Source organism: Nostoc flagelliforme FACHB-838 (assembly GCF_014698065.1).
Classification (GTDB): Bacteria; Cyanobacteriota; Cyanobacteriia; order Cyanobacteriales; family Nostocaceae; genus Nostoc; species Nostoc flagelliforme_B.
The window spans coordinates 1-57671 of the sequence record NZ_JACJSI010000003.1 but is presented as its reverse complement, the minus strand read 5'-3'; the positions used below and the strand labels follow the sequence as shown (position 1 = coordinate 57671).

The window sequence follows — 57671 nt, the reverse complement described above, 5'->3', positions numbered from 1 at the left end:
GAATCTTGGACTGGACATTGATTTAAATTAATTAATTGGTGACTACCTTTTTGGTAGTAACCAGCTTGTACCTGTCCTGTTGCCGATATACCCAGAGGATATGTAGATTTATTACGGTAGCCTAAAGCAGAAGCGGCGGCGAGTACCGGATCTACTGGTGGTTGGACAAAACCGCCAATCCGTTCCAAAGCTTGGATAACTTGATTTTGCTTGGCTACTAGCTGGTAATCATAATTAATATGCTGCCACTGGCAACCACCGCACTTATCCGCCACAATACAACTAGGTCGGATACGGTGAGGAGATGGTGACAATAGCTCTTGGAGCTTACCGTGACCGTATTTTGGTTTAACGTGTACCAAGCGGACAATGGCGCGATCGCCTGGGACAGTATCTGGGACAAACACTACACGCTCATCAGCGCGTCCCACACCATCACCTGTATCACTCAGGTTAGCGATCGTAACTTCAATTAATTCACCCTGTTGCCAAATTATTTTAGTCATTTGTCGTTTGTCATTTGTCATTTGTTATTGGGCATGGGGCATTAGGAAAACACTTTCTTTGTCTCCACTCTACAGTCCTCACTCCCCCAAACAGATAAATTCAATACATAACTAGCTCCGATCCCTTCACTTGTGTACCTCCAACTCGCTAAACTAACAGATAATATTTCAGGTGATTTCAATCATCATGACTGTAATTAGCCAAGTTATTCTCAAAGCTGACGACGAACTGCGTTATCCCAGCAGTGGCGAACTTAAAAATATCAAAGACTTTTTGCAAACCGGCGTACAACGGACGCGGATTGCGTCTACCTTAGCCGAAAACGAAAAAAAGATAGTTCAGGAAGCAACCAAACAACTTTGGCAAAAGCGTCCTGACTTTATCTCCCCTGGAGGTAATGCTTACGGAGAACGCCAACGCTCTCTATGTATCCGTGATTTTGGCTGGTACTTACGCCTAATTACCTATGGTGTTCTTGCTGGTGACAAAGAGCCAATTGAAAAAATCGGTTTGATTGGTGTGCGGGAAATGTACAATTCGTTGGGTGTTCCCGTGCCTGGAATGGTAGAAGCGATCAATTCCCTCAAAACAGCTTCCCTTAGCTTATTGAGTACGGAAGACGCTGCTGAAGCGGCACCTTACTTTGATTACATCATTCAAGCGATGTCTTAATACAAAGTGTGTGCTGGTTCTAGGAATATACTTCTGGTCTACTAGAGTGAGTGCAAAATATTAGCACTCGATGGCATAAGATCCCCAATTTGATCATACCTTCCCCATATTTGGTAGTGGCTGTGGCAAAATCTCTGTCAAGTTACCAACCAACTGTGGGGAGATTTTATGGGTATGGGCATAGGGCATTAGTCATTGCTTAAAGGGACATATAGATACAAAAAACCGACAGTCCTTGATTAAGGCTGTCGGCAATTAAGTGTGTTCCCTATTAATGACTCGGCTAGAGTTCAGTTGTCATTAATTATGCCTAGTTAGCGAGATGAGGGAGACGATCCTAATCATAGATTATGTGTGATTCTCGTCACTTGATTGTTACATCTAAACTGCATATACCCGAATAATCTCTGAGGAACAGTAAATATATGCAAATTTAGAGTTAAGAAGATATACGTTAATAGATTCTTTTTCAGCTTAAAAGCAAAGGACACCAATTAGACACTCAGGGTTGAAAACACGAGATAGAGGAATTAACAAACCTATGCCCCGTTTGCCAAAGCCCCGTAGCTGAAAGAGCTATCTGCAAAGATAAATTTCTCAAAGCCAGTCGTAGAGAAGCTAATGGAGCTTCCATTGTTGTTAAAAGTGATGTTGGCATTAAGGGTATTGCCCGAAATAATACCAGATACAAAGAGTTCAGAGCGATTGAAAGCTCCAAGATCCAGGATGTCAAAACCTTGACCGCCATCAACAGTTGCAGCACCGAATCCTTTGAAGTAATCATCCCCAGTGCCCAGAGCAATGTTAATCCCGCCACCGATGGAGACTTTCTGTTGAACTCCATCTAGGATGCTGGTGGCGATAACTTTGTCATTGCCATTGCCTGTGTTGATGATTCCTTGCCCATAAATGCCATAGGCAGTACCACCAATTGTTGCTGTAGCCTGTCCGGTAAGGATATCACAACCATTATCGGTATCAATAACTCCGTCGTTGAAGATGCCATAGGCAGTGGCGTTTATTCCTGAACTGTTCCCATAACCCGTAATTGCGTCGTTGCCCCATCCTGTAGTGATGATGCCATCTTTAGTGTTCTGGATACCCGTTCCAGCACCAGCGTTGCCGTCACGGTAAGTACCGATGCTGCCCTTGCTGCCAGTGCCCGTGCCAATAATCGTGTCTTCTCCATCTCTGGTATCCAGTTTGCCACTGTTGCTAATGCCTGTCCCACTACCGCCGTTGGCAGGTGTGGGGCCTATTTCATCACTAGGCGCACCATTGCCACCAGTACCCTTGCCGATAATGGTATCTTTTCCGTTCCCTACATTCAGACTGCCACTATTAGCGATGCCGATCCCAATACCGCCATTACCTAAATCAAAGCTGCCGCCAGTACCGTTGCTGCCATTACCAGTGCCAGTAATAGTGTCTTTTCCGTCTCCGGCATTCAGACTACCACTGTTGGTAATACCGATTCCAGTACCGCCGTCGCCAGGAAATACGGCGTTACCGCCCCTACCACCAGTACCAGTGCCAGTAATAGTATCTTCTCCATCCCCAGCATTCAGAGTGCCACTGTTGCTGATACCTGTCCCAGTGCCACCTGTGCCAGCGGTGGCGGTGGAAGTAGAACCGCCTTTACCGCCAGTACCGATACCAATAATAGTGTCATTTCCATCCTCTGGATTTAGACTGCCATTGTTGCTGATGCCTGTGCCAGTTCCACTGTTGCCGCCGCCATACCTACCATAGTCGCCGTTACCGCCAGTACCAGTACCAGTGATCGTGTCTTTTCCGCCCCCTGTATTCAAACTGCCACTATTGCTAATACCTGTTCCAGTACCGCCGTCGCTGCCACGATCGTACATAGGGCGGCCGTTGCCGCCAGTACTAGTACCGGTAATCGTGTCTTGTCCGTCCCCTGTATTCAAACTGCCACTATTGCTAATACCTATCCCAGTTCCACCGTCCCCGGCATCAGAATCCCGATTAACGGCAATAGGACCGCCGTTGCCACCAGTACCAGTACCGGTAATCGTGTCTTGTCCGTCCCCTGCATTCAGACTGCCACTGTTGCTAATGCCTGTTCCAGCACCGCCGCCACCAGGGATCGCAAATTCAATCGTAAAATCAAAGATACCCCCATTGCCGCCAGTACCAGTGCCGCTAATCGTGTCGTTTCCGTTCCCAGCATTTAGACTGCCACTGTTGCTAATGCCTGTCCCAGCACCGCCTTCGCGGCCATCCTTGCGGCCATCGTCGTCGCCATTGTCGCCGCTACCAGTGCCGATGATGGTGTCCTTTCCTGAGCGTGTACAAATCAAACCTCCAGTTAAAATATCAATACCAATTGCCACAAATGCATTTAACTCTTCCCCAACTAAACTGTCGGAACCGGGGGTACCAATGAAATTGGGTGGGATGGTAAGTCTAACCATGATCAAAATCCTCTTAATTTAGATTTAGTACGGTTGGTTTACTCATTTGGATGAGCAGTATCTCAAAAAAATTCCTGACATCTTTTGTTCAAAAGCCATTGAGTCTGCTGTTGTAGCAGTCACTTAAGCCCAATCAAGTTCCAATAAATTAATTAGATTCCAGGGCATTAAACCCACATTCCACAGGTGCGATCGCATCTGTAAAATTTCTTCAGTATTCCACTAACGGATCGTCTGACAAGCTGATAGCTATTTCCATAATCTGGAAATGATCTATGGACGTTGCAATGAAAAAAAATTATTACTTCTTTTTGTCGGTATAAATACTAGTCATTCAGGGTTAAATACAATCTACCTTTAATTTTGTAAAACCCATATTTTATACTTCATCTGTAGTATAAAATAATTTAATAATAATTACCAGTATTGTACATACTATTAAGTATTAATACTGCTGATTGTTAGTGCTAGGCTACGCTTGTGGTTAAATAGCATAGATGTAGCCTACCGGAGGCATCGCTATACTTGGTAATCTTTATATATTACAAATTGAAGTACAAAAGTGCCATATATATTTAGTTAGGTAAATTTATTTTGTTTAGATATATAGCATCTAGCCATGAACTATCCTATAACTGCACCTACAGGGTGAGTAAATCGATAGAATAATGCTCTGTACAATTGGTGCATTATTCCATGACCGCCACATCTCCTGCTTTCTTTTCCCCCCAAGAAATTGCTGCCGAAGGTCTTAAACCAGAAGAATACGCAGAAATTGTCCGTCGGTTAGGGCGTCATCCCAACAAAGCTGAACTGGGAATGTTTGGTGTGATGTGGTCAGAGCATTGCTGTTACAAAAATTCTCGACCTCTACTCAAACAATTTCCCACCGATGGGCCCCGCATACTCGTGGGGCCTGGTGAAAATGCTGGTGTTGTAGATTTGGGTGATGGATTCCAACTAGCTTTTAAGATTGAATCCCACAACCACCCATCAGCTGTAGAACCATTTCAAGGTGCAGCAACGGGAGTCGGCGGTATTCTCAGAGATATTTTTACAATGGGTGCGCGTCCCATTGCTCTATTAAATTCCCTGCGCTTCGGTTCCTTAGAAGATGTCAAAACTCAAAGGCTGTTCCAAGGCGTAGTGGCGGGAATTTCACATTATGGTAATTGCGTGGGAGTGCCCACTGTTGGCGGCGAAGTTTACTTTGACCCTGCTTATTCTGGTAATCCCCTGGTGAACGTTATGGCACTAGGATTAATGGAAACACCAGAAATTGTTAAATCTGGAGCATCTGGCTTAGGCAACCCCGTGCTGTATGTTGGTTCTACCACTGGGCGCGATGGCATGGGAGGCGCAAGTTTTGCTAGTGCAGAATTGAGCGATCAGTCAATAGACGATCGCCCTGCTGTGCAAGTGGGCGATCCCTTTTTGGAAAAGTCGTTAATTGAAGCTTGTCTAGAGGCGTTTAAGACGGGTGCAGTTGTCGCCGCCCAAGATATGGGAGCAGCCGGGATCACCTGTTCTACCTCAGAGATGGCGGCAAAAGGTGGTGTGGGAATTGAACTAGATTTAGATAAAATTCCCGTCAGAGAAACGGGGATGGTTCCCTATGAATATCTGCTTTCGGAATCTCAAGAACGAATGCTATTCGTTGCACACAAGGGGCGTGAGCAGGAATTAATCGACATTTTTCACCGTTGGGGGCTTCAAGCCGTTGTTGCTGGTACAGTCATCGCTGAACCTATTGTGCGGATTCTCTTTCAGGGTGAAGTAGCAGCAGAAATTCCCGCTGAGGCTTTGGCGGAGAATACGCCACTATATAATCGGGAGCTATTGACAGAACCACCAGAGTATGCGAAAAAAGCTTGGGAATGGACTGCTGATTCCTTACCTCCTTCTACAACTGCTGGAATAGAACTTCAAGGAGAACTGCAAAGTTGGAATGATATTCTCTTAACTTTGCTCGATACACCCACGATCGCTTCTAAAAATTGGGTATATAGTCAGTATGACCATCAAGTACAAAATAATACAGTAATGCTGCCAGGTGGCGCAGATGCGGCTGTTATCCGTTTGCGCCCCCTTGAAGAAATCCCCAATCTAAAATCTCAAATTCCCAATCCAAAATCAGGAGTGGCGGCAACAGTAGATTGCAATCCTCGTTATGTTTATCTTGACCCTTACGAGGGAGCTAAGGCAGTGGTGGCAGAAGCTGCACGTAATCTTAGCTGTGTGGGTGCAGAACCTCTGGCGGTAACGGATAACCTGAATTTTGGCTCTCCAGAAAAACCCATTGGTTACTGGCAATTGGCAGAAGCTTGTCGCGGTTTGGCAGAAGGTTGCCGAGAATTAGCGACACCAGTCACGGGCGGAAACGTTTCTTTATACAATGAAACCCTTGATCCTGAGGGCATCCCACAACCTATTTATCCCACCCCAGTAGTGGGTATGGTGGGCTTGATTCCCGATATAAGCAAAATTTGTGGTCAAGGTTGGCAAGCATCCGGCGATGTGATTTATCTTCTCGGATTGCCTCTAGCATCCCAAATCAGTTTGGGAGCATCTGAATATTTAGCCACGATCCACGGGACTGTTGCCGGAAAACCACCACGGGTAGATTTTGACTTAGAACGCCGCGTCCAGAAAGTTTGTCGTGAAGGAATTCGTAATGGTTGGGTACATTCAGCTCACGATTCTGCTGAGGGGGGAGTAGCGATCGCCATAGCCGAATGTTGTCTTGCTGGTAATCTTGGTGCTGAAATTAATTTAGAAATAGCACCAACACAGTTAAACCGCCTTGACGAGGTGTTGTTTGCCGAAGGTGGTGCCAGAATTTTAGTTTCTGTAACATCAGCACAGCAAGGAATTTGGGAATCATATTTACAGGAACATTTAGGCCAAGAGTGGCAAAAACTGGGTACGGTTGGAAGTTTTGAGACGGGTTTGGGGGTTTTCACCACTGATAACCAAACCTTAATCAAAGTTAGGATCGAAGATATGAGCGATCACTATTCCCATGCGATCGCCAGACGTCTCACCATGCATACCAATAGTCCCAGTTAAAGAAGTTAGGAATTGAAAGTGAGGAGTTAGAGATAGAAAGCATAACTTCTAACTTCTCACTCTTTTATTAGCGCCTCTGAGCAAAATTAGGGTACTGTTTTAATGGATGGTTAAAGATTTATTAAGAAACCTACAACTATCTATAGACATAATCCCAGTGACTTGACCCCCCCACCAGGAGCAAAGCTAGCATGATTTCTATTCATTCTGTCACTTCGGATGAATACCCCGACCAAACCAACAACCCAATAAATAGTCATGAAAATCGGCCTGATAAGCCAGAAGAAGCTTGTGGTGTTTTTGGCATCTACGCACCAGGAGAAAACGTTGCTAAACTGACCTACTTTGGATTGTATGCCCTCCAGCATCGGGGTCAAGAATCAGCTGGTATTGCCACCTTTGAGGGGACACAAGTACATCTCCACAAAGATATGGGCTTGGTGTCTCAAGTTTTCAATGAATCCGTCTTGGATCAATTGCCCGGTAGCCTTGCTGTTGGTCACACTCGTTATTCCACCACAGGTTCTAGCCGCAAAGTTAATGCTCAACCCGCAGTACTAGAAACTCGCTTAGGTTCAATAGCGCTTGCACATAATGGCAATTTAGTCAATATGGTGCAACTACGTCAAGAGTTGCTTGAGAAAAAATGTAACTTAGTTACAACAACAGACTCAGAAATGATCGCTTTTGCGATCGCAGAAGCCATAGATACGGGCGCTGATTGGCTAGAAGGTGGAATTCAGGCATTTCAACGTTGCCAAGGAGCCTTTAGTTTAGTTATTGGCACTCCTGTCGGCGTTATGGGTGTCCGCGACCCCAATGGAATCCGCCCCTTAGTAATCGGCACTTTGGCTGGTAATCCAGTCCGTTACGTTTTGGCTTCCGAGACTTGTGGTTTAGACATCATTGGAGCCGAATACCTGCGAGACGTAGAACCAGGTGAATTAGTTTGGATTACTGAAGAAGGTTTAGCTTCTTATCATTGGAGTCAAAAATCTGAGCGGAAATTGTGTATTTTTGAAATGATTTACTTTGCCCGCCCTGATAGCGTTATGCACAACGAGAGTTTGTACAGCTATCGAATGCGATTAGGACACCAGCTAGCTAAAGAATCTTTTGTAGATGCCGATATTGTTTTTGGTGTCCCTGATTCTGGTATACCTGCTGCTATTGGATTTTCCCAAGCGTCTGGTGTCACTTACGGCGAAGGACTGATTAAAAATCGCTATGTTGGACGAACCTTCATTCAACCAACCCAAACCATGCGGGAATCGGGTCTGCGGATGAAACTCAACCCCCTCAAAGATGTGCTAGTAGGTAAACGAGTAATTATTGTAGATGACTCGATTGTACGGGGTACTACCAGCCGTAAACTAGTCAAAACCTTGCGTGACGCAGGTGCGATAGAGGTACACATGCGAATTTCTTCTCCGCCTGTAACTCATCCCTGCTTCTATGGCATTGATACTGATTCTCAGGATCAGCTAATTGCTGCTACCAAGTCAGTAGCAGAAATTGCCAAGCAACTGGAAGTAGACAGTCTTGCCTATCTGAGTTGGGAAGGAATGCTAGAAGCGACACGAGAAGACACCAATAGTTTCTGTTCTGCCTGCTTCACCGGAGATTATCCCGTGACGATTCCTGAGCAAGTGAAACGTTCTAAGCTGATCTTAGAAAAAGTGGTGGTATAAGGATAAAGTGGTGGTATAAGGATTGGGGGATTAGGGAGATGAGGAGGAAGGGTTAAAATCTTCCCCCGTACCCAATCCCTAGTTCAATTACGAATTGTTACTACTGGCTTCATCTGGGGATGATTCTGATTTTTCTGGCTTGAGTAAGGGAAAGGCGATCGCATCCCGAATACTGGCACAATCAGTTAATAACATTACCAACCGATCAATCCCAATCCCTAAACCACCTGTAGGCGGCATACCGTATTCAAGGGCTGTCAAAAAGTCTTCATCTACACCTTGGGCTTCTAAGTCGCCAGCAGCTTTTCTTTCAGCTTGGGCTTCTAGGCGTTCTCTTTGATCGATGGGATCGGTAAGTTCTGAGAAGCTGTTCCCAGTTTCTCGCCCTACGATAAATAACTCAAATCTTTCCACCAAACCAGGTTGAGAACGGTGGGGTTTTGCTAGAGGCGAAATTTCTACTGGGTAATCAATTACAAAGGTAGGTTGAATTAAATTAGCTTCTACTTTCTCTTCAAAAGCTAAATTCAGTAACTTCCCAATTGATTTTGCTTCATCTACACCAGGAATACTAGCATTTTTACTTGCTGTTTTTGCTTCTTCCAATGTTTGGAAAGAATTGAAATCTAAGCCAGTAAATTCTTTAACTAAATCGTGCATTGTCACTCTCCTCCAAGGTGGTGTTAAATCTATAGGTTCCTCTTGGTAGGTGATTTGCAATGTGCCGAGTACGTCTTGGGCCACAGTGGTAATAATCCCCTCAGTCAGCGCCATCATATCGTTGTAGTCGGCGTAGGCTTGGTAAATTTCAATTGTCGTAAATTCAGGATTGTGTCGAGTCGAAATTCCCTCATTACGGAAAACCCGCCCCAATTCAAACACCTTTTCAAAACCACCCACAATCAACCGCTTGAGATGAAGTTCTGTGGCAATTCTCAGATACAACTCCATTTCTAAGGTGTTGTGGTAAGTGATAAATGGACGCGCATCTGCACCCCCAGTCTCACTTTGCAAAACTGGTGTTTCAATTTCCAGAAAATCTCGTTCTTCTAAATAACGGCGAATACCAGCAGTAATTTGGGCGCGACGGCGGAAAGTTTGTCGCACTTCCGGGTTAACAATCAAGTCAACGTAGCGCTGACGGTAGCGCTTGGCAACATCCGTTAATCCATGCCACTTGTCGGGTAGCGGTAACAGGGATTTAGTGAGGATAGTATATTGTTTAACGTAGACAGATAACTCGCCCTTTTCAGTCCGTTTAATAGTACCTTTGACTCCCAGGATGTCGCCTGCATCTGTGAGTTGTTTTAAGTGATTGAAGGCATCAGCATCAATATCTGCCATGCTTTCTTGGATGCGATTTTTATCCAAATAAAGCTGAATTGTGCCAGTTTCATCTTGCAAGGTGAAGAAAGCCAGTTTACCAAAAACGCGACGCGCCATAATGCGTCCGGCTATGGCAACTTCTAAATCAACTTCTTCACCACTGGCTAAATCGGCAAACTTTTCTTGCAACTGCGCTGCATGATGGGTAGATTCCCAACGATAGGCGTAGGGATTAGTCCCTAGCTGCTTGAGTTGTTCTACTTTTTCCAGCCTTGCGGCCCGGATATCTTCTTCCGACATGGTAACGAACTAAATAGGGCAACATTAATTATAGATGCTGCAATCAAGTGGGCGATTATCTGCAATCTTTACAAACTTCAGATTTGGTATCGGCATCAAACACACCAAAAATTCTCCATCAAGTATTAAGTGTTGAATAACACGCAAATATCCACAGCAAATTTATCACACTTTAGTAAAAGTTATTGTTCACAAAGCAGTTTTTGACCGTTCTCTTAGTAGTGAAACACGAGTCCAAATCTGCGTACTACTTAAATAATATTACTGGGAAGCTAAATTTTCTACTATCGAACAAATATTATATTTAAGTATAATTACGTATTAAAAATAGTTTATTGCGAGCGCTTGTCTTAAATGAGGGAACTAGATTTATAAAATACTTTCTTGAAATTAATAAAAAAGCTAGAGTTTATCGATTATGTAGGTCGGCGTGAAAGGTTTAAGAAATAATCTAACTAAAGAAAAATTTTATTCAGTGTTTTTACTATGGAAAGATTTAATTTTTAGTCTCTTTTCATAGTATTTACTGGTTACGTATAAATTAAAAATCTTTAACCTTAGTTAGGAATTCGCAGATTCCGCATGATGGTTTCAAGTTACAAGACGGAAGATTTTTCACCAATCAAAGCCAACTAAGAATATGAAAAACCTTATTCAATCCCGCAGTAACGCCAGCACTTTCAAAAATTTTCCAACTCAGAATAGTTATTTCAGCCAACCACAAAATTCAGCACCGATGTTGGTAGTCATTGACCCCAAGGTTGAAGACTATCAAATGCTGGCAGCAGGAGTTCAGGAAGGAGCAAATGTTTTCATTCTTGACCTCAAACGGGATAGTATTGAGCAAATTACAGAACTGCTTGCTCAACAACCTGTTTCGGCGCTGCATATTATCTGTCACGGTTCACCAGGTTGTTTAGCCTTAGGTAACACTCACCTCAGTCTGGAAAACTTAGACCTCTATTCAAAAGAACTCCAAACTTGGTCAAATTTCCTTGCCTCTGCTCCTATATTTCTCTACGGTTGTAACGTTGCTTTTGGAGAAGTTGGGGCAACCTTTTTGACACAACTTCACCAGCAAACCGGAGCGAATATCGCAGCGTCTGCTAACCGCATCGGCAGTGCTCAAAAAGGAGGAGATTGGAAACTAGAATTCACAATCGGCAGCATTGAAGCTCCTTTAGCATTTACAGAGGCTGTTAGAGAAGCTTACACATCCGTGTTGGTTATTTCTATCGGCCCAACAGTCATCGCTGTCACAGAAGGGGGTGTTCCAGTAAACTTACAGGTGGGCATTAACCTTACTGACCCCCTCACAGGCCTCCCCATCCCCACGCCAGCTAACGCCATAATTACATTAGATCCCGATAATCAGCTTAACTTAGGAAATGGAGCAGGCAATCCGGTTAACGTCACGATTGCTTCTGGTAGCGCAGCTACAGCCATCCAAAATGTTCCTGTCCTGGCCGTTAATGATGGTATTACTGAAGGCAATCATACTGGTACAATTGTAACCACAATTGCAAGTAATAGCCCCCTTCTGTCCCTGCTGCCTGCTATCATATCCCAGCTGCCTCCTGTCACGACTACTGTTAGTATCAGCGATCCGGTAGCACTTCCCCAAATCAGCATTACTCCAACTCAGTTAGCACTCACAGAAGGTGGGAGTACAAGCCTAAGCATCGCCCTGCCTGCGAATCTGCCCACTACTATCGGTAATGTCTCACTCACCTTAACTCCTGGAGATGACCTTGACTTGGGTAGCGGGGCTGGAGTTGCGACGACTGTTGTCCTCAATGCTGGAACAAACACTGTCAATATCGCAGCAATTGCTGATGGTATTAATGAAGGTGGCTTGGAAACCAGCAATATCAGCATTGCTCTGACAAATCCAACTTTGAGCAGTCTGATTAATCTGCCCATCACCAGTGTTCCGGTTGCGGTTACCGATCTATTGCCGACACTTCCCCAAATCAGCATTACTCCAACTCAGTTAGCACTCACAGAAGGTGGGAGTACAAGCCTAAGCATCGCCCTGCCTGCGAATCTGCCCACTACTATCGGTAATGTCTCACTCACCTTAACTCCTGGAGATGACCTTGACTTGGGTAGCGGGGCTGGAGTTGCGACGACTGTTGTCCTCAATGCTGGAACAAACACTGTCAATATCGCAGCAATTGCTGATGGTATTAATGAAGGTGGCTTGGAAACCAGCAATATCAGCATTGCTCTGACAAATCCAACTTTGAGCAGTCTGATTAATCTGCCCATCACCAGTGTTCCGGTTGCGGTTACCGATGCCTTGCAGTTAGCACTTCCTGAAATCAGCATCAGCCCAACCCAGTTAGAAGTCACAGAAGGCGGGACTAGTGCAAGCTTGAACATCACCCTGCCTGCTAATTTGCCGACTGGAGTCGCTGACGTTTCACTCACCTTAGATCCTGGAGATGACCTTGACCTGGGTAACGGCGCTGGGGTTGAGACTACTGTCGTACTCAATGCTGGAACCCCAACTACCAGTGTCAATATCATAGGGTTTGCTGATGGTATTGATGAAGATGATGAAGAAACCAGCAATATCAGTATTGCTCTGACAGATCCAACTCTGAGCAATTTAATTAATCTGCCTACCTCGACTGTTAGTGTCAACGTTAAAGATGCAGAAACTGATACTGGATTTGGTAGCGCAATCACACCGTCTTTAGTTCTAAACCCCAACGATTTTTTTACTGTACAAGGTTCATCTGGAGAAGATGTCGTATTAGGATTTGGGCTTAACTCAATTAACACGAGTTTCATCAACGAAATTGGGGTTTTTGTTGTTGATGACGCTCAAGGAACCATTGATGACATAACACCTGGTACTGAGGGTTATCTGGAAGCTGCGCTTGAGAATGCACAACCGATTTTCTCAGTACTCCCAGATACCACTAGTTTACTCGGCGATACGCAACTTGAGCGTAACTTAAGCTTTGAAGCGGGAACAATCTTAGGGCTTTACTTAGTGCAGAATGGCACTGCCTCTGGAGTGCAAGCTGACATCGCGGCTGGAAGGACGTCTTCACCTGTTTTACTAAATTCACCCTCAGCTAATCCCAATAGTATTGATTACTTAGAAGTATTAACCTCACCTGATGGAAGTTACACCTTGGGTTGGCGAGATCAATCGAGTAGTCAGAGCTTCAACAACATCGTGCTAACAGCACGAGCCACAACAGATAAAAATCTGCCTGTAGGAACACAGCTCCAACAGACCCAACAGTTGGAACTCATCGACTTACGTGGCCAAACAAACCAGTTTGTTGACTTTAACTTTAATATTGCTAGTGAAGCTGCCTATGACAACACTATTGGTCTATATGAAGTTCAAGATGAACAGGGTACGATTATCGATGAGTCGACAGGTGCTGAACTTACCCCAAATGATGCAAGCTATGCAGAAGTTGCGCTTCGGCAGTCTGTGCTTAACTCTGAACTAGGAAATAGTCGAAGCGCGTTGGGCTTAGAACGGTTAAATACTGGTGCTATCTATTCGCCCTATATTATTTCTAACGGCACTAGGGAGCAATTTTTATCGTCAAATTCCTCGAACCAAACGACTCAGGGAACTGAAGGAAAAGTCCCACTGGCTTACTTTGGGTTCTTAGGAGCAAATCCCGACAGGGTTGACCACATTCGCCTACTCGGCAACAATACCTTTGGCTTTGAAGATTTGTTTGGCGGCGGCGATAGAGACTACAACGACATCGTTTTTAAAATTGATCTGACTTTGGCTACCTAACGGTTTATAAATGGATATATTGATTCCACGTTGTGCGTCTTGAGCAATAGTAGGTGAGATGCCTAGAAGAAAAAGTCCGAACAAGCGATCGCATTTTATCCAAAAGGCTATCAGAGAAAATATTATTCATATCTTCTCTGACAAAGGCTAAAAATTTTACTCCCAAGTAAAACCTTTATTTTTGTACTATTTTCAGCGAATGCCTAGATGAAATTGCTTTCATTTTCAAGTTAGTAAATTGCACGATCGCCTTTACAAAATCTTGCTGTTCTGGCTGCAAATGCACTTTTTCTAGGGCTTGATTGATATTATTACCAGCGCGGACATTGTGATTAAGTTGGGCACGTTGCGATGTGTTTAAGATTGCCTCAATTTCTCTATTTCTTCTCTGACGCACAGCCTGGAGTTCTTGCCGTTGTAGGGGAGTCAGATTAATCTCCGACGAGGTGGAGTAGTTTGCAGTTTTGGTAATTTGGGCGAAAACAACACCAGAAGTAGTATTGATTTGAACGGGTGCAGCTAAGGCAATTCCCGGCATGAAGAGGACAAGAGCAAGAATATTAGCGAATACAGATAGCCGTTTGGTCAAGTAAATTGCCATATTGAAAAATATCTAGTGTACTGCGGCAGAAATTTGCTTACTTTAACAAGTTGCTCAAGCCCCAAAACCAGGAATTAAACGTTTGAGGGCACGACCGACAACGTCGCCATAGCGCAGTTCTCCGCACAGAATCTTACCCATGATTTTCGCACCGGAGGGGCGTTTAACACCAACTTTGTAGCCAATGCCTGGAAAGCGATAAAATGCTCCACCTAATTTTTGCGCCCAAGCCATTTCTGTACCCCATTCTTCAATAATGGCTTCGCTATATTTTTCTAAAGCGTTGGTATCACCAGAAAGTGCCTCATTAATGGCTCCTGCTGCCATCAAACCGCTAAAAATTGACGGACGAATGCCTTCTGCTGTCATCGGATCAACTATACAAGCAGCTTCCCCAGCTAAAACCGCATTTTGGGTATGCAAGTTTTGGTTGCCATCCCATAAGCAAAGGGGATAACCATACTGCTTACCAGTTTTGATATCTACATTAAACGATCGCGCGTACTCATCTAAAATTTTCTTAAAATCCTGGGGTTTGCCGCCGACAAATGTACCAACACCAATGGAATAGCCGTCCGCCTTCGGAAAGTTCCAAATGTAGCCGTTTTTCACCAAGCCAAACTCGAAGTGAATTGTAGATTTATCCTTGACCTCTGCGGCAACTTCTGCCTCTAAAGCTCCTGCTAAACGACGTTTACGGTCTTTGAAGCCTAGCCATTTTGCCATTGGCCCTTTGACACCATCAGCCGCGATTAAGTAGTGACCTGTAACTGGGCCATTAACTGTGTTAACTTGCCAATAATCGCTTTGAAACTCAATACCCGTTACTTCCGTATTATCTCGTAGTTCAGCCCCTTGCTTTTGCCCTTGCTGCACGAGGAAATGGTCAAAAGTATCTCGTCGCACCATCCAAACTGGTTCTTTTGTTGCGATTTTTGCTTCTACAGGGTCGCCCAAATTCCAGGTAAAGCGAAGGGAGTCGGCTTTTACAGAAATCACTGGGCTAAAATCAAAGTCAAACCATTGAGCGATCGCTGGAGATACACCACCGCCACAAGGTTTATATCTTGGCAGGGATTCTTTTTCTAAAACTAATACTGAGCGACCTTGTTTGGCTAAATGATATGCAGCTGTTCCACCAGCTGGCCCAGCGCCGACGATGATGCAGTCGTACATAAGGTTGAATTTTTGCTCCTCAATTAGTTTATTTTCTATTGAGATAGTTGATCAATTTTTGTTAAAAACCAAAGAAATAATAAAGGCTGAAGAATTTTTCTATCATCCTTCAGCCTTTATGCTTCAGACTTCAGACCTTAAACAGTCGAGATGTCTTTTTCTTTTTCTGCCAAGAGTGAGTCTATTTTGGCAGTGTATTCGTTTGTCAGTTTTTGCAAGCTATCTTGTTGATCTTTCGATTCATCTTTGGAGATTTCAGAGGCTTTCTCCTGTTTGCGAATCGCGTCTATGGCATCGCGGCGGATGTTGCGAATAGCAACACGACCCTCTTCAGCATATTTAGATGCCATTTTGACAAATTCTTTACGCCGATCACTCGTTAAAGGCGGAATATTAAGCCGAATTACAGAACCGTCGTTACTGGGTGTTAAACCCACATCCGAGAGGGAAATAGCCTTCTCAACGATGTTTAGGGTGTTACGCTCATAAGGCTGAATCAGAATTGTCGAGGCATCTGGCGTGCTAATATTTGCCAGTGATTTCAAGGGTGTGGGCGAACCATAATAGTCCACCAATACCTTATCTAATAGACTCGCATTGGCGCGGCCAGTACGAATCGTGTTAAAAGCTCGTTGAGTTGATTCAACAGAACTTTGCATTTTACTTTTCGCGTCAGCTAATATCACAAGAACCTCCCACAAGGGTGCCGATGGATTCTCCCAAGACTGCTCGGTGGATGTTACCTCGCACCGTTAAGTCAAATACCAGAATTGGGATATTATTTTCTTTACACAAGGCGATCGCAGTACTATCCATCACCCGCAAATCTTTGGCTAAAACGTGCGCGTAGGTAAGGCTATTGTAACGCTTGGCGTCTGGATAAATATGAGGATCGGCATCATACACTCCATCTACTTTGGTGGCTTTGAAAATCACTTCTGCATCAATTTCTGCGGCTCTTAATGCCGCAGTAGTATCTGTAGTAAAGAAGGGATTTCCAGAACCGGCACCAAAAATTACCACCCGCCCTTTTTCAAGATGACGGATGGCACGACGACGAATATATGGTTCTGCTAATTCTTGCATAGCGATCGCGGTTTGCACCCGCGTCTGTACTCCTATGCGTTCTAGCGAATCTTGCAGCGTCATGGCATTCATTACCGTGGCAATCATCCCAATATAGTCAGCGGTTGCCCTGTCCATCCCTGCCGACGCTGCTTTGACGCCACGAAAAATATTGCCGCCGCCAACAACTATGGCGATTTGAGTGCCAGTGGCTATCACCTCTGCTAATTCTTGTGCTATGCCTTTGACCACTTCGGGATCAATGCCATAGCCCATGTTGCCCATTAAGGCTTCACCGCTCAGTTTGAGTAAAACCCGTCGGTAATTCGTTCCCATGAAGTTCCGCTTTATCAAAAAAGTTGCAATTGCCTCCAATTTAAGATAGCAGTTACAGGGACTATCTATGTCTAGTTACGCCAAATCAATGTAGTACCTATCGCTTCTGTTTGTGGTATATCTATTTCTTTGCCAAGAAACAAAGAAGCGATCGCAGTTCTCAAATAATCTTCTCCCATTGATGATGCATCTTGGGGATGATTATCTATTTTACCTTTGTAGCGTACTATACCATTACTATCTATTAAAAAGGCTGTTGGTGTTTTTGTCGCCCCGAAACTATCGGTCACATCTTGAGTTGAGTCCCACAGGTAGGGGAAATTCAACTGATGATGCAGGGCAAAAGCTTTCATATTTTCAAAGCTTGACCTAGTGTCGCGATCAACATTACTACCATTCAGTCCAATTAGTGTGAAGCCTTTTGGGGCAAATTCGGCTTGAATGTTTTTTAGCCTGCCTAAATACCACTCTACATAAGGACAGTGGTTACATAGAGAAATAACGCCCACTGCTCGGAACTTCTCAAGATAACGCCTGAGATGGTGTACTTGACCATCAATTCCTGGCAGTTCAAAATCTGGTGCATAGCTCCCAACGGGAGTATCAATTGTTTCTAGTAGATTCATTATTTCTGGCCCGCAGAACTAGGAACAAGAAAAATATTATTAAATTCAGCGTCAGTTTCCAGTTGCAAACCACCCCTTAGCCGATGCCTCATATCCGCCAATCTTATAGACCAAATTTGCGATCGTAAATTGTGAAACTACTGAATCTCGCACTGATGCTAATTCGCTTACATCTAAAAAATAGCCAAAATATTACTCACATTACAAAACTTATGATTCATAATACTGACATAATCTCAGTTGTGAGTGAATTAGCTATATCAACCAAATTAAAACTCTCTATAGTGGATAAAACTATCAGCTTGATGCTAGTGTTATCAGCCGAGAAGCTTTCGTGGTATATGTATAAGCTATCACCATAGCAAAGGCTTTATTTTAAAAATCTGATAAATTTTATTCCAATTAAAAACAATTTTACTTGTGCCTTGCTACTAAAAGTCTTCTAGCCTTGCTTTAATCAAATTTACCATGACAAGCTCAAGTTCAAAAACAGCACTTAACTCTACAAAAACCTGGATTTGGCAAGATTTTCCGATCTGCTATCAAACCCAAGGAACCACTGGGCCAGCTGTTGTCCTGGTACATGGATTTGGCGCTTCTTGGTGGCACTGGCGGAAAAATATTCCCGTACTAGCACAAAGTTGCCGTGTTTATGCAATCGATTTGATTGGTTTTGGCGCTTCTGCAAAACCTCAACCTGGTGAAAAAATTGCCTACACACTAGAAACCTGGGGACAGCAAATCGCAGATTTTTGCCGTGAAGTTGTCGGTGAGCCAGCTTTTTTAGTCGGAAATTCTATTGGCTGTATTGTAGCCATGCAAGCAGCGGTAAGTAACCCAGATATTGCCTTGGGAGTTGCTTTGCTCAACTGTTCTTTACGGCTGTTGCACGATCGCAAACGGGTAACTTTACCTTTCTCTCGTCGTTATGGCGCGCCTGTACTGCAACGCCTGTTATCTATCAAACCAGTTGGCGATTTCTTTTTCAATCAACTCGCCAAACCGAAAACGGTGCGGAAAATTCTGCTGCAAGCATACTCGAATGCTGAGATGGTGACAGATGAGTTGGTAGATATTCTCACTTCACCAGCAAGTGATGTGGGGGCTGGTGCTGTGTTTCTCGCTTTTACTTCTTATTCTACGGGGCCATTACCTGAAGACCTTTTGCCACTGTTACCCTGTCCGGCAATTATCTTGTGGGGAACGGCTGATCCGTGGGAACCAATTAAGTTAGGGAGAGAATTAGCTAACTTTCCGCAAGTAGAGAAGTTTATTCCTTTAGAGGGAGTGGGGCATTGTCCGCAGGATGAAGCACCGGAGTTAGTCAATCCGATTTTACTCGATTGGATTTTGGAGCGATCGCGGTAATAGACTCGGCTCAATTTTCACGTAATGGGTGGTATTGAATATAATCAAAAAGATTAGTTTCAGACATTGTAAATTGGCTCAACGTTATTTCAGCTCCTTTAATGGCTGAAACGGAAATCACACCTGAGTCAGTTAATGTAAGTGGGGCCTTCGATAACAGTTCCATCGGGCATAGTAGTATTCCAGAACAAAATACCCGTCATGTACTGATTAATAGTGAAATATTTAGCACCAGTAAATTTAGCATTAGCCAAAATAGCACCATCCAAAACAGCACCTCTCAAATTAGCATTCCACAAGATAGCTTCTCTCAAGTTAGCTCCCTTCAAAATGCAATTACTCAAATTAGCGTTAGTCAAGTTAGTTCCCCGCAAACAAGCACCAGTCAAATCAGCGTCACTCAAGTCAGTTCCATTCATCCAGGTACCAGCAAAGTCAGTGGCAAGCAGACAGGCTCCGCTCAAATCAATACTCCACCACGGAGCATGGTGCAAGTGAGACCCCATCAGATTAATTCCTCTGAGGTCAGCTCCCTCCAAAACACACTCCATGTCCTCAATACGAATCAAGGGAAAATTCCTTTCCCCAGCAGCATAGCGTCTGAGCAATTCTTCTCCAGTAATCTCTTCCCCGGAACCAACCATCTCCATAACTCTATTCCTCAATTATGGTTTGGGTATTATTAATAAGTAGGTTGGGTTGAGTAAGGAAACCCAACACCAAGAATCCTTGATTTTGTTGGGTAATACGAATGTTCAACCCAACCTATAAATATTTGATTTTTTCAGAGTAATAAAAGAGCGTTAGCAATAGTACTCAAGGCAATTACTAACTCAAAACTAACTGACTTAAAAAGAAGGCAAGGGCTGCACTGCCCAAGGGAACTGTCAAATTGTCAATACCCAAAAATGAAACAGCTTCTAAACCAGTAGCTATAACTGCTACTAACAGTGATACTGTCCAAGTTTGCCAACTGTTTCCTTGAGTTCCAACTAAAATCAAACTACTAACAACATAGCTAACGAGCATCATAGTTAGGGAGCCTTCCCAACTTTTTTCTGTCCCAAAAACTTTATACTTATGTTTACCAAAGCGTTGCCCAATTAGGGCTGCTAATCCATCTCCCCAAGTCATCACCAAAATTCCTAGTGCTGCGTACTGGGGTTGTTGTAAATACCAGAACCAGGCAACTAAAATACCGAAACTGACAGAGTAAAAAAATGTCCCTAAACTTTGGCGGCCAACGCTATTAATACCAGGAAGAATTGGTAATCGGTAGGATAATAAGGTAATTGCACTCGCTAAAATAGAAGCTGTAATCCCTACACTGGCGGGAATATCTAGCCACCAAGCGATTAAAATCACATTACCAGTGCCTATATGAACTATCTTCCGCACGATTTCTGGCTTGTCGGCAAAGCGGTTTACCACCCATGCAATCAGGAGGATGAGTAACACCCAAATTGCAGCTATCGCAATTTGCAGCCATAAAACCGGAATTGAGGTGAAGTCAGAAAATGTAATTAACAAAGATGCAACAAAGTGAAAATTTTTACCTCTGTTACTAATTTATAAGATTTAGGTAGCTGCAATGAAATTATTATTTATTTGGCTAATTCGGGGCTACCGAATGTTTATCTCGCCGTTGTTTCTCCCGACTTGTCGCTTTCAACCAACTTGTTCAATGTATGCTATTGAAGCTATTGAGCGATTTGGAGTGTTGCGTGGTAGCTGGATGGCAACTCGGCGGATTTTGCGGTGTCATCCGTTTCATCCAGGTGGTTACGAGCCAGTGCCAGAGGTGGTGGAAAAGGTGAAGGAGGAGTAGTTTAAGGATTAGAGTTTAAACGCAAAGGGGCGCGGAGGGAAGCGCAGAGGGGCGCGGAGAATGAGGAGAGAGGTAAATTATTAAAGGATGTGTTCGTGGGTATAGCTATTTGGGGAGATGTCAACAGATGAGGTTGTCATCTAGCGTGGGGAGGTTGAATAATTTAATTTGGATTTATCATGTTTAATCCGACTGCGATTTCTATACCTGAACCACAAATTCCTACTCCTGGGCCGAGTCCGCTACCTAGTCCCAATCCTGAGCCGAATCCGCTACCTAGTCCTGAACCTGTACCGGGGCCAGCGATTCCTCAACCGTTACCGGGGCCTGTACCAGAACCAGTACCTGCTCCCATTCCTCAGACGGTTCCAGGGCCAATTCCCCAAACCATACCGGAACCTGTTTAGATTACCTTGGTAATGTAATCCAAAATCTCAAATCTAAAATCCAAAATGCTAAGAGCCGGAATTGTCGGACTTCCCAACGTCGGAAAATCTACTTTATTTAATGCTGTAGTTGCTAATGCCAAAGCTGAAGCAGCTAACTTCCCTTTTTGCACGATTGAACCGAATGTCGGCGTTGTCGCAGTACCGGATGAACGGTTAAATGTTCTTGCTAAAATTGCCAGTTCAGCACAAATTATCCCGGCGCGGGTTGAATTTGTAGATATCGCCGGTTTAGTTAAAGGTGCTAGTCAGGGTGAGGGACTAGGGAATCAATTCCTGTCCCACATCCGGGAAGTTGATGCGATCGTCCATGTGGTACGTTGTTTTGAAAATGACGATATTATCCACGTTGCTGGTTCTGTTGATCCAGCGCGAGATATTGAAATCATTAATATAGAACTGGGTTTATCAGATTTAGCACAAATTGAGCGGCGAATTGACCGTACTCGTAAACTAGCTCGTACCAGCAAAGATGCACAGTTTGAAATCACAGTCTTAGAAAAATTAGCTGCGGCTTTAAATGAAGGTAAATCGGTGCGTCAGGTAAGCTTGAATGAAGAAGAAACAGAAATTATTAAAGGATTAGAACTGCTCACTTATAAACCGATTATCTACGCCGCGAATGTATCTGAAGATGAATTGGCAACTGGTAATCATTTTGTGGAAACAGTACGGCAAATTGCAGCGACAGAAAATGCTCAAGTTGTGATAGTTTCGGCTCAAGTTGAAGCTGAGTTAGTGGAATTACCAGAGGAAGATAAAGCTGATTTCCTCGCGTCTTTAGGTGTGGAAGAAGGCGGTTTGAAATCGTTGATTCGGGCAACTTACACGCTTTTAGGTTTGCGGACATATTTCACTTGTGGGCCTAAAGAAACCCGCGCTTGGACAATTAATGCGGGAATGTCTGCACCTCAAGCTGCTGGTGTAATCCACAGTGATTTTGAACGGGGATTTATTCGCGCTGAAACTGTTGCTTATAAAGACTTGGTAACAACTGGTTCAATGAATGCTGCGAAGGAGAAAGGGTTGGTTCGCAGTGAAGGGAAAGAGTATGTTGTGCAAGAAGGGGATGTAATGTTGTTCCGATTTAATGTGTAGGGGTAATTAATCAGTGACCGTTATCGATAAGATAATGGTCAACTTATACTAATTTGCGTAGGCTTTGCCCACCGTAGGCATCGGACTAAATAACTTGACAATAATTTAAGTATGTGCATATTATGCTAGGCGATCGCAAATAAACCAGCAATTCTCAGAATTATGATGCCTCCTCTTGCTCCAGCCAAGTTGTGAGGTCTGCCATTGATGAAAAATCTAGTAGCGCCAAGCCTAATACTTCTAATCGTTCCAAGGTCAAGGTAGAAATGCTTAGGCGTAGCCCGCCGCAGGCATTGCGCATCATACGCTCCCGAAATATTCGACAATACCGTTTAGCTATTTCCACCTACAATGTATACATAGGAACCCAAATTTTCATCATCTGTGCCCACTATCACACCGCCTTCTGCACCGGGAACAAGTTCCATACCTTCAATTTTGTGGTAATCAGAGCGGTAAAGGGGAACAAGTTGAGAATTTTGCCGCCATGCAATTTTGTTGCCACGAAATCCCAAGTAACCAGCGACATACACAGCTGACTGAAATGGCCCATCATCTCCAGCATCACTTGCTGAGGTAATATATACAATTCCTACGGGGTCTACCTTAATATCTGAAATATGACGAACATTGCCAGATGGAAATGGTACTTTCAGATTGGCAGAACCTGCGAGAGTAATTTCATATTTAGCTAAATCAAATATTCCCCAAAAAATAGTTGCTAGTTGTTCTCCTTCACCGCGATGTCCCCAAATTGTAACTAATTTACCGTCTATATTTTGCAATCCAAATGCTTCAAAATTATTTCCTTGAATAATTCCTGGTAAATTGAATTCCTTGATAATAGAGATAGTCTTATTGGCAGGTTCTAAACGGATATAATAAGCTTTTCCAGAACTGGTTAAACCTATAAAAGAGAACTTTGTTTTTTCTGGGACAGATGTTAAAGCTTCTAAGTCGATGGGCAATTCTATGTTATTTGGCCAGCTTAATGGGAAATATTCAAGTTGGTTTTTACCCTTAATGCTGATGATTGCTAAACGACCTTGGTTTTTTTGTTTGTTGTCATGGGCTATCAGAAAATCTAAGGAATTGCTTTGTTGCTCTATCAAAGCCATACCACTGATACCGAAAGGGATACCACCGCGAACCGGACGCCAATCTTGCGCCCAAACTTGCTGTGATATAACTAACAATGCACTTAAGACTACTATATTAATGATTAACCTAAGAAACCGAGGCATAGTATAAGGAGTTGGGCATTGGGCATTGGGGATTGGGTATTGGGTTAGGAAAACTCTTCCAAATGCCTAGTTCCTAGTATCGGTAAGAGAAGTGCCTTAACCAATGCGATGCTCAATCATATCAAATCCAGGCAATTTGCACCCAGGTCAATAAAGCAGCGTTTTGTTACTCACACTTTACAGCATATTTACGTAATTGGTTGACTTACGATAAGACTTTTTGTAAAGAAAGCAATAATTCGTTGACAGTATAAGGCTTCGACAAAAACGTATTCACACCAATAGCAGCTACTGCACTGAGCTTATTGTCAGACATCAGCCCACTACTGGCAATAATTCTGACTTGGGGGTTGATTTTTTGCAGGGTACGGATGGCAATTAAACCATCCAGCGAGGGCAGCATAATATCCATTAGTACGGCACTAATTTTTTCCCTATTTTTAGCGTACAGCGCGATCGCTTCAATGCCATCACTGGCAACTAATATTTTGTAATTGTGATCTTCGAGGGATGTTCTCGTAATCTCTTGAATGGCAACTTCATCATCCACAAGTAAAATCAATTCTCCATGTCCTGTCTGTGGTGGCAAATCTTCAGGGCTGAGTGTTTCCATTCCCTCCACGGCTGGCAAGTAAACCTTAAAGCTAGTGCCACTTCCCGGTTCACTATAGACGTTTACAAAACCTTTATGACTTTTAATTATCCCCAGTACTGTGGAAAGCCCTAAACCTGTACCTTGTCCTACATCTTTTGTAGTAAAGAATGGCTCGAAAATTCTATCTAGCATTTCTTTAGGAATCCCAACTCCAGTATCGGAGACAGTAATCACTATATAAGGCCCCTCTTTGGCTTCCAGGTTCATCCGTGCATAATTTTCGTCAATCAACAGATTTTCGGCAGAGATACTCAAAGTACCGCCATTAGGCATAGCATCGCGGGCGTTAACGCAGAGGTTCATTAGTACTTGATGCAGCTGGGTACTATCTCCAGAAACCATCCACAAATCCTGCGGTACATCAGTGCTGATTTCTATGGATTTGGGAAATGTCTCTTTCAGAATCTTGGCGACTTCCACAATTATATGTCTGAGCTGCAAAGTGATGCGCTTACCTTCTACACCCCGCGCAAAGGACAGCACTTGTCTAACTAAATCAGCGCCCCGTCTAGCGTTGATTTCCAGAATTTCTAGTAGATGGCGAGTTCGCTCATCTGCATCGGGAAATTTGAGTGGTAGCAGTTGCGCTCCTGCTAAAATCGGTGTCAAAATGTTGTTGAGGTCGTGAGCAATGCCACTAGCTAAAGTACCAATACTTTCCAAACGTTGAGCGCGAAATAATTGGGCTTCTAAATGTTTTTTCTCAGTAATATCTGTGTCAACGGTAAGAATTGATTTGGGTTTCCCTTGTTCATCGCATACCAGACTCCAGCGACTAGCAACAAGAATTTCCTTATCAGTTTTGGTAAGTTTATTTAACTCTCCCTGCCACTTTCCTTTACTAACAACTTGTAAAAGAGCCGCTTCGATTTCTGGTGAAAATTCGTCATACAAAAGCTCATTAGCATTTTTGCCGTAAGCTTCTGTCGCTTTCCAACCGTAAAGTGTTTCTGCGCCTTTGTTCCAGAAGATAATTTCATTGTTTAAATCTCGCACGCAAATGGCATCTGTCGTCACGTCTAGTAACGCTGCTTGTTCGCGGATTTTTTCTTCAGCTAGCTTGCGTTCGCATAGCGCGGCTTGCCGTTCGCGTAACGCAGCCTGTCGTTCGCTAATATCTATACTGGCGCATGTCACCCCGACAATTTCTTGGGTTTCATTCCGCAATGGCTCGACAGTTAAATCGTAATATCGGGTTGTATCTTTGATGGTAATTGATACTTCCTCTCGCGTTCCTACACCTGTCGTCAGCACTCCACGTTTGATTATAATCAGACGTTGAGCATCTTCTATTGGGATGATATCTAAGTCTTGTTTACCCAATATTTTCTCAACTGTTAATCCAGATGGGGGATTGTAAACCCAGGTGTACCGCAAATCTCTATCCTGGTTGTAGACAAAAATTGGGGAATTTTTGAGAGCAACCCGAAATCGCTCCTCACTCTGCCGCAGTGCGTTGTCTGCCTGTTGGCGTTCGATGGCATAACGCATAGATCGCACCAGCAAGTCGCCAGTTACTTGCCCTTTCACCAAATAATCCTGCGCTCCTTGTTGCATTGCTCTAGTTGCCAAAGTTTCATCATTCATACCCGTCAGCACAATGATTGGAGTTGCTTTTGCCTGATTGTGAGCGATGATAAAAGTTTGTAATCCCTGGCTATCTGGCAGCGAGAGGTCTAACAAAATCACATCAAAAATTTCATTTTTTAGGTAGTTGAGTGCTTCAGAAAGCCGCTCAACGGGCATCAGATCAACTACGACTGTGGTAACTTCCTTGAATAACTCTTGTAACAACAAGACATCACCAGGGTTGTCTTCTACTAATAAGACTTTTATATTTTCACCTGCCATTTCCATTACTCCGGTGGCAGTTTTACAATTGCAAACCAAAAATTTTCTATTGATTGGACAATTTTAACGAATTGATCGAAATCTACTGGCTTAGTTATATAACAGTTGGCAGAAAGGTTATAGGCTTTGAGGATGTCTTCTTCAGCTTGGGAAGTCGTCAAAACCACTACAGGAATTCGTTTGAGGTTTTCATCTCCTTTAATTTCTGCTAATACTTCTCGCCCGTCTTTTCTAGGGAGGTTAAAATCGAGTAGTAAAATATCTGGATGAGGTACTTTAGCATATTTTCCCTGTTTTCGCAAGAAAGCCATTGCCTCTACACCATCTTCCACTACGTTCAAGTGAATCGAGATTTTGCTATCTTCCAGGGCGATGCGTGTAAGTTGGGCATCACCAGGATTATCCTCTACTAACAAAACCTCAATAGGCATAATCGCTGTTATGGTGCTCACTATTGCTTTATTGCTCTCTCTGGAATTGTGAAGTAGAAAGTTGATCCTTGACCAAGTTTCGATTCAACCCAGATATGGCCGCCGTGGCGTTCTATAATTTTCTTACAAATTGCCAGACCAATTCCAGTACCTGGATACTTTTCTCTACCGTGCAAGCGCTGGAAGATTATAAAAATACGTTCAGTATATTGGGATTCCAAACCAATCCCATTATCACGTACTGAGAACAGCCATTCATCCTCCGAGGGGATAAAATTTAAATTTTTTCTATTTATATCTACATCTCCCTTACTTACCCCAATGTGAATTCGTGGCTGTTGATGACGGCAAAATTTGATTGCGTTGGCGATCAAATTCTGAAATACTTGTGTAAATTGGGTAGCATCAGCCATCACTTGAGGTAAAGCATCATAAGTGATAACTGCCTTTGTATCTGCGATCGCAATTTGCAGATTAGCAAGCACCTGCGCTAAAACAGCATTACAATCAACAAGCACAAAAGGCTGTCCCCGGCTACTGACGCGGGAATAGTTCAACAAATCGTTGATTAGGGTCTGCATCCGCCGTGCCCCATCTACTGCGTAGTTGATAAATTGGTCTGCATTGGCATCCAGTTGATTTTTGTATCTCCGCTCTAATAACTGTAAATAACTAGTCACCATCCGCAACGGTTCTTGCAAGTCATGGGAGGCCACGTAGGCAAACTGTTCTAATTCAGCATTAGAACGAATAAGTTCCTGACTTTGCTTGGTTTCTTTTTCTAATAGTTGCGCTTGAGATAAAGCAATCCCAATTTGGTTAGCTAATTGCTGTAACAAATCCATCTCAAACTGATTCCACTGTCGAGGTGCGGCACACTGATGAGCCAACAACAAGCCCCAAATGCCTTCTCTGACAAGAATCGGCACTACCAGATTAGCTCTGACAGCAAACTGCTGAAGAAATTCTCGATGGCATGGATGGATATGAGCAGCTTCAATATCTTCAAGGGCACTGACTCTTCCCTGGCGATATCTCTCTATATATTGTTCTTTAAAGCAGGAGTCAAAAAGATTTTTTCCTAAAATTACGGGCCAACCAGGCAATACTGCTTCTTGCACCACTGTTCCTGAACCGTCAGCCTCTAGTCGAAAAATTAACACACGGTCAGCTTGTAGTACTTGTTGTACCTCTGTCACCGTGGTTTTAAGAATCTCATCTATTTGTAAAGATTCTCGAATTTTCAGGGTTATTTCTGCAAATAATTGCGATCGCAGATTTTGCTGTTTTAATTCTTTATCTGCCCGCTTGCGATCTGTGATATCAGTATAAGAACCCACCATCCGCACTATATCACCCAATGCGTCCCAAAGTGCCTGTCCTCGATCTAGAATCCATTTATAGCTGCCGTCTTGGCACTGGACTCGATATTCACAGACGTAAAATGGTGTTTTCTTGGCAAAGTGGTCTTGAAAGGCTTGAAGCACCCCTTCTCGCTCATCGGCATGGATTCGTTTTGTCCATTCATCCCAACGGTTGGAAACCTCGTGGTCTTTATAGCCGAGCATTTCCTTCCATCGAGTTGAGAAGAACACTTCATTAGTCTTGAGGTTCCAATCCCAAATACCATCATTATTACCATGTAATGCTAATTGCCAACGTTCTTCACTTTCTCGTAGTGCTTCTGCTGTTTTCCGTCGTTCAGTAATGTCTTGAAAATAAACAGACAAGCCGTCTTTTGCTGGATAAGCGTGGACTTGAAGCCAGCAATTTAGTAGTGGATAAAACTCCTCAAATTCGACACTTACCTGCTCTAATATTGCCCTCTGATACTCACGATAGAATGTTGTACCGATAATTTCTGGAAACACCTCCCAGATGTTTTTACCCAAAAGCTGGTTCTGGGATGTTTGCAACAGCCTTTCTGCTTGACCATTAACATAAGTAAATCGCCATTTTTTATCTAAGGCAAAAAACCCATCAGTGATGCTTTCAAGCAAATTAGCAATGCGGGTTCTGGCGGCTTCAGATTGAGCGTGGGCTGCTTGCTCATGGGCCACTAATTTCTCGGTAATTTGAGCTACCTCAGTTACACGACGTCTGAGTTCTAGTTGGTCGATTACCAAACGACTCAGAGCTACAAGCGCCTCCACTTGTTTTTGGCTCAATTCTTTGGGAACTTGGTCAATTACACATAGAGTTCCCAGCATATCTCCCTTTGGGGTAATTAAGGGAACACCCGCATAAAACCGTATATATGGATAGCCAGTCACAACTGGATTATTTGCCAACTTTTCATCAGCTAGGGTATCAGGAACCACCACAACACCACGCTGCTCTTGGCAAAGATAAGATAACCCAACACACCGGGGCATTTCTGATACATCTAAACCAACTTTTGCCTTAAACCATTGACGGTTTTCATCAATGAAATTTACCAAGGATATGGAAGTGCCACAAATAAAGGCTGCTAACTGAGCAAGATTGTCATAAGCTTCTTCGGGTTCTGTGTCAAGAATTTGATACTGGCGGAGCGCTTCTAACCTCGCCACTTCTGTATCAATATGTCTAGCTTTCATTAACTTTTTTTAATAAATTTAAGTGTGATATCCAGTCAGCAGCATGGCTATCTTAAGAAGAGCTGAATCTTTTTTAAGAATTTTAGTCGTTTCTTCACCTTTGGCTGTTCAGAAAAGTTTGTTAAATACGCTACAAGGTTATTGCGTAGGCGTAGCTCGTCCTAGACATCGCACTAATCCTAGTGTAGACAAGTTTAGGACTGATATTATTTACTGTGCATGATTAGGTTTAGTTATTAGACATAAGAGATTTAGCAGTCGGACTAAACCATTCTAGATAGATGCGATCATCATCTACTTTGTCGGTATTCTCACTAAAACTGGCTTCTACATTATTAATGTGAAATTTATTCGCATCAGCATAGATGCATAGAGGCTAGTTGTGAGACATCGCTTTACTATTTCCCCTACATGGTTAAGGTATCGTCAATTCGCTCAATCAGTGTACTGGGACATATAAATAAACTTTACTAGCAAACAGTAGTAGTAATAGGGCAGTGTACGAAATTGCCAGACGGCGGCGAGTAGCCTGAAATATGTTTTTTTAGTCTATTTTTTTAAGTCAATATCCTTACATTACGTATTTATACGGCTAAAAAATAGCTCAATTTTTCAGTTGTGGTGATTTTGCTGAGGTTGAACTTTTGCTCAAGAATTACACTCTTGTTGCAGTAAATCTGCTTAATCCTATTTTATTCTTTACAGCCAGCACAAGAAATAAAACTTTTTTTGACTATCTATATTCATTCAAACACTGTTGAATCCATCGAATCAAGGAAATTAACAATAAATCCGAATTTTAAGTATTAAAGAATGATTAAGTTTCATTTTAGCCAAGGCTAAATATTTTTATTGTGAAAACCTTGAAAAAGTCAAATCAGAAAAGTATCAATAATTTTCTAAAAAAATTCCAAGAAAATGCAAAACTTGTTGGAATGTGTTTGTTGTCTTCAGCAATTTTATCCAAAATTGTATTTTTTGAATTATCTGCGATCGCCTTGAATGTCAAAAGTCAAAATAATATTGATTTAATCGCTGTTAAAAAGTCCGACAAAATAGATAACTCCCGAAACAAAGCACTATCAAAGCAAGCTTTAAAAAATGCTAGCTCAAACTTGGAGAAGCCAAAACAGTTACGCAAATTCATCATAGCTGACGTTATCCCAATTGAAGAATATAAAGATAAACCACCTAAACCACCGGAAGAAGATGAAGAAAAACCTGAATTAGATACAAATAAACCATCAAATTCAAATCAACCAAAACCACATACACTTCAGCAACGAATACTAATACAAAAACTACGTCGGATAAAAAAACAACAACAAGTAATCCAGAAGAAAATAATTATTGACGCTCTGACTAACAGTGCCAGCAGGTATCCTTGGATAACTAATCCAACAGATAACCTGACTTTTAAACCTCAATTATTTAAACCAAACAAAGACGAAAATTATATAGATACAGATTTAAGTATCAGATTTTCTGGAGATAATCAGATTATTGAGAAATTTACCTATGGGAAATTTCCTGAATCTGAACAGTTTTACTGGGTTCTTGATAACAATAGATTAGTAATTGAGACAAAAGGTACACAAGCGGGCATTCTTTACCAAGGTAGAGCTTCTGAGAATTATAGTACCCAAAACATGACATCAACTCAAGGATTTTGGGGTTTACAATCTCTTAATACTTTACCTGTGAATTTTGATAAATTAATCGGCGAAGTTGGTGTTGATAATTTTTCTATAGTTTCTATAGCAGGACAAGTAACTAATCCTGAAGGAGTACCTGCTGGTAGAGTGATAATTAATAGCGGAGTTAATCCTGAAGATCCTAATGTCACAATTTTGAGAAATCCTACCCTAAATCTTGGTAGTGGTTCGACTTTAAGTAATCAAGGTGGCGAAGCTTTATTTGATTTATTAGATGCCACTAATACTCCTCAAATTTTGCAAGCCTTTCCGACTACGGATATGAAGCCGCTATTAGATGGAGGTAATGTTCAACTCCAAGTAGGCGAAATTATTCCTAATTCTGCCCTAGAAGCGGCTGGTATTTTTTGGGGCGATATCTTAACAGGTGAAGGTTTTGGTTTTACTGCTCCTGTTTCTTCATTACCAGGTGTTAAGATTGCCCAGCGAGGTAGATTTGATAATTTTGATTTATTGAATATAGCAATCAATCCTTACCTCACAGAAACTGAAAGAGACTTAAGTTATTTAAATTCTTTATTTTGGGTGTCTTTCGGCAAAAGAGACCCCGAATTTGAAGTTTTATCCCAAACAAAGAAAACTTCTGATTGGCACAGGTTATATACTAGCTATCCTCATAACCGCACCATTGTTCAATACGACCCAGAGAAAATTAGTGCCAGTTATTCTAATGTTTTTGCTAGTCCGGGATTCTCAATTACAGCTAATTTTAGTGAATTTAGTATTGATGGCATACAAACAGTTAATTCTACTCTAGGACTGGCATTAGGTGGAATTTTTAAATTCGTTAAAATAGATAATATTGATGAAAGTTTAGTAGAAGCGCGAGAAAGATTTAAAAACGGAGAAACCTTTGCTGAATTAAATACAAAGTCTACACCAAATCAAAGAAGACAAATTAATAACAGACTTAATCGTACTTTAGCTTACTTTAATGCAGCAAGTAACCTAGAACAAGTATCAGGAAATATGACAATTGAGAGTAAAATTACTCCCAATAATTCTAGTATTTTGACGCTGAGAACAGGAAACCACAAACGCGCTGTTCAATTTTTACAACAAGATATTGAACTTTTAGATCCAGGTGATACGTTCTTTTCAACCCTTCGACTTTCTAATGAAAGATTTGGGCCTTTGACTTTCATAGGAAATCAAATTCCTTTGAATAATACAGACATTAATCCCGTTAATGAATCTAGTGCTGTTGAAGTTATTTTAACTAATACCGAAGGCAGACAATTTGTACAAAAATTTAGTTCGGCAGATAATACTATAGTGCCACTTTCAGTCCGAACATTTGATTTGGCATTCGATTATTTTGAACTCACCAGAGTTGATCTCATAGGTGTGAGTTTTAACAGTTTTAATGGTTATCTTTCTTTACCATCAGTCGAATTATTAGCTGCTGGTTCCAGCGGTGACTTAAACTATAGTGCTAGCTTAGGAACTTGGTTTAATGTAGATGCTAAATCAGCGCCAGGAGTTTCTAATAATAATTTAGGATTACCAGAACCATCTGTAGGCATATATGTTAGTGCTTTGGTTAACCAGATTAAAACTCATGTCCAGTTAGATTCAAATAAAAAGCCAGTAGCTGTTAATACTCACGTACCGTCATTACAAATTAACTGGAATAGTGCATCAAACGTTAATAATCCTTTCTCCACTATCTTAAGTTATTACTTTAATCGTCAACAAAAATATTTAAGCTTTTCTTTAGCGCCTGCGATCGCTTATATTCAAGAAAATAGCAATGGTGAGTTTTTAGGCTTGTTTAGTGGTGAACTCAGTACTAGCACAGGCTTAAATATTAATACAAACCTAGAACTCGGCGAAAACTTTTTCTATGAATTAAAGGGTTTACAAAAACTCGGCACAAATTTATCTCTTGGCGCTTATATTAAAAATTACGCTACCAAAAATGTGGGTTTAAATAGCCGAGTATCTGGCATAAATTACGGATTAATTTTTAGACATCACTTTCCAGATAATAATGTTTTTTTAGAGTCTCTAATCGGTACTGGTGAAAATGGGTTTGATATGCAAATTAAAGGTGGTTATCGATTTTAAAGATAGAAAGTACATATAGCGCAACACACCTTGAATGAATTGTTTACGGTGCGTTAGCTTACGGCATAACACGACCTACGTATATTTCAAAATTAAATGTCCTATATGTATTTTTTCAGATATCTATATTAATTCTTCAATATCTCCAAAAACTAAACTAGAGTGATTATTTCTCTGATCAAAAAATTAGAAGCTTAAAACTTCTTGTCTATTGTCTCAAAATTCCTAATCTTTGTAGATGCAGCCGTAATATTAATATAGTTTTTAACTACTCTAAAGCCCCCAAAGCATTAGTGTCATTAGTTGTCTCAATCAGAGATGCTGTATTAGGGATTGATGTTAAATTATTAACTGTTTCTAGATTTTGATTCAACAGTGAATTGTTATTGTTTGATATTACTTCTGTAGCTGTTCCTACCGTGAGAGATAATGAAGTTATTCTTTCATTAGTTGCTCCAATATTTGTGAAAGTAGGTGTGATTGTTAGAGTCGTGCTTATGCCGGAATTTAAAACATTATTATTAACAGGCAAAAACAGTTCACCACTAACACTTTGATAAGCACCAGAAGGCGAAACTATAGAAACAGCACCACGCGCTACAGCTTCTTGTGCAGATACTGGAGCTGCAATAAAATTACTAAAACTGATAAAACCCAGCAAATAAATGCTTCTTTTGAACGTTACAGGTAGTTGGCAAAACACGCTATACATATTTAATTTATTCCTCATACTCTTTTAGGTTGGCATGAGCAATATAGCGGTCACTTCCCAGAAAATTTGATTCCTAGACTACTAAAATTTGGTATAAGGATTGACACTTAGTTAAGAAAGGCAAAAGGCAAAGCGCAAAAGGCAAGAGTAGTTATTGCGTTATTACCTTGCTCCTATTGCTTTCTAGTTTTTACCTATTGTCTTTTGCCTCTTGCCTCTTGTCTAATTAAGAAGATTTAATGAAGTATCTATTTAAACCAACATTAAAAGCCCGATTTCTAAAAGAAACCGGGTTTATATGGTAATATTGTGAATAAGTTTGGAAATACCGCCCCTCAAATACATTCAAGGGGCTGTATTTTTTATTAAATTTGTTACATCTCCCTTTCTACCTTATCCTGCATCAAAACTATGAATATAGGTAAAGTAGAGTGAGTCAAGTAATTGATCTGTGTATTACCAAGTATTTTGATGCAAATGCCCAGCTTGGGGATGCAAAATGATTTTATCTCTAATGCTGGCAATGCTTTCTCAAACCAAAGCCAAAAAGACATTGAAAATCAACGCAAAGTGTGAAAACTTCTAAACTAAAAGCTGATGTGTTTTTACACTATCGTAATTTTCTGTTAGCTAGCAATGAATCTTATTCCATACCGCCAGAACTAGCAGCTCTAACTAGAGCTGCTACGTCTTGAACCTCAGCAAAAGTTCCTTCAGTAATTGTTAGTGCGATCGCAGCTTCAATTGTACCAGCACTAGTTGAGGTAGATGCTTCAAGTGCACCTGCATCTACTACGAGAGTTGCTACACCTTCATCGTTTCCACCAGCAACACCACTACTTGTAGGTGTAATCGTTAATGGGCCAGCGAATTGTGTACCACTGGGCGCAACCAACTCACCACTGACGCTAACAGAAGAACCTGATGGTCTAACTACTGTAACAGCACCACGAGCAGCAGCTTGATCTGCTTTTGCAGGTGCTGCAAAGAAATTACTAACACCAACCAAACCTAATAGGCAAACACTGCTTTTGATAATTGTAGATAGTTTCATGATTCACAAGCTCCTTGTGTATTCATCTTTGTGTTTTAAATATAACTATTGCTTTCCATAAATATCTCAGTAATAATGCTGAAATTTTTCAAAATATTTGTGGTGATAAATTAAAAAATTTAGTAGCAAAAATTGTGTGTGTAAAGCTGAGTGTTAACATCAAAATCTTAATCAAAGAAGAAATACAGCAAAGCTTCTGCCTAATCAATGTCTGTATAGTAGTTGTGCTAATGCTTACTAAAGCTTGTATTGTGGAAAACTACATCTAACAATTACTAAATGTACGGCTTTAGACTAACTTTCATACCAAAATTATGTGTAAACTGCGCTTAATAATTACTCATAACTTTTCCAAATTAGCCACGTCATATCTTTGCTAAATCTTGAGTGCATCTTCATCAGTAATATTTTTTAAGCAATGATTTGAATTCTTAAAGATAACGTTGTAGGGTAGCACAGCGGTGCTACCCTACAAAAGACCAATATTCCATTCCACACAATAAAAAGCAGCTATAAAACGTAGCTATGACTAACTGTTCCCTTAGCGTCACGCTCAAGCCCCATTTAACTTACTATATTTATTGTCCCCCAGTTTAATGGGCCACATCTGCCTGTCCTTAGGTCATTATGGCAAAATCTAAGAAAAGCTCTACTCCTATCAATCTCAGCGATCCGCAGTATTATCTTAACCGAGAGTTAAGCTGGTTAGAATTTAATGCCAGGGTGTTACATGAAGCCTGTGACGATCGCACCCCTCTTCTCGAACGCCTCAAGTTTTTGGGAATATTTAACTCTAATTTAGATGAGTTCTTTATGGTGCGGGTTGCTGGTTTAAAGCAACAAGTAGAGGCAAAAGTTAGCCTGTTAACTCCTGATGGTCGGACACCACAACAACAGTTAGACGATATTATGTCTAACCTTACTCCTCACGTTCAGAAACAACATCAGCATTTTGAGCAAGTACTTCGTCCCCTACTAGCAAATCACGGCATCCATATTCTCGATTACATAGATTTGAATCAAAAACAACGAACTCATCTCAACAGCTATTTTGAAGAACAAGTCTTTCCAGTTTTGACTCCTTTGGCTGTTGATCCTAGTCATCCCTTTCCTTTTATTTCTAATCTCAGTCTGAATCTGGCTGTTGTCGTCAAAAATCCAGACACGGAAGAAGAATTTTTTGCCAGAGTTAAAGTCCCCAGCGTTCTGCCACGATTTTTACCGATACCGCCTGAGTTGGGAGATCAAAATAGCGAAAAACCTGCCCACTGGACTGGGATACCTTTAGAACAAGCGATCGCTCATAACTTGGAATCTCTATTTCCAGGGATGAATATTCAAGAATATCATCCGTTCCGCATTACCCGTGATGCCGATTTGGTCTTAGAAGAAGATGAAGCAGATGATTTGTTGTTAGCGATCGAACAGGAATTGCGAAAACGGCGGCTGGGTGGAAGTCCAGTCCGGCTAGAAATTCAATCCCAGACTCCTGAAATAGTGCGATCGCGATTATTGCAAGATTTGGAATTAACAGAAAGTGATGTTTACGAGGTAGATGGTCTTTTGGGACTGCGGGATTTAATGTATTTTATGTCCCTGCCATTGCCGGAACTCAAAGATCCACCACGCCAATCTGTTGTACCATTACGCCTGCAAAGGTTGAGAGAACCCAGTTTAGACCCAGATGCGCTAGAGACAGACGAAGGAAAAGACTTTTTTGCTGTAATTCGGGAAAAGGATTTGCTAGTACACCATCCTTATCAATCCTTTTCGGCTACAGTAGTGCGCTTTATTACCCATGCTGCTTACGATCCGAATGTGTTAGCCATCAAGATGACCCTTTACCGGACTTCTGGCGACTCACCCATAGTCAACGCCTTAATTGCCGCAGCTGAAAATGGCAAGCAAGTATCTGTGTTGGTGGAATTAAAGGCGCGATTTGATGAGGAGAACAATATTTACTGGGCAAAACGACTAGAAAGAGTTGGAGTGCATGTTGTCTATGGTTTAGTAGGGTTGAAAACCCATAGTAAAACCGTCATGGTGGTACGGCGCGAAAAAGACCGGATACGTCGTTACGTCCATATTGGCACTGGTAATTATAACCCCAAAACAGCACGACTGTATACAGATTTGGGATTGTTTAGTTGCCGTGAAGAATTGGGTGCTGACATCACAGATTTATTTAATTTCTTGACAGGATACTCGCTGCAAAAGTCTTATAGAGAGTTGCTGGTTGCGCCTGTGAATATGCGCGATCGCTTTTTGGCACTAATTCACCGCGAAATCGAAAATGTTCAAAATGGATTTTCTGGACGCATTGTTGCCAAAATGAATTCCCTAGTCGATCCACAAATTATCACCACTTTATATGAAGCTTCCCGCGCTGGAGTGCAAATCGACTTAATTATTAGAGGCGTTTGTTGTTTGCGTCCCGGACTCAAAGACATTAGTGAAAATATTCGCATAATCAGCATTGTCGGTCGCTTTTTAGAACACTCTCGGATTTATTATTTTCATAACAATACACAAGAAGAAATCTATATTGGCAGTGCCGACTGGATGCGCCGCAACTTAGATCGCCGAGTCGAAGTAATTACCCCAGTGAAAGACCCTGATATTGCCAAAGATTTGCAAGAAATTATGGGAATTATGCTCGCAGATAATCGCCAAGCTTGGGAATTACAAGCCGATGGTACTTACATTCAAAGGCATCCTTATGATCATTCTCCAGAAGCTAATTCACAAAAAATTCTTATAAATATGGCATTACGCTCAACTGGTGTAGCCTCAAACTTGATTGATTAAAAATAAGTTACTTAGGGACTTGCAAAAAATAAAGTATCCCAAATTATTTCTAGATTTGTAGGGGCGCAAGGCCTTGCGCCCCTAAATTGGATATTTTTTTAACTGGAAGTCCCTTATACCTTGAACTGGGAATTGGGGACTGGGGATTTAAACCACAAGCAAATTAAGAAAAAGACTCTTTCCCAGTACCCAGGATTTAAAGTGGAAAAAGTATTTGCCAAAAAGTCAGGGTTTTGCAGGATAAAGAAAACCAAGTTATGAATTTGGGATAAAGTCGAGCTAGGTGAAGATGTTTGAAAAATTGTTTGTGATGTATCAAAGGCTTGTATATTCTCCTAAATCCGCCGATAAATTGGGTAATTGGATTCTGATTCCTTCCTTTTTAACGGAGGTTAGGAAGCGGTCTTTATGCAACTTGATACTTTACAAACATCCTTTGGTTATTTGTTATGGATTAACACAAGTTATTCAACCATAGGATAGAGTTATTGCTGGCTCTTGTTCTCATAAACTATAGAGGCTATCTAAATAATTTCGTTTTTCCCCTCAATGTTAATGTTATCCTGTGAGCTTTCTACCTTGCGTGTTCTAGTAGTTGATGACCACGAACTGACTCGTTTAACCTTACAATTGGTTTTTTCTTGCCAGGAGAATATTCAAGTAGTAGGTTTAGCCAGTAATGGTGAAGAAGCTATAGAAATGGTTAAACGTTGCCATCCTGACGTGATTATATTAGATTTACAAATGCCAGTTATGGACGGCTGGAGTGCGTCTAGTCAGATTAAAGCTATATCTCCCAACACCCAGATTCTTGCTTACTCCTCAGTGGAAGATATAAACTTTCAGGGCACAAAGACAGTATATAGCTTTGATGACGTTTGCAAAAAAGATGTACCTACAAGCGAACTTGTTGCCTTAGTTAGGCAGTTAGGTCAGCGTGCAGGAGATAATTCAATTGCAGGATAAATAATACAGCTATGTTGCTTTGCCAACTCAGGCTTAGTTAAATTATGGGGATTTAAAGGCATGATAGTACTTGAAAAGCGTCGGTATAACCTGAAGTTAACGGTTAACCGACGCAATTTTTGATAATTTTTACTCTACGGGAATCGTGCGTCTAAATTCATCAATTAACTCATCCAGTTCTTCTAAAGCCTGATTAACATCAATTCTCAGAGTTCCTAGGTTTGGTTGTTCCAGTAAACCTAAGAGGTACTCACGTTTACCTTGAACTGCGGTAATTCGTTCTTTTATAGTCTGTAAATCCATTATTTTTTTCCTATCTTTAACTACCTTTAAATTTAAAGTTAACTCAAAATCAGACATTATGGGGCACTATAGCAATCCTATTTGAGTTGTGAAAATTATCGAACCGTCAAGCCGCTTTCTCTAACGAGACACTACCTGAACCCGCAGCGTCTCTTTAGAGAGGATCGCCAAGAGAAGAATCAAATAGGTTTACAAATGATTTAGGATTGCTATATACGCCCTTAGTGTCTCCCCTAAGTGCTTGTGGGACTACGGTGTACACACAAATCCTTTAACATTATTCCATAAGCTTGTGATCTCCCAACCCCCTTTTAAGGAAAAAGTTCTCAAGTTTTGAACTTAAGAAAGTCAGTAGTTCATGATTTCTCTTTGTGTCAGTCTTGACCAGGAAATTTTGAGTTAGTTGAATACTATGCAGATGGGAAAGATGTTCTTCCCTAATTTGTTACTCATAGCCGATGATAATAAAACTGTATTCAGACTTTATACTAATTTAAGCTCATGCTACGCCAAATCTCTTTAGGAACACTCGGTTTAACTATAGGCAGTATATTAACCATCATTGGCTTCGTCGCCTATGCTGTTAATAATGCCACACTTAATCTTGTCGGATTTTTTTACGGGATTCCTCTATTGTTGGGAGGACTGGCGCTGAAAGCTAATGAACTGAAGCCAGTACCATTTACCCAACCTACGTCCCCGTCAGCGTTGATACTGCGCGAGCAGCAAGCAACTGATACTCAAAACAAAATTCGCAACGATATCACCCGATATTGCTATGGTCAAGATGCTCATCTAGATACAACACTTTCTTTTCTAGGTTTGAGTCCCACAGATCAAGAACGACCAATAGTCACAGGGTTGCGAGAAACAGAAGTTAATGGGAGCTATGCTCTAATTTTAGAATTTGATTCACCATTAATACCAATTGATATATGGCAAAAAAAGCAGGAGAAAATGACCAATTATTTTGGCCCTGGATTGGAGATTCAAATAACGCAGCCATCTGAAAATACAATTGAGCTAGCGCTGATAAATACTCCAAAAGAGTCCTTAGTCAGTAGTCAATAACAATAATTTTTGTTATCCAAATTCCATGCCTTTATGCACGATTCAGAACCCTGAATTCTTGAAGAAGTCGGGGTTCTGGGCAGCAAGTTTTGTTTAAGTAAATGGCATTCTAGCTCACTAACTATCTATTAATGATTTATTTTTTGGGATTCTCTTAACCACTAACCAAAAAGTTATTTTTCTAAACGAACTGCATACCACTGTAAATATTGCCCAGTACCAATATCTAATTCGCAGCTAGTGTCGAGTAAATATTGTGCTTGAGCTTCCACAGTATCAAACTTTTGCAAGTCCGGTGGCAAATCTTCAATTATGAGTTGTTGGAGATTTGTTTTGAGCTTTTCTAATAACTCTGATGGTGTCAGAAATTGTTCTGGTTGATTTGTTTCTAAAACAACGAAGTTATCCTGCTGATACATTAATGAGTCTGGCATATTGAAGATTTTGTGAATGTAAACAGGGTTTGATTTTTTTGTAAGAACTTATTTCTGGCTGTATTCATCTAATCTTAGCTACTAAATTGCTATCTTTCCAGAAATACAACTTATTTTTATTTATCTAATACACTGTGATGGAAGTTTGCCCAGCTTTAAAATGAGCTTAAGCCCCTTATTTAGTGAATTGAGATGATACCTGGATTGCCACCAAACTGTATTAGATGCACTGAATCTAATTAAATAAAAATTTTTACTTATTTTATTAACCTATACTCATTGGAGAGTCAAACTTAATCTTAGTCTTGTGTAATTATACTAAACCTCCGCAACCCCTGCTAAATAAGCTAAATAAATTTAAGTCAGGTGATATTAAAATTTAGTATTAGCTATTTTCTAAGCGCACTTTGGCAATGGCTCTGCCCTGTATCACTAGGTTTATGAACTAACTACAAAAATAAATAATTAAGGCGTGTATTTGCAATTCTCAAAAAAATCGCAATTTGACTATAACAATGGGGAAATATAAAAGTAACATTTCCTCTCACAACCGTAGCCGAACAAAAAGGTAACAATTGCCTTCGTGTTCCAATTATAGATTGTCTATGCAACTTAGTTATATACCGCTTGCTTGGGTCAAAAACATTGAGCAGTCCATTGTCAAAAAACGGTTGATTGTGAAGCCAGATAAACCTTTGCCGCAAATCCTGGCATTGATGAAAAGAGCGATCGCCTCCATGCGATCAAGTTGCACAGCCTTTTTCAGGATAGTTCTGCAAGTGGAAGGCAACTCATGTCAGGCATAAGCTCATTTCCTCTTTCTACTAAACAACCGCCACTGATTCTAGTGGCTGATGATGACAAGACCATCCGAGTGTTGTTGCGTAAAGCGATGGAACAAGAAGGTTATCGAGTGGTCGAGGTCAATGATGGTAAACAATGTTTAGATGCTTACGAGACTATCAAACCGGATGTAGTCTTGCTAGATGCTGTAATGCCTGTGATGGATGGCTTTACCTGCTGTAAGCACCTGCTCCAAATTGCCAGGAATAATTTGATATCAGCACTTTCAACATTTGATACTGATTCTGCCTTAAAAAATACGGTTATATCCAAGATATGGGAGCGCACCCCCATCTTGATGATCACATGCTTGGACGATGAAGAATCCGTAAACCGTGCTTTTGAGGCAGGGGCGACTGATTATGTGACGAAGCCAATTCACTGGCCTGTATTGCGCCAGCGATTGCGCCGACTGCTACAGCAAGCGCAAGTATACAAACAGTTAGAGGCGGCAAACCAAGCTTTGCATCACCTTGCCAATGTAGATGGCTTAACTGAGTTGGCTAATCGTCGGCGCTTTGACGATTATCTCAATACTCAGTGGATTAATCTCGTACAAGAGGGATCTCCCCTATCAATGATTTTGTGTGATATCGACTTTTTTAAATTTTATAACGATAGATATGGGCATCCAGCGGGGGATGTCTGTTTGCAAAAGGTGGGTGCTGTCTTAAGCCTTAAGGCACAAAAACATCAGGATTTAGTAGCGCGTTACGGTGGCGAAGAATTTGCTGTGATTATGCCATACACCCCTGCATCTGGCGCACTTCATGTTGCCGCTATGATACAAGCGGGAGTCAAAGATTTGCAAATTGTTCATGACGGATCTCTGGTGAGTCAGCACGTTACCCTTAGTATGGGCGTGGCAACTGTTGTCCCCACTTGGGAATCCTCACCTTCAGATTTGATTGTCATGGCAGATAAAGCACTTTATCAAGCAAAAGCTGGAGGGCGCGATCGCTTTATCTCAAGTCCTTAATTGTCATTAGTCATTAGTCAGTTGGGAATGACCAAGCTCTAATGCCCTATGTCTATTACTTAAGAAGGATAAACTGGTAGTGTGAAGTGAAACCATGCTCCGTTATTGGGGGCAGAGTCCACCCAAATTTGGCCATAGTGTGCCAGGATGATGCGTTGGCATAAACAAAGACCAATCCCGTAACCTTCTTTACCTTCATCCCGTTGCAGGCGGAAGTGGTTTTCAAAAATGCGATCGCGATTCTCTACAGGAATACCAGGCCCAGTATCGCCAATACTAAACTGAACTTTTTGGGTAGTACGATGCAATCCGGCAACGCTAATTTTGCCACCTTCTGGGGTGTATTTGATGGCATTATCTAACAGATTCACTACCACTTGACGGATGCGTTCTGGGTCAGCATATACATAAGGTAAATCATTAGGAATATCTGTTTCTACATTTTGGGATTTGGCGGTGTAGCGATCGCATAATTCTTCTAGTACCTCTAAGCACAGTTTACCTAGTTGTACTTTTTGTGGTATGATGCGAAATTCTGTATCTTTGCCACGACCCACCTGCAAGAGGTCGGTAATCATCCGATCAATGATTTTAGTTTGATTACGGGCTTGTTTTAATAGATGCGCCGTCATGGACGGTTTGAGGCGCTGGAATTGGCCTGTCTCTAAATTGTAGTTAGATTGGAGAGTTTCGATGGCGATCGCGGCAGCAGTTAGCGGATTGCGAAGATCGTGCGCTAGGATTCCAATCACCCGATCTTTAAACTGTAGCTGCTCTTGGAGGTTATCTTTTTCCTGCTTCAAGCGAAAAATTTCGTCTGAGAGTCGGATGAGTTCAGCAGAAACAGCAACTGAACGGATAGTTGATTTGGGTGATATTGCCCTAGCACTATCGTCTATCCGTTCTTGTAAATCTTCCTGTAATTTTAAGTAGGCATCTACAGCCGCTTGCCAGCGAGGCCACCAGTTTTTCAATTGCGCTATGATATTACTCCCAGCTAAAATCTGTCGTGGTTCGGGATGGATTTTGATTAAAGCTGGCGTTGCGATCAATTTAAAGTGTTCTGCTAAGTAAGGTTGTTGTCCTACATCAATAGTTTGGAGTTCAAAACTATACTCAGCCTGCAATTCTTTTAAGTAAGCGCGTATTCGCTGCACCTGTTGGCGGGACTTAGGACGCCCATCGACAAACAGTAACAGCTGGAGTGGAGCCTCAGAATAAATAGGCTGATCCTGGGAAACTTGCATGTAATCGTGTTTCAGCACTGGTAACAACCCGGTGACGCTTTACAGAAAGTAAAATTGACTGACGGTTGTTGATGATCGTTGTTTTTTCTTCGATTTAATATCTATTTTAGATTTTCATACTCTTATCCGATCTGCGTTTTTGACATCAGACATATCTTTTTCAGCCTTTTGCCTCCTTTTGGTGAACTTAATCTCCAAAAAACACCTTTGCTCTTGAATATAAGTCTTAATTTGCCCTGAATCAAAAATTTTTGCCAGAGCCAGCAGGTAAAAGGTCTAAATACTATGTCAAATCGCCTAGTGCAGCACCATTTCAATTCGAGTACTCGTTTTGAATAAGCGATGTCTACGCCTAAGCAAACGTAGATGCTAATTGTATCTAATCTATCAGGAAGCTGTTAACTGTTCAGACCAAGTTTGTAGAGAGTTTTCTCAACCGCCAGTGCATTGGATGAAGTGTCTTTTTTGCCCCTACCCAATGATTAGTAGGACTGGGAAAACAGCCATAGCTGACTTTATACTGCCCCTTTATAACTTAAAGCATACCCTGTGCCCAGCCTTCTAAAAGAACCGTTGCCCTATCCCAGATGAACAGGGGATGAGTTGCCCGAAAGAAAGCTTTGGATAACATAGAGGCGATGCCTACGGCGGTAAACTACGCACTTTTAGGGGAAGCACTTACTGCTTTCGAGGTTGCACAAGCAACACTTTCCCCAGAAAATCAAATTACAGATACGAGGGAAACTGCTGTGACACTTGACTGCTTTACCTATGACTACAGTCGCCAAGAATAACGAACTTACGCTAAGTTCCTGGAAATGCTTAACACTGGCATTTTCCAGCTATTGCCTTACTCAGCTTACCATCGTCAGATGAATAATTTCTAAAATCGATTTTAAGCTAGTGTTAGCGAACTTGATTTATTCCCCTCATTGGGTGAGGCTAAGGAGGGCTTTAATCTTAGTCTATCACTTCAGTCGCTTGGCGATCGCAGATAGTAATCCCTGTGGTGGAGTACTAGCTTAAAGCAACGAAATCCTGAAACTATTGTATAGCAACAATTCCAGATTTATTTATATTTTTTTTCCAAAAATGTTAGTTTGCCAGAATTTTAGGGAAGTCTATAAATAAGCATGGGAATTATAAAAACCTAATGGCTGTAAAACAAAGACAATACGGTAGCTTCTGCTACCGTTTACTCATTTTTTAAAATATTATCTTCACCAACAGAGACATTTACGAAGAAGACACCGTGAGTCGGTAATGTCTTTTGGTGATACAAAGAAGCGGAGGCAAGATTCGATTCTCCCCCAATACTACTCGGTTAAGTATTTTTAACTCGGCATTGGATTTAGGGAAAAGGTTAAAGGGTAAAGGTTTTTTCTTTCCCCTTCCCCTTTTCCCCTTAACCCACAAGTATTAGATTCTCCCCAACTTGCCTGCTTTTTCTTTACTAATCCCCAGAGTTCCCAGCCCCCAATCCCATTTAATGAACAGTCTGCGCTAGGGTAGGAATTGAAACTCAATTTGTGATTTCCTGTGCTTCCCTGCAAACGTCCATCTGTATTTCTAATTTGGGCTGTTCTACTCACTTCCTTAACAGCCTGTGCTAACAGTCCAGTCGCCAAAAACCTTGAGCAATCATTGGCGGCAGATCCGAAACTGCAAAGCAATCCAGTTGTCTTTGGAGAATCTCAGAGTAACCAACTGCAAGCACAGCAAAACGAATCAACAGTTGAGTTACCAGCTGATTTTCCCAAAGATATCCCTTTATATTCCAATGCCAAACTACAGGAAGTTACACCTGCTAGCGGCTCAGAAAACAGAATCTCAACTCGTTGGTTGAGTTCTGACCCCAGTAACTTTATTGCTAGCTTTTATCGCAGCCAGTTTCAAGCGAATAACTGGCAGATTTTGCAACAGCCAACAGATGATGCCGGAGGTGCTTTTGAGGCACGTCGTAACGATTTGCTTTTAAAGATTTTCATTCAGCCTAAACCAGTTACTAACGCCACACCCAATCAACCCCAGATTGCCACTGAATTACTGATTGATTACGTACCGAATAGTATTGCAACGGCACAATCTATCCCAACTACAAATCCTAACGAAACGACTAACGCCGTTCCTCAACCAGGAGATTTAGAGTTCATTGGCCCAGTAGCGCCTGCAAACTTGGCAGCACAGCCACCAAGCACAGCTAATAACCAAACAACCCCTACAGCCACACCTGAATCTCAGGTATTCAACGATCTAAATAAGGCTCCGCAAGAATGGCGGCAACAAATTCAAGATTTGGCTGCCTTAGGTGTTTTGTCTTTAGAGCCAAAGGCAATTAAGAGCAACTCTACTACCACAGCGAACCAGTTTGAACCCAATAAAATCGTTACACATCGAGAATATGCCCGTTGGCTAATTGCTGCCAACAATGCCATGTATGCCAACAATCCAGCTAAACAAATTCGCTTGGCATCAGAAAGTACTCAATCAGCTTTTACTGATGTGTCTGCAAAAGACCCTGATTTTCCAGCAATTCAGGGATTAGCCGAAGCTGGGTTAATTCCTAGTCCTTTGTCTGGAGATTCTACAGTCGTTTTGTTTCGTCCTGATGCACCCCTAACGCGAGAACAGTTACTGTTGTGGAAATTACCCTTAGATACTCGCCAAGCTTTACCCTCTGCTAACTTAGATGCGGTCAAACAAACTTGGGGTTTCCAAGATGCAGCGCGAATTGACCCCAAGGCTTTAAGAGCAGTGTTAGCTGATTACCAGAATGGCGAACAGTCAAATATTCGGCGGGTGTTTGGTTATACGACTCTGTTTCAACCCAAAAAACCAGTAACTCGTGCTGAGGCTGCTACAGCTTTGTGGTATTTTGGCAGTCAGGGTGAGGGTGTATCAGCTGCTGAGGCTTTGAAATTAAAGCGAAGTTAAAGCTAAGGTGATGCCTATCATAGGTTCCGTTTATGCAGGCTTGATTCCATCGCAGTGAGTTCATAGCAATCACAAATGTACAGTGACTAATTATCTGTCGTCGAGACAAATTAATGTCATCCATTAAAATCTTGCTCGGTATAGGTTACAGCGTTTTAGTAGTATTAGGATAACATCTTGACAGTGACAGATTAGCTGTCATTTTGGGTAATAGTGACAAATTAGCTGTCGCTTCACCAGAGATAAAAAAGCTTTTGTGTATTTTCATAATGACAAATTGACTGTCGCTTTCTGTTTAAGTAGAATAACAATATGTTTTTATAAAAAAGCTTTGCATTATGAACAGTCAGCAAAATCCTGATTTAGCTGTTCATCCCTCGGCAATTCCTATGGAAGGCTTACTAGGAGAAAGTGCTACAACTCTTGAGAAGAATGTAATTGCCACACAACTATCAGAGGAAGCACAAGTAAGGCTAGAGGTAATCCAAAGTTTACTGGAACCCTGCGATCGCACAACTTATGGACAAAAGTTGCGGGAAGCAGCAGAGAAACTAGGTGTATCGTTGCGAACGGTACAAAGATTGGTGAAAAAGTGGGAACAAGATGGTTTAGTCGGACTCGCTCAAACAGGTAGGGCTGATAAAGGAAAACATCGCATTGGTGAGTTTTGGGAAAAATTCATTACCAAAACCTACAACGAGGGTAACAAGGGTAGTAAACGTATGACCCCTAAACAAGTTGCTCTCAGAGTCGAGGCTAAAGCCCGTGAATTAAAGGACTCTAAGCCGCCCAATTACAAAACCGTGTTACGGGTATTAGCGCCCATCTTGGAAAAACAAGAAAAAACTAAGAGTATTCGTAGCCCTGGATGGAGAGGGACAACGCTTTCAGTTAAAACTCGTGAAGGAAAAGACTTATCTGTTGATTACAGTAACCATGTTTGGCAATGTGACCATACCCGCGTAGATGTGTTGCTCGTGGATCAACATGGTGAATTACTAAGTCGTCCCTGGCTAACAACAGTAATTGATACTTACTCTCGTTGCATCATGGGTATCAAATTGGGCTTTGATCCACCCAGTTCTGAGGTAGTAGCATTAGCGTTACGCCATGCAATTCTACCCAAACAGTACGGTTTCGAGTACAAGCTGCATTGTGAGTGGGGAAGCTATGGTAAGCCAGAACATTTTTATACTGATGGCGGTAAAGACTTTCGCTCTAACCACTTGAGCCAGATTGGAGCGCAATTAGGGTTTGTCTGTCACTTACGCGATCGCCCTTCTGAAGGTGGAGTAGTGGAACGTCCTTTCAAAACATTAAATGACCAACTATTTTCCACGCTTCCTGGATACACCGGATCTAATGTACAAGAACGCCCAGAAGATGCGGAGAAAGACGCAAGACTTACTTTGCGAGAACTAGAACAGTTACTTGTACGTTACATCGTAGATCGTTACAACCAAAGTATTGATGCGCGAATGGGCGACCAAACTCGCTTTGAACGTTGGGAAGCAGGTTTGCCTACAGTACCAGTACCAATACCAGAACGAGATTTGGATATCTGTTTAATGAAGCAATCACGGCGCACTGTACAAAGAGGTGGTTGCTTGCAGTTCCAGAACTTGATGTATCGAGGAGAATATCTGGCAGGTTATGCCGGAGAAACTGTCAACTTAAGGTTTGATCCCAGAGACATTACAACAATTTTGGTTTATCGCCAAGAGAAAAATCAGGAAGTATTTTTAACTCGCGCTCACGCTCAAGGTTTGGAGACAGAGCAGCTGGCATTAGATGAGGCTGAGGCAGCAAGTCGCAGACTCCGTAACGCAGGGAAAACTATCAGTAACCAATCATTATTGCAAGAAGTTGTTGACCGTGATGCTCTTGTGGCTAGCAAGAAAAGTCGTAAAGAGCGTCAAAAATTGGAACAGGCTGTTTTGCGATCTGCTGCGGTTGATGAAAGTAAAACAGAATCCTTGCCTTCGGAAATAATTGAACCAGATGAAGTGGAATCTACAGAAACGGTTCACTCTCAATACGAAGACATTGAGGTGTGGGACTATGAACAACTTCGTGAAGAATATGGGTTGTAAAAAATGACAGATGCTCAAGCGATCGCCCAGCAGTTAGGTGGGGTAAAACTAGACGATGAGTGGTTACAAGCTGAAATTGCTCGTCTTAGAAGTAAAAGCATTGTGCCGCTAGAACAAGTAAAAAAGCTCCATGAGTGGTTGGATGGCAAACGCAAGGCAAGGCAGTCCTGTAGAGTTGTGGGGGAATCACGAACTGGCAAGACAGTTGCTTGTGATGCGTATAGATTAAGACATAAACCATTGAAAGAAATTGGAAGACCTCCAATTGTTCCTGTGGTTTATATTGAACCCAATCAAAAATGTACTTCTAAAGATTTGTTCAAAGAGATTATTGAGTACCTGAATTTTCGGGCAACAAAGGGGACTGTATCAGATTTTCGTGGAAGAGCGATGGAAGTACTCAAAGGATATGGAGTAGAAATGCTAATTATTGACGAGGCTGACCGCTTGAAGTCAGAAACATTTGCTGATGTGCGTGATATTTATGACAAGTTAGGAATTGCTGTTGTCTTGGTGGGTACAGATCGTTTGGATGCGGTGATGAAGCGAGATGAGCAAGTTTACAATCGCTTTCGGGCTTGTCATCGTTTTGAGAAGTTGTCAGGAGATGATTTTAAAAAGACAGTAAAAGCTTGGGAAGATAATATTTTGAAGCTACCTGTTCCGTCTAATCTAATCAGCAAAGCTATGCTCGGAATTCTTATTTCGGCAACAGAAGGTTACATTGGGCGGTTAGATGAAATTCTTAGGGAAGCAGCAATCCGTTCTTTATCAAGAGGATTGAAGAAGATTGACAAGGCTGTTTTACAGGAAGCAGCTAGGGAGTACAAATAATGGCAGCAACAAATATTGAGCCTTGGCTATTCTTGATTCAACCCTATGAAGGGGAAAGTCTGAGCCACTTTCTTGGCAGGTTCAGACGTGCCAACCATTTATCCGCAAGTGGATTGGGTAGTTTGGCAGGAATTGGTGCTGTAATGGCACGTTGGGAAAGATTTCATTTTAATCCTCGCCCTAGTCAGCAAGAATTGGAAGCGATCGCATCTGTGGTAGAAGTGGATGCTCAAAGGTTAGCCCAGATGTTACCACCTGCTGGAGTGGGAATGCAGCATGAGCCAATTCGCTTGTGTGGGGCTTGTTATGCTGAAGCACCTTGTCACCAAATTGAGTGGCAGTATAAGTCGGTGTGGAAGTGCGATCGCCACGAACTCAAGCTTTTAGCGAAGTGTCCAAATTGTGAAGCTCCTCTCAAAATGCCTGCGCTGTGGGAGGATAGGTGCTGTCATAGGTGTCGAAGACCATTTGCGGAAATGGCAGCGTATCAGAAGCCTGTTATTAACTTGAGAAGCTTAAATGCTGATTCTTGATTATTAGTAGTGATAGCTGTATAGCTTAAGTACAAATGTACTATAATAAAAAAATAGTCTGTTTAAAACTCTGGTTCTTTTTGCTGTATATTTGCATACTCAATGTCAAGGCAATTTTCATCGTGGCATAATGGTGTCACTATATAGATAACGTCGTTATATTAATTTTTTTGTAATTTACAACAAGGGGTCACATATTGAGAATAGGCAGAGGAGGGAAATTATGAATAAAACCCTTGAAATGCCAATGCTGTATAAACGCTTATCAAAAGTGGGATTACAGCCAAAGTTTATTCAAGAAAAAGCCTTACCTGAATGGTGGGATGCAGAACTTGAAAATAATCCTGTAGCTGTTTTAGAAGCGGCAGGACGTATTGCTAAACGTTTAGGGCTAGATATGGCATCAGTTCTTGATCCTGATGCTCCTATTACTTTTAAGCAAGTAATTCGCCCTAAATTTAAGAAGATACAAAAAAATTCTGATGAGAGCCGATTAATTGTTGCTCAAGGGCTAGCTACTCGCGTAGCTGAGATGGTTACGTATGCCTGTAAAAGACCTTTTACAGATATGGCAACAAATGCATTTGAAATTCGGAATTTTATCCTGAAAAATAATTCTTACATAGACCTTGATGCTATTCTGATGTGTTTTAATGTGTTTAAAGTAAAAACACACTAAATCGCTTATGATAATGAAATGGGAAAAGTAACTGTAACTCTTTATATGGAAGAAGAAGACAAAGAAGCCCTGCAATTTTTGGCTGATGCAGAGGAGCGTTCTTTATCTCAAATGGCGGTGTTAATTGTGAAACGAGCGATTAAACAAGCTCAGAATGACGGGAAAATTCCACCAAAATAATTCGTAATTTGTTAACGAAGCGATCGCACATCGTACTACACCGTACCCAGTCGGATTTGAAGAGGCGAGTAACAACTGTGTAATTGCTGGCGATTTTTTAGGACAATGCTTATCTAGTTATAAGTTTGCCTTGATTTCTAGCTGCGGCGATCGCTCCTGGATTAGCTGTATATACCTGAATTCCTGGCACTGTCACATAATCGCCATCATCAGTAATAATCTTGTTTACTGATTCTTGTTTCATAGATTCAAGAATAAACAGGTCATAACCATCCAAACACTGAGTAGTGAACTGAGTTAAAGCATTATCTACAGTGTCTTCATCGAGTTTGACACTAATTTGAAGAGCAAAGGTGTTCTTGACTTGATTCCATGCTGCTTTTACTAAGGAAACAACCCTAGCACGTTCTGAAGGGTAGTTATGGCGGTATTCTTTATTGTTAATTCTGCTAGAACTGTAACATGATAGCTTTTTTTCTTCTCTTTCAATAATATGGGCTAATTCAGCCAGCGATAAACCAGAGCAGCAAAGGGTAGCACCTGCTGTAAAAGTATCTGTAATGTAGTTTGAATAGGTGCTTTGATACGTAGTTAAAGACAAACTTGCTGGAGGATACGTCAGCCAGTACCAGACATTCGTATCAACCAAAAAAATATCCCCCTTTTGGGGGGAATCAGTCGTGATGTCAATGACATCTGCCTTTACGGTGTAGTTAACTGACATGACTAACAGGCAGATTGTTCAAGAACCATCTCATCTACGGCTTCACGATATTGCTCATCTGAGTAATAACGCAAAGCATTTTCAATCACATTATCGTAGGTCTGTTGACCAAGAGGACTGAGGTTAGATACAACTAGAAGTCGATCTAGGTCTTCAGCTTTGATATCGCGCAATAACTGACCAATGGCAATGTTGAAAAACACGGACAAAAATCTTCTTACGTCAGCAAAGTCTAGCTCTACTAACTTTCCTGCTTGCAGTTGAGGATAAATTAAATCATAGATTTGTTGCCCGGCCTGCTGGCTCATGCAGTTTTCGCCAATTAGCTCATAGACTTTGTATTTCATGGCTCTAAAACCTCTATTAGAACCTTTGTACTAAAATAATACTTCATTTTCTGTAAAGTTATGGTGATTTACGTCGCATTTAATAGTGATATTTATTAAAGTTCCCTCAAAGAAGGTGGGTGCGCTTTGGTAAATCTCTTGAGTTTCGTCAATTAAACCGTAAGCGTCATGGCTGTAGATCTCTATTTTACCCTGTTTACTCTTTACAAATTTTTTTAGTGAATCCAGTCCAGTACCTCCGCATATTCTACTGGGTCGGGTTGTCTTACCACGTTGAAATGCCCAACGTAAGGTTTCTTCAGCTAATTTCTGACTGTCTTGAAGGAAGTGGCGCACATTAGCTGGAATGCCAACGCCAAAGTCAATCACAGTCAGCTTTAGTTTATTTAAGTTAGGATAACGCTGTCCACAAGTGAATACACCGATATCCGATAGCCCGTGTTCAAAAGCATTGCTATAGATTTCAAGAGCGTTCTGGATAATTTCATCCTTAAGAGTTTGGTTAATGTCTACCCAACCACGTCCAAGCCATTGCTCGTCAAGGTAATTTAGAATACTCTCAAGGTTGTCATTAGGATCTTCCCTGTAAGCAACGGAATTTCCTTTCCACCTAGCGAAGTATCCCAATTGTCAAGCACCTTTGAAAATGCCTGCATTGTGGGAGGATGGATGTTGCGATCGCTGTCGGTTGCTGTTTGGGGGGATGGGGGAGTATCAGAAAGCTTTTTTTCTAGCAAGCCTTCATAAATGTCGCCTTTAACATCGGCACTCATAGATACCCAGTCTTCGTTGTCGATCATCTCAATGACACGAGACAACATCGCTGGATCTTGAATTTTGTTTTGGGCTTTGATGAAGATTTTGCCCAACATTCCCTTCTTTTTGCCTAGTTCACGGAGCAACTTGATGTAGTGAACCTCAAGCTGATCGCCACGTTTAGCTTTTAGGCTTTGCCAGGTGTATTCAGCAGGAATTCCTAGATCACGATTATGAGGTGGTTTGGCGTATTCATCCGCCATTTTCAGGAAAATCAGGAAGGTGAGTTGTTCCAGATAGTCTCCATAGCTGACTCCTGCATCACGCAAGATGTTACAGAAATTCCAAACTTTGGCAACGATTGATTGAGAGGTGGACATAATTTATTGCCTCAAGCTGCTGTCAGCGCTAACTTTTGAACCCATTCAATATCTGAAGACAATAAGCATTTAATTGCAACCACAGAGAATTCTGATTTTGGCTTTGTCAGCGTTCTTAATTCTTCTAGCTTGGATTGAATCTGCCCCTTTTTTGATGCAGATGGATTTTTGTTATATTCCTTCATTAAATGCTGAAGTTCATTAAGCTTGGATTCACATGTATCCCATAAATCCTTTCTTGCTTCCTTCAAAGGCTCATAATTCAAGTCTAAATTCTCAATTGTATACTTGGCTCTTTCGTAATCCCAGTCATTTTCGTCCACTGATGAGGGCTTGATAGTTCCAGTTTTATCAAAAGTGAGTTTGAGTGTGTCGTCTTCATCTGTTGGATCAAGAAAGCAAACTATTTCATCTTCACATAAATCCGTATGGCAGCTTGCTTTATTTCTCTTGACATGAAATTTTGCTCCTTTTTTCGTATTGCCAACACTTCCACAGATTCGATAATTTGTCCAATCAAATGCAAGCCACCAATAACCGCCTTGGTCTTTTCCATTTAAATCTAAAGCTTCACTCTTTGGTCTGAAATGGTCAACGTGGTAATGAGAATAAACCTCTCTAGCTTCTGAATACCAACATTTACCATCAGATAATTGCATAAAATATTTTTTAAGAGCTTTATTTCTCCAAACCTCACTATTGCTCTCAATAATTTCCCTGCGCTTTGCAGAATCGGTTTCAGAGATGAGAGCTTGGGTTAAGTTTTCAGCTTTAGTTAGCCATTTTCTTAATCTACTAGGAGGAGGATTTTCTTTTAGAGGGATATGCCTCACTGTTCTGCCTCCATAATTTCGTTAAGGAGAGATAGTGCAAGCTCATTCTGTTCTTTCAAATCTTCTAGTGTGAGAGTAGGTTTCTGAAATCTTTCTTGTCGATGCCAAGCAGTTACAAACTTTTGGTAAAGAGGATCTCTAAATGTTCTTGTAAACCCTAATCCCTCTAATGTCTGGAGAGCCTCATCTAATTCTTTCCTCTCTTCACTGCTTAATCCTCCTTGCTGTTGCTTAGCAGTTAATCTATGCTTATGATCCAAGGCTCTTTGTGTTTCTTCATCTAAAGTTGTAGGGAGACCAAACAACTCACTAGTTAAAATGCCAGCTACACCTAAACCCTTTGGATCGGTTTCAGGTTCAAATACGATTGTTCGTCCAGTGTCCTCATCTTTTCTGAAAATCCTTACTTGTTCTTTGGTCATACTTCCAATGACTAAAGGATCATGAGTATTCAGAATTATTTGTGTTGTTTCATGCTTTTGAACGACCTCCTGTAATAACTTTAAGTATTGCCATTTCCATAAAGGATTAAGATGAGTATCTGGTTCATCTAGCAAAATTAGTGACTCTTCATCCTTAGTGAATTTCAACAAGCCTAAAACTGTAAGTAATTGCTGTTCCCCTTCACTCAAGTCCCTAAAAGTCAATTCACCTCGGATATTTCGCTTTTTGACTTTTACCTTAATTTCCTGAATCAAATTTGAAATATAGGTGCTTTCTAGTGCTTTAAAGAATTCAGTATTACTTGTATAGAACTTAGCAATTTCTTTAAGCTTGTTTTTATCACTAACATAAAGATAGAGTCTTGGTTGATCTATTTGTTTTCTAAAGTCCAGAGAATATTTGTCAATATAATAAATAGGTGCTGTTGAATAATTCCAAACCTTATCTAAAAAATCTTTAACCAAACCAGTAGCGCCCCAAAATCTTGGGTCATCATTACCTTTCCATTCAGGGTCTTTTAAAACAAATAGAATACTTTCTAAATCGTCAATATCAAGATACTTCCTTAAAAACTGGCTTGATTCGTCATCCTCGAAAGAGAAAAAAGCTAAAAGGACAAAGTAGCTATGAATCAGACGAACGTAAAAGAGTTTACGCAGATCTTCAATTTCTGCGGCATCAACACTAGGCTTGATAATTTTGTCATAGAATTTCTTCTGATGATCATTAAAATGTTCTTCCAATCTGTTGCTGACACCGGAATAATAGGTGAATACATATTTGGGCAAATACTCATTCTTTCTGGCATAGAAATCTTTTATCGTGATTTTATTGTCATCTATGTAGAAACTACGTTTAGTATCGAACTCTATTTTTACTTTGTGACCCCGACAAACATATTCAATTTTGTATGAAAAGCTTGGCATTCCCTCAAGATCTAGATATTTAAATATTAAAACCAACGCTTCAATTAGGTTTGATTTGCCTGTAGCGTTCTGACCAAGAAGCACAGTTTCCATAAAACCTTCTGCCAGATCGATCTCAAACTCGATGAGATTCTTGAAATTTTCTATATAAACTTTATCAATTCCCATTTCTTAGTCTTAAATAGGATTTTTTTTCTTCTCTCAATTCTTCTACTTCTTCAATAATCCCATTGTTTATCTGCTTTTTAAGTTCCGCATAAAAGCCCTCTATATCTTCTTGGTGTTTAGAGCGTCGCCACACATCCTGTGCTGTTGCCAAACCATTCAGCTCTTGTAATACTTCAATAATTGACAAATCTTTCTTCATAGCAACTTGTTTTCTTGGTTTAGGTACAGGAACTTGATGTTCTTCTTGATGCCTTCTAGCCTCTCTGATTCTTTCAAGTAACACTGCTGCATTTTCATCTCCTGAACCTTGTGGTACTAGTTGCCCAGAAAAAGCCTTTTTGAGTATACTTTGCTTCAAAATTTCAGATGATAGAAGATTCTTTTCTATAAGATTCTCTACCTCAGTTATTAAGGCCGTCCTTCTGTCAACTTCTTCAATAATTTTTTGGATTTCGATAGGGCTACATAGAGGAACAGGAAGATTATGAATAATTTCTTGGTTAAGGTTCTGCATCGTAGTTCCAACACTTTGGTTTGACAAATAATTCTTTAACCTTTGCGAACCTAATAAATAGCAATAGAAAATTGGATTGATGCCGGATAATAGTCTGATAAAAAGACTTCCTGAACCACACAAGAAACCTCTTTCTTTGTCGGTTATAACTGCACATCGACCCATTTCGCCTCTTCGTCCCATGACAATGTCTCCAGGATACATAATGTAATTGGAGAGTTCGTTTACCTTTTTTTCGGTAACTGTCAAACTCCAATCTGGCTCAATTTTCTGATTTCTAATATGAACTGGATTTACGATTGGTACTTGGTTACTAACATAGTCAGATCTATGTAACAAAGAACCGAATGGTCCAATTTGAATCCTTTCAGATAAGACGGAGAATTTAATCCAACACCATGTCTCTGGTAAATCCGGTAAATTCAATAATTCTTCTTCAGTTAAGGAAGAAATATTCAAGGGCGTTTGAGGCTTACCAGGCTTTTTACCCTCCTTGCCATTTTCTTCCCAAATTTTAGTCGATTCTTCCCACTCATTTAGCTGCTGTTGATAGAGGCTTTCACGCTCCTGTTGGATACGCTCTAGCAGTTGATTAGCCGTTTCTAATTGGTCAGCATAAGCTTCGCGCCACTGCTTAGTAAGTTTGCCTTCAAAAGCATATTTCAACACCGACTGACGATATACCTTGAGTTGCTCCTGAGCAGTTTTTAGGTATTCAACACCTTTATCAAGCTCAGAAAAAAGTTCCTCAATTTTTGCAACAATACGGTTTTGTTCATTAAGTGGAGCAATTGGTATAGATTGGTTTCTAATATCGCTATCCCTCACAGCAGGATAGCTTACACCTCGTTGAAAAGCCTCTAATCCTTGCAAAAAGGTACTGCTTAACGTATAAAAGAACAAATAAACATTGTTTATAAACCTTGATGCCCTTAAAACTGAGAAACCTGTTGATGCAACTTGGTTATCAAATTTTTTTGGGATTAGTGCAATGTTCTTTAAGTATGTTCTGACAGTTGAAAAAAGAGTATCTCCATATTTAACAAGTTGTCTTGCCCTTGATGGAGCATCAGAGCCTTGATAAGTTTTAACCTGATCAATTCGGTTAGTTTGATTATCTATGCCTGATATATCTATATAAATAAAGGGTTTGTCTGGCTCACTCTCAGGATTAATCTTCTCTACTGGTATTGTCACATCAGCTATTCGTGCAATAGCCCAAGATGCTGGGAGTTCGTTCTCTTCTGAGCTACTCATCATTAGAAAATCTGTTTTACCTTTGTTTGAGTCCCATCACCTCATCTAGATCTCTTGAAGTTAAAAGTAGCTTAAACCTCGTCCATTTTGAAAGCTGGAGTTTTGTCACGCATGGGACTATCCTAAGTTTTAGGAGTGGTGATTGAGGTTTGTACAAGAATGTTGAAAATTGACTTTCTTCGTTGGGGTGAAAGTGCAGAAGTATTGAGAGAAAAGGCGCTAAGAGCAACGCATCCCCGTAGTCGTGAGCGGTTTATGGCACTTTACGAGATTAGTGGTGGCAAAAGTGCAACTCAAGTGGGACGGGAAACAGGGCGTAACGCACAAACAATAATGGAATGGGTGCATCGTTACAATGAAGTCGGTCCACAGACACTAGTTTACCAACGTAGCGGTGGGCATCCCCCCCTTTATCTATAGAGATAGAACAAGCATTAGATCAGCAGATCAAGGATGCCTTGAAATTAGCAGCAACTCCGCCCCAACAGCGTCAAGAGCAACCTAAACCCCGTTGGACCTTAAAGCGTTTAGTCTCATGGATCAAAGCCCAATTCAATATTAATTGCTGTCGCGACACCGTTGGCAAGACCCTCAAGCGACTAGGATTGTCTTGGAAAAAAGCCCGTAAACTACTCAAATCGGCAAATTCCAAAAAGCGTGCTGAATTTCTCTTAACCCTCAAGAGTTTACTCGATGATGCCCTTCAACACGGACAGATGCTGATTTACATCGATGAAGCTCATATTCATCTTGATACTGATGAAGGCTATGGTTGGTCG

General features: G+C 41.3%; 50 protein-coding genes and 1 pseudogene (1 of these 51 running past the window's edge). 23 read left to right on the top strand and 28 right to left on the bottom strand.

Annotation, left to right across the window (positions count from 1 at the left end; translation table 11 throughout):
* Positions 1-506: the start of a 23S rRNA (uracil(1939)-C(5))-methyltransferase RlmD gene (rlmD, locus tag H6G97_RS02335; protein ID WP_190939119.1), read on the bottom strand. It extends 901 nt beyond the left edge of the window; only the first 506 of its 1407 coding nucleotides appear in the window; the start codon lies at positions 504-506; its stop codon lies off the left edge, out of view.
* A gap of 187 nt (positions 507-693) precedes the next feature.
* Between rlmD and H6G97_RS02330 the strand changes: the two genes are divergently transcribed.
* Positions 694-1179 carry an allophycocyanin subunit alpha-B gene (locus H6G97_RS02330; RefSeq protein WP_190939118.1) on the top strand — a complete coding sequence of 162 codons (486 nt, stop codon included), beginning with the start codon at positions 694-696 and terminating at the stop codon, positions 1177-1179.
* A 539-nt stretch (positions 1180-1718) separates the two neighbouring features.
* On the opposite strand, the gene H6G97_RS02325 is transcribed toward H6G97_RS02330, so the two are convergent.
* Positions 1719-3617 (bottom strand): beta strand repeat-containing protein, encoded by a 1899-nt coding sequence (locus H6G97_RS02325; RefSeq protein WP_190939117.1) that lies wholly within the window; start codon positions 3615-3617, stop codon positions 1719-1721.
* 696 nt (positions 3618-4313) lie between these two features.
* Here H6G97_RS02325 and purL point away from each other — a divergent pair.
* Together purL and purF are read left to right on the top strand one after the other, a co-directional pair.
* Positions 4314-6686 (top strand): phosphoribosylformylglycinamidine synthase subunit PurL, encoded by a 2373-nt coding sequence (gene purL, locus H6G97_RS02320; protein ID WP_190939116.1) that lies wholly within the window; start codon positions 4314-4316, stop codon positions 6684-6686.
* A gap of 191 nt (positions 6687-6877) precedes the next feature.
* A complete protein-coding gene (gene purF / locus H6G97_RS02315) occupies positions 6878-8377 on the top strand; it encodes an amidophosphoribosyltransferase (protein ID WP_190939115.1) in 1500 nt (499 codons plus the stop codon).
* A gap of 87 nt (positions 8378-8464) precedes the next feature.
* On the opposite strand, the gene lysS is transcribed toward purF, so the two are convergent.
* Complete coding sequence (gene lysS, locus H6G97_RS02310) at positions 8465-10003, bottom strand: lysine--tRNA ligase (protein ID WP_190939114.1); 1539 nt, start codon at positions 10001-10003, stop codon at positions 8465-8467.
* Between the two features lie 640 nt (positions 10004-10643).
* Between lysS and H6G97_RS02305 the strand changes: the two genes are divergently transcribed.
* Positions 10644-13784 carry a DUF4347 domain-containing protein gene (locus H6G97_RS02305; protein WP_190939113.1) on the top strand — a complete coding sequence of 1047 codons (3141 nt, stop codon included), beginning with the start codon at positions 10644-10646 and terminating at the stop codon, positions 13782-13784.
* A gap of 175 nt (positions 13785-13959) precedes the next feature.
* Here H6G97_RS02305 and H6G97_RS02300 read toward each other — a convergent pair whose 3' ends face one another.
* From H6G97_RS02300 to H6G97_RS02280, 5 genes are all read right to left on the bottom strand, one after another.
* Positions 13960-14385 (bottom strand): hypothetical protein, encoded by a 426-nt coding sequence (locus H6G97_RS02300; RefSeq protein ID WP_190939112.1) that lies wholly within the window; start codon positions 14383-14385, stop codon positions 13960-13962.
* Between the two features lie 54 nt (positions 14386-14439).
* Positions 14440-15561, bottom strand: coding sequence for a geranylgeranyl reductase family protein (locus tag H6G97_RS02295; protein WP_190939111.1), 1122 nt, complete (start codon positions 15559-15561; stop codon positions 14440-14442).
* Positions 15562-15698: 137 nt separating this feature from the next.
* The gene (gene frr / locus H6G97_RS02290; protein ID WP_190939110.1) at positions 15699-16247 is read right to left on the bottom strand and encodes a ribosome recycling factor; all 549 of its coding nucleotides are present in this window, start codon (positions 16245-16247) and stop codon (positions 15699-15701) included.
* A complete protein-coding gene (pyrH, locus tag H6G97_RS02285; protein WP_100898733.1) occupies positions 16234-16962 on the bottom strand; it encodes a UMP kinase in 729 nt (242 codons plus the stop codon). The genes frr and pyrH overlap by 14 nt, the downstream gene beginning before the upstream one ends.
* A gap of 71 nt (positions 16963-17033) precedes the next feature.
* Positions 17034-17588, bottom strand: a complete 555-nt coding sequence (locus H6G97_RS02280) for a thioredoxin family protein (RefSeq protein WP_190939109.1) — start codon at positions 17586-17588, stop codon at positions 17034-17036.
* Between the two features lie 468 nt (positions 17589-18056).
* On the opposite strand from H6G97_RS02280, the gene H6G97_RS02275 reads away from it, so the two are divergent.
* On the top strand, positions 18057-18956 hold the full coding sequence (locus H6G97_RS02275) for an alpha/beta fold hydrolase (protein WP_190939108.1): 900 nt from the start codon (positions 18057-18059) through the stop codon (positions 18954-18956).
* A gap of 128 nt (positions 18957-19084) precedes the next feature.
* Here H6G97_RS02275 and H6G97_RS02270 read toward each other — a convergent pair whose 3' ends face one another.
* Entirely contained in the window at positions 19085-19606 is a 522-nt protein-coding gene (locus H6G97_RS02270; RefSeq protein WP_190939107.1) for a pentapeptide repeat-containing protein, read from the bottom strand.
* Between the two features lie 178 nt (positions 19607-19784).
* Entirely contained in the window at positions 19785-20486 is a 702-nt protein-coding gene (locus H6G97_RS02265; RefSeq protein ID WP_190939106.1) for a diacylglycerol/polyprenol kinase family protein, read from the bottom strand.
* Positions 20487-20547: 61 nt separating this feature from the next.
* On the opposite strand from H6G97_RS02265, the gene yidD reads away from it, so the two are divergent.
* The 3 genes from yidD (at position 20548) to ychF (ending at position 22328) form a co-directional block, all read left to right on the top strand.
* A complete protein-coding gene (gene yidD / locus H6G97_RS02260; RefSeq protein ID WP_190939105.1) occupies positions 20548-20784 on the top strand; it encodes a membrane protein insertion efficiency factor YidD in 237 nt (78 codons plus the stop codon).
* Positions 20785-20963: 179 nt separating this feature from the next.
* Positions 20964-21191, top strand: coding sequence for a hypothetical protein (locus H6G97_RS02255; RefSeq protein ID WP_190912344.1), 228 nt, complete (start codon positions 20964-20966; stop codon positions 21189-21191).
* 45 nt (positions 21192-21236) lie between these two features.
* Positions 21237-22328, top strand: coding sequence for a redox-regulated ATPase YchF (gene ychF, locus H6G97_RS02250; RefSeq protein WP_190912345.1), 1092 nt, complete (start codon positions 21237-21239; stop codon positions 22326-22328).
* 160 nt (positions 22329-22488) lie between these two features.
* Here the strand turns inward: ychF and H6G97_RS02245 are convergent, their stop codons facing one another.
* From H6G97_RS02245 to H6G97_RS52155, 6 genes and pseudogenes are all read right to left on the bottom strand, one after another.
* Complete coding sequence (locus H6G97_RS02245) at positions 22489-22632, bottom strand: DUF4351 domain-containing protein (RefSeq protein ID WP_190939104.1); 144 nt, start codon at positions 22630-22632, stop codon at positions 22489-22491.
* Positions 22633-22660: 28 nt separating this feature from the next.
* The gene (locus H6G97_RS02240) at positions 22661-23572 is read right to left on the bottom strand and encodes a hypothetical protein (protein WP_190939103.1); all 912 of its coding nucleotides are present in this window, start codon (positions 23570-23572) and stop codon (positions 22661-22663) included.
* Between the two features lie 205 nt (positions 23573-23777).
* Positions 23778-26078, bottom strand: a complete 2301-nt coding sequence (locus H6G97_RS02235) for a hybrid sensor histidine kinase/response regulator (protein ID WP_190939102.1) — start codon at positions 26076-26078, stop codon at positions 23778-23780.
* Positions 26079-26083: 5 nt separating this feature from the next.
* Entirely contained in the window at positions 26084-26530 is a 447-nt protein-coding gene (locus tag H6G97_RS02230; protein ID WP_190939101.1) for a response regulator, read from the bottom strand.
* Positions 26530-29088, bottom strand: a complete 2559-nt coding sequence (locus H6G97_RS02225; protein ID WP_190939100.1) for a GAF domain-containing protein — start codon at positions 29086-29088, stop codon at positions 26530-26532. The genes H6G97_RS02230 and H6G97_RS02225 overlap by 1 nt, the downstream gene beginning before the upstream one ends.
* A gap of 238 nt (positions 29089-29326) precedes the next feature.
* A pseudogene (locus H6G97_RS52155) lies at positions 29327-29626 on the bottom strand (sensor histidine kinase); the annotation flags it as partial.
* A 406-nt stretch (positions 29627-30032) separates the two neighbouring features.
* On the opposite strand from H6G97_RS52155, the gene H6G97_RS02220 reads away from it, so the two are divergent.
* On the top strand, positions 30033-32873 hold the full coding sequence (locus H6G97_RS02220) for a hypothetical protein (protein ID WP_422394154.1): 2841 nt from the start codon (positions 30033-30035) through the stop codon (positions 32871-32873).
* A gap of 268 nt (positions 32874-33141) precedes the next feature.
* Here the strand turns inward: H6G97_RS02220 and H6G97_RS02215 are convergent, their stop codons facing one another.
* Both H6G97_RS02215 and H6G97_RS02210 read right to left on the bottom strand, forming a co-directional pair.
* Positions 33142-33603 (bottom strand): hypothetical protein, encoded by a 462-nt coding sequence (locus H6G97_RS02215; RefSeq protein ID WP_190939099.1) that lies wholly within the window; start codon positions 33601-33603, stop codon positions 33142-33144.
* Positions 33604-34228: 625 nt separating this feature from the next.
* A complete protein-coding gene (locus tag H6G97_RS02210; protein ID WP_190939098.1) occupies positions 34229-34639 on the bottom strand; it encodes a hypothetical protein in 411 nt (136 codons plus the stop codon).
* A 627-nt stretch (positions 34640-35266) separates the two neighbouring features.
* Here H6G97_RS02210 and ppk1 point away from each other — a divergent pair.
* A complete protein-coding gene (gene ppk1, locus H6G97_RS02205; protein ID WP_190939097.1) occupies positions 35267-37447 on the top strand; it encodes a polyphosphate kinase 1 in 2181 nt (726 codons plus the stop codon).
* A gap of 549 nt (positions 37448-37996) precedes the next feature.
* A complete protein-coding gene (locus tag H6G97_RS02200) occupies positions 37997-38413 on the top strand; it encodes a response regulator (RefSeq protein ID WP_190939096.1) in 417 nt (138 codons plus the stop codon).
* Between the two features lie 129 nt (positions 38414-38542).
* Here the strand turns inward: H6G97_RS02200 and H6G97_RS02195 are convergent, their stop codons facing one another.
* Positions 38543-38716: a hypothetical protein gene (locus tag H6G97_RS02195; protein ID WP_190939095.1), complete on the bottom strand. Its 174-nt coding sequence runs from the start codon at positions 38714-38716 to the stop codon at positions 38543-38545.
* Between the two features lie 501 nt (positions 38717-39217).
* Here H6G97_RS02195 and H6G97_RS02190 point away from each other — a divergent pair.
* The gene (locus tag H6G97_RS02190; protein ID WP_190939094.1) at positions 39218-39787 is read left to right on the top strand and encodes a DUF2854 domain-containing protein; all 570 of its coding nucleotides are present in this window, start codon (positions 39218-39220) and stop codon (positions 39785-39787) included.
* 173 nt (positions 39788-39960) lie between these two features.
* Here the strand turns inward: H6G97_RS02190 and H6G97_RS02185 are convergent, their stop codons facing one another.
* Complete coding sequence (locus H6G97_RS02185; RefSeq protein ID WP_190939093.1) at positions 39961-40221, bottom strand: CRR7 family NDH-1 assembly protein; 261 nt, start codon at positions 40219-40221, stop codon at positions 39961-39963.
* A gap of 605 nt (positions 40222-40826) precedes the next feature.
* On the opposite strand from H6G97_RS02185, the gene H6G97_RS02180 reads away from it, so the two are divergent.
* Positions 40827-41027: a hypothetical protein gene (locus tag H6G97_RS02180; protein ID WP_190939092.1), complete on the top strand. Its 201-nt coding sequence runs from the start codon at positions 40827-40829 to the stop codon at positions 41025-41027.
* Complete coding sequence (locus tag H6G97_RS02175; protein WP_190939091.1) at positions 41015-42043, top strand: response regulator; 1029 nt, start codon at positions 41015-41017, stop codon at positions 42041-42043. The genes H6G97_RS02180 and H6G97_RS02175 overlap by 13 nt, the downstream gene beginning before the upstream one ends.
* A gap of 59 nt (positions 42044-42102) precedes the next feature.
* On the opposite strand, the gene H6G97_RS02170 is transcribed toward H6G97_RS02175, so the two are convergent.
* A complete protein-coding gene (locus H6G97_RS02170) occupies positions 42103-43308 on the bottom strand; it encodes a histidine kinase (protein ID WP_190939090.1) in 1206 nt (401 codons plus the stop codon).
* A gap of 602 nt (positions 43309-43910) precedes the next feature.
* Between H6G97_RS02170 and H6G97_RS02165 the strand changes: the two genes are divergently transcribed.
* From H6G97_RS02165 to H6G97_RS02135, 7 genes are all read left to right on the top strand, one after another.
* Positions 43911-44084, top strand: a complete 174-nt coding sequence (locus H6G97_RS02165) for a hypothetical protein (RefSeq protein WP_190939089.1) — start codon at positions 43911-43913, stop codon at positions 44082-44084.
* 745 nt (positions 44085-44829) lie between these two features.
* On the top strand, positions 44830-46224 hold the full coding sequence (locus H6G97_RS02160) for an S-layer homology domain-containing protein (protein WP_190939088.1): 1395 nt from the start codon (positions 44830-44832) through the stop codon (positions 46222-46224).
* A gap of 338 nt (positions 46225-46562) precedes the next feature.
* On the top strand, positions 46563-48317 hold the full coding sequence (locus tag H6G97_RS02155; protein ID WP_199349218.1) for a Mu transposase C-terminal domain-containing protein: 1755 nt from the start codon (positions 46563-46565) through the stop codon (positions 48315-48317).
* Positions 48318-48320: 3 nt separating this feature from the next.
* Positions 48321-49151, top strand: coding sequence for a TniB family NTP-binding protein (locus tag H6G97_RS02150; RefSeq protein ID WP_190939087.1), 831 nt, complete (start codon positions 48321-48323; stop codon positions 49149-49151).
* Positions 49151-49684, top strand: coding sequence for a TniQ family protein (locus tag H6G97_RS02145; RefSeq protein ID WP_190939086.1), 534 nt, complete (start codon positions 49151-49153; stop codon positions 49682-49684). Before H6G97_RS02150 ends, H6G97_RS02145 begins: the two co-directional genes overlap by 1 nt.
* A 223-nt stretch (positions 49685-49907) precedes the next feature.
* The gene (locus H6G97_RS02140) at positions 49908-50363 is read left to right on the top strand and encodes a hypothetical protein (RefSeq protein WP_190939085.1); all 456 of its coding nucleotides are present in this window, start codon (positions 49908-49910) and stop codon (positions 50361-50363) included.
* An 18-nt stretch (positions 50364-50381) separates the two neighbouring features.
* The gene (locus H6G97_RS02135; protein WP_190939084.1) at positions 50382-50543 is read left to right on the top strand and encodes a ribbon-helix-helix domain-containing protein; all 162 of its coding nucleotides are present in this window, start codon (positions 50382-50384) and stop codon (positions 50541-50543) included.
* A gap of 109 nt (positions 50544-50652) precedes the next feature.
* On the opposite strand, the gene H6G97_RS02130 is transcribed toward H6G97_RS02135, so the two are convergent.
* From H6G97_RS02130 to H6G97_RS02100, 7 genes are read right to left on the bottom strand one after another with little or no spacing between them, the layout of a single operon-like run.
* Positions 50653-51267 (bottom strand): PIN domain-containing protein, encoded by a 615-nt coding sequence (locus H6G97_RS02130; protein ID WP_190939083.1) that lies wholly within the window; start codon positions 51265-51267, stop codon positions 50653-50655.
* A 2-nt stretch (positions 51268-51269) separates the two neighbouring features.
* Positions 51270-51614, bottom strand: coding sequence for an STAS-like domain-containing protein (locus H6G97_RS02125; protein ID WP_190939082.1), 345 nt, complete (start codon positions 51612-51614; stop codon positions 51270-51272).
* Positions 51615-51644: 30 nt separating this feature from the next.
* A complete protein-coding gene (locus H6G97_RS02120; RefSeq protein WP_190939081.1) occupies positions 51645-52241 on the bottom strand; it encodes an ATP-binding protein in 597 nt (198 codons plus the stop codon).
* Positions 52163-52750, bottom strand: coding sequence for a type I restriction-modification system subunit M N-terminal domain-containing protein (locus H6G97_RS02115; RefSeq protein WP_199349217.1), 588 nt, complete (start codon positions 52748-52750; stop codon positions 52163-52165). Before H6G97_RS02115 ends, H6G97_RS02120 begins: the two co-directional genes overlap by 79 nt.
* An 11-nt stretch (positions 52751-52761) precedes the next feature.
* A complete protein-coding gene (locus H6G97_RS02110) occupies positions 52762-53583 on the bottom strand; it encodes an HNH endonuclease family protein (RefSeq protein ID WP_190939080.1) in 822 nt (273 codons plus the stop codon).
* Positions 53580-55121 carry an AAA family ATPase gene (locus tag H6G97_RS02105; RefSeq protein WP_190939079.1) on the bottom strand — a complete coding sequence of 514 codons (1542 nt, stop codon included), beginning with the start codon at positions 55119-55121 and terminating at the stop codon, positions 53580-53582. The genes H6G97_RS02110 and H6G97_RS02105 overlap by 4 nt, the downstream gene beginning before the upstream one ends.
* Positions 55111-56895, bottom strand: a complete 1785-nt coding sequence (locus tag H6G97_RS02100; RefSeq protein ID WP_190939078.1) for a restriction endonuclease subunit S — start codon at positions 56893-56895, stop codon at positions 55111-55113. Before H6G97_RS02100 ends, H6G97_RS02105 begins: the two co-directional genes overlap by 11 nt.
* A 156-nt stretch (positions 56896-57051) precedes the next feature.
* Here H6G97_RS02100 and H6G97_RS02095 point away from each other — a divergent pair, with 156 nt between their 5' ends.
* Positions 57052-57312, top strand: a complete 261-nt coding sequence (locus tag H6G97_RS02095; protein WP_190939077.1) for a helix-turn-helix domain-containing protein — start codon at positions 57052-57054, stop codon at positions 57310-57312.
* A 38-nt stretch (positions 57313-57350) separates the two neighbouring features.
* The coding region (locus H6G97_RS02090; RefSeq protein WP_190939076.1) for a winged helix-turn-helix domain-containing protein at positions 57351-57671 on the top strand (321 nt) is incomplete at its 3' end.

Excerpts from the sequence above, each read along its gene's own strand:
- H6G97_RS02330 (WP_190939118.1), top strand. The coding sequence starts at position 694 with ATGACTGTAATTAGCCAAGTTATTCTCAAAGCTGACGACGAACTGCGT.
- H6G97_RS02325 (WP_190939117.1), bottom strand. The coding sequence starts at position 3,617 with ATGGTTAGACTTACCATCCCACCCAATTTCATTGGTACCCCCGGTTCC.
- purL (WP_190939116.1), top strand. The coding sequence starts at position 4,314 with ATGACCGCCACATCTCCTGCTTTCTTTTCCCCCCAAGAAATTGCTGCC.
- purF (WP_190939115.1), top strand. The coding sequence starts at position 6,878 with ATGATTTCTATTCATTCTGTCACTTCGGATGAATACCCCGACCAAACC.
- lysS (WP_190939114.1), bottom strand. The coding sequence starts at position 10,003 with ATGTCGGAAGAAGATATCCGGGCCGCAAGGCTGGAAAAAGTAGAACAA.
- H6G97_RS02305 (WP_190939113.1), top strand. The coding sequence starts at position 10,644 with ATGAAAAACCTTATTCAATCCCGCAGTAACGCCAGCACTTTCAAAAAT.
- H6G97_RS02300 (WP_190939112.1), bottom strand. The coding sequence starts at position 14,385 with ATGGCAATTTACTTGACCAAACGGCTATCTGTATTCGCTAATATTCTT.
- H6G97_RS02295 (WP_190939111.1), bottom strand. The coding sequence starts at position 15,561 with ATGTACGACTGCATCATCGTCGGCGCTGGGCCAGCTGGTGGAACAGCT.
- pyrH (WP_100898733.1), bottom strand. The coding sequence starts at position 16,962 with ATGGGAACGAATTACCGACGGGTTTTACTCAAACTGAGCGGTGAAGCC.
- H6G97_RS02280 (WP_190939109.1), bottom strand. The coding sequence starts at position 17,588 with ATGAATCTACTAGAAACAATTGATACTCCCGTTGGGAGCTATGCACCA.
- H6G97_RS02275 (WP_190939108.1), top strand. The coding sequence starts at position 18,057 with ATGACAAGCTCAAGTTCAAAAACAGCACTTAACTCTACAAAAACCTGG.
- H6G97_RS02270 (WP_190939107.1), bottom strand. The coding sequence starts at position 19,606 with ATGGAGATGGTTGGTTCCGGGGAAGAGATTACTGGAGAAGAATTGCTC.
- yidD (WP_190939105.1), top strand. The coding sequence starts at position 20,548 with ATGAAATTATTATTTATTTGGCTAATTCGGGGCTACCGAATGTTTATC.
- H6G97_RS02255 (WP_190912344.1), top strand. The coding sequence starts at position 20,964 with ATGTTTAATCCGACTGCGATTTCTATACCTGAACCACAAATTCCTACT.
- ychF (WP_190912345.1), top strand. The coding sequence starts at position 21,237 with ATGCTAAGAGCCGGAATTGTCGGACTTCCCAACGTCGGAAAATCTACT.
- H6G97_RS02245 (WP_190939104.1), bottom strand. The coding sequence starts at position 22,632 with ATGATGCGCAATGCCTGCGGCGGGCTACGCCTAAGCATTTCTACCTTG.
- H6G97_RS02240 (WP_190939103.1), bottom strand. The coding sequence starts at position 23,572 with ATGCCTCGGTTTCTTAGGTTAATCATTAATATAGTAGTCTTAAGTGCA.
- H6G97_RS02235 (WP_190939102.1), bottom strand. The coding sequence starts at position 26,078 with ATGGCAGGTGAAAATATAAAAGTCTTATTAGTAGAAGACAACCCTGGT.
- H6G97_RS02225 (WP_190939100.1), bottom strand. The coding sequence starts at position 29,088 with ATGAAAGCTAGACATATTGATACAGAAGTGGCGAGGTTAGAAGCGCTC.
- H6G97_RS02215 (WP_190939099.1), bottom strand. The coding sequence starts at position 33,603 with ATGAGGAATAAATTAAATATGTATAGCGTGTTTTGCCAACTACCTGTA.
- H6G97_RS02210 (WP_190939098.1), bottom strand. The coding sequence starts at position 34,639 with ATGAAACTATCTACAATTATCAAAAGCAGTGTTTGCCTATTAGGTTTG.
- ppk1 (WP_190939097.1), top strand. The coding sequence starts at position 35,267 with ATGGCAAAATCTAAGAAAAGCTCTACTCCTATCAATCTCAGCGATCCG.
- H6G97_RS02200 (WP_190939096.1), top strand. The coding sequence starts at position 37,997 with ATGTTAATGTTATCCTGTGAGCTTTCTACCTTGCGTGTTCTAGTAGTT.
- H6G97_RS02195 (WP_190939095.1), bottom strand. The coding sequence starts at position 38,716 with ATGGATTTACAGACTATAAAAGAACGAATTACCGCAGTTCAAGGTAAA.
- H6G97_RS02190 (WP_190939094.1), top strand. The coding sequence starts at position 39,218 with ATGCTACGCCAAATCTCTTTAGGAACACTCGGTTTAACTATAGGCAGT.
- H6G97_RS02185 (WP_190939093.1), bottom strand. The coding sequence starts at position 40,221 with ATGCCAGACTCATTAATGTATCAGCAGGATAACTTCGTTGTTTTAGAA.
- H6G97_RS02180 (WP_190939092.1), top strand. The coding sequence starts at position 40,827 with ATGCAACTTAGTTATATACCGCTTGCTTGGGTCAAAAACATTGAGCAG.
- H6G97_RS02175 (WP_190939091.1), top strand. The coding sequence starts at position 41,015 with ATGTCAGGCATAAGCTCATTTCCTCTTTCTACTAAACAACCGCCACTG.
- H6G97_RS02155 (WP_199349218.1), top strand. The coding sequence starts at position 46,563 with ATGAACAGTCAGCAAAATCCTGATTTAGCTGTTCATCCCTCGGCAATT.
- H6G97_RS02150 (WP_190939087.1), top strand. The coding sequence starts at position 48,321 with ATGACAGATGCTCAAGCGATCGCCCAGCAGTTAGGTGGGGTAAAACTA.
- H6G97_RS02145 (WP_190939086.1), top strand. The coding sequence starts at position 49,151 with ATGGCAGCAACAAATATTGAGCCTTGGCTATTCTTGATTCAACCCTAT.
- H6G97_RS02140 (WP_190939085.1), top strand. The coding sequence starts at position 49,908 with ATGAATAAAACCCTTGAAATGCCAATGCTGTATAAACGCTTATCAAAA.
- H6G97_RS02135 (WP_190939084.1), top strand. The coding sequence starts at position 50,382 with ATGGGAAAAGTAACTGTAACTCTTTATATGGAAGAAGAAGACAAAGAA.
- H6G97_RS02130 (WP_190939083.1), bottom strand. The coding sequence starts at position 51,267 with ATGTCAGTTAACTACACCGTAAAGGCAGATGTCATTGACATCACGACT.
- H6G97_RS02125 (WP_190939082.1), bottom strand. The coding sequence starts at position 51,614 with ATGAAATACAAAGTCTATGAGCTAATTGGCGAAAACTGCATGAGCCAG.
- H6G97_RS02115 (WP_199349217.1), bottom strand. The coding sequence starts at position 52,750 with ATGTCCACCTCTCAATCAATCGTTGCCAAAGTTTGGAATTTCTGTAAC.
- H6G97_RS02105 (WP_190939079.1), bottom strand. The coding sequence starts at position 55,121 with ATGGGAATTGATAAAGTTTATATAGAAAATTTCAAGAATCTCATCGAG.
- H6G97_RS02100 (WP_190939078.1), bottom strand. The coding sequence starts at position 56,895 with ATGATGAGTAGCTCAGAAGAGAACGAACTCCCAGCATCTTGGGCTATT.
- H6G97_RS02095 (WP_190939077.1), top strand. The coding sequence starts at position 57,052 with ATGTTGAAAATTGACTTTCTTCGTTGGGGTGAAAGTGCAGAAGTATTG.